Raw genomic sequence first — 57671 nt, 5'->3', positions numbered from 1 at the left:
AACGAAGCCGGTTTTCAATCAACTTCCAATCGCGCACGTCTGGCTGTCCCGCGCCAAGGACCCGCGCTGAATCCTACAACAGCGGCGGACGATGTGCCAAGAAGGCCACATGCTCTATTTTTTATTCGAGAAAGTTTTCATATCAGTAAGCGCTTAAGGGCGGCATGGGCCGCCGGCAGTCACAAAGAATTCTTCTCGGCAGCCATAGTGCGCTACCTGCATCTCGTCAGAGCGTCATCAAACGTTCAAGCCACTAAGCAACTATCTGACGACTGACAGACCCTGTCAGCAACGCGTCCGTTCCCCCAAATCTTTACTCCGCTGCAAGAACTGCATCGTCGCTCAACGAGCAGTCGGGACCATGGCGCGGATGCCCCTCGGCAACCAAGGAGATATGAATGTCCACAAAGTGTATTGCGCTCTCGAACAACGACGTCATTCTTGTGGCATGGACATTCGACCACAAGCTGTCCGGGTGTGTTGGTTTCGACGTCCGGCGCATTAATGCATCAGATGCGAAGCTCGACATCAGCACCCCTCAAGGTGTTTCCCTGCCCGCCATGGCAGGTTTTCCGAGTGACCCCAATTCAGGGCACACCGGGCAGACCACCGCACAAGGTCCAATCCAGAAATTCTTCTGGAAGGATCTGTTTGTAAAGGATGCTCACAAGCAGGGCACCTACGTTTATCAAATCATCCCGCTTCAAGGCGCCTTCAGCAAAGATGCGCCGCCGAAGTTGGCTGCTCTCGCGGGTGCACCTGTCCTCTATTCGAACCCTGTCAGCCTGGCGGCGGAACATGGCCCTAAGGACGACCCCGAAGCCATCACGTGCTATTTCAACCGGGGAATCCTCGCGACGCAGGCCGTCGCGCGTCAACTCCCGAAGAGCAAGTCCGATTTGCCGGATTCCGGGGCGCTGCTCAAACGTATTGCCGACGCGAGTGACCCGCTGCGCAAGTCACTGGCAGGCGATCTTGTGACGGTGCTTCCGTCGCTGCTCGCCGAGGCGAAGGCACAGGGTGGAAGCTGTTACGGCGCGTTGTATGAGCTTGCCGACAAACAACTTGAAGCGTCTCTCGTTGGCAACAAGCAATTGCACCTGATTCTGTCAAATACCTATGACAGCACCTCACACGATGACGACAAGGAGAACGCGCCGGCACGCGAAGCGCTGCATCACTCGGGTGTCGACGTGACAGACCGGATGCTTCCTGATGGCAGTCATATTGGCCATAACAAGTTCATGCTTTATGTCGATGCCAAGAGCACGCCGGCAAGCGTGCTGACCGGATCAACCAATTGGACGCCCACGGGCCTTTGCGCACAGACCAACAACAGCATCGTGTTCCGTTCGCCGTCCCTCGCGAGTGCGTATTCGACCTACTGGGATGCGCTCAAGAAAGATACGCTGGATGCCGGCACGGATCCTCATGCGTTGCAAAGCAAAGCATTCCGCACGGCAAACGCTTCGCCGGTTACCGTGCAGGTTCCGGGCGCAAGGAAAACGACGCTCTGGTTCTCGCCGAACACGCTCCAGAAGAACAAGGCGAAGGGCGTTACACCGCCCGACATGGCAGATGTCTATGCTCGAATAGAGGCTGCGAAATCGGCGGTGCTCTTCCTCGCATTCGACCCGGGTCAGCCCAGCATTATTGATGCCGCTGCCTCCGCGCAGGAGAAGAATCAGAAGCTGTTCATCCGGGGTGCACTCACCAATGCGGACCGGGCAGGCAACTTCGTCATCGACCTTCACAACAACAATTCGAAGCCAACGGACCCGGCTCAAGTGATTCCCGCCCAAGGTGTGAACGACGCGTTTGGCGTCTGGGAAAAGGAGCTCGCCAGAGCCGGCCATGCTGTCATCCACGACAAGATCGTGGTGATCGACCCATTCGATCCCGAGCGTTGCACCGTGGTGGTCGGTAGCCACAATCTGGGAAACAAGGCGTCGTCCACCAACGATGAAAATCTCGTCATCATTGAAGGCAATGTGAGCCTGGCCTGCGCCTATGCTGTCCACGTGCTGGATGTGTACGACCATTATCGCTGGCGCTATCTGCTCGCTCAGCACGGGACCAAGGATAGCTGGCAGGGGTTGCATGAAGACGACTCGTGGCAGGCCAGCTATTTCTCGTCGACTGGCCATGCGAGCAACGCCGAACTGGCGTTCTGGCTGGGGGCTCCCGCGGGTGGTACGGGGCAGCAGTCGAAGGCAGCGCCTGCCCGTGTACACGCGTTGGAACACTAGGGTACTGAGTGGGCTGGGGCAGCGAAGGCAGGAACGCATTGACCGGGTCCCGGCCCGATTCCCCCATGTCGGCCGGCCGCGACTAATTTGAGCTTGGGACCGAATGCAGGATTGAAGCAATTCCCTTCGACGACAGCGCGCGTTCAATCCCGAGGACTGCTCCTCCGATCGCGCCGGCATATTGATTGAGCGCCGTGTTTTCGATGAGCAGGCTTCTTGTCGCGAGCGGCAATGCCCGCCTGTAAACAACCGCGCGAACGCCCGCAAGCAAGTCGTCACTGATTCTCGCCATCCGGCCGCCGAGGACAACCGCGGCTGGGTTGTACATGTGGACCACCATGGCGATCACCTCGCCAATTTCAGCCGCCGCGGCGCGAATGAGCCGGACGGCCTGACGGTCTCCCGAGCGAACCAGCCGCACAAGGTCATCCACATTTTGTGCGCCGGCTTCAGGCAATGCCTGGAGATTTGCAAGGACAGCAGTAGTCGAGGCGACTGCTTCGACGCAGCCAATATTTCCGCACCGGCAAATGACGTCGTCACGCCCGGGGACCCTGATGTGCCCGATATCACCCGCCGAGCCATCGGCGCCTCTGTGCAACATGCCGTTCGACGTAATGATCCCGCATCCTATCCCGGTCGACACCTTGGCAAACAACAACGGGGACTGATGAGCGGGGCGCGTGCGGGCCTCGCCCAACGCCATGAGGTTGACATCGTTGTCGACCAGCACCGGGCTCTTGAGCCGCGATTGCAGATACTCGGAGACCTGGAAGCCGTCCCATCCCGGCATGATGGGCGGCCTCACGCAAACGCCGCGGCTGAAGTCCACGGGGCTCGGCAGACCGACCACAACGCTGCGTATGGATTGGTCGAGAAGCCGGTGCTCCCGCAGCAACTGCTGGAACTGGTCGACGATCGAATCGAGGACGATCTCGGGTCCAAGCGCGACATCAATGCCGAAGACTCTTTCCGCCAGCCGCCTCTGAGCAAGATCCGAGATGACGAGTCGCCCATGGGTCGCCCCCATGTCCGCCACCAGAATGAGCCCGGCGCGGGAATTGAGCAGGAGCATGGTGCCCGGCCGTCCCCTGGCGGATGCACTTTGCGTTTGCTCCTTGACGAGGTTGCATTCGATCAGCGGCTGGATCAATTGCGACACGGTGGAGCGGGCGAATCCCGTGTCACGCGCAAGGTCGGCGCGGCTGATTCCTTGAGACGAAGCGATCAGCCTTGCCAGTTTGCTTTGAATTTCAAACTCTTCGAGCCGGAAAGCCCGGTCGAAGGTGGCGAGGCGGGAGGGGGCGGGCTGATGGATTGGCGTGTTCATGACGGGGCCTTGGACAATCGAGCTTACTTAATCCACGCGCAAGCCACAAGAGTGCTCGCAAGGGCGATAGGTAAAGTATTTATGTCGGAAATCGAATTAAATAATACAAAATATCGGGCCAGGTTTTGCCCCGGTAATGTCCAGTCAACCAAATGGAGTTTAAAAAAATGGCTGAGACACTCGGTGTGGCAATCGTCGGCGCAGGAATGATGGGGGCGGTTCATTCCAAGGCGAGCCGGCTCGCCGGCGCGACGTTGAAAGGCATAGCGGCATCGAGTCCGCAGAGCGCCAGGGAGGCCGCCGCTCATCTGGCTCACCTGGGTATGGAGCGCGCGTATTCGAACGCCGACGAAGCCATTGCCGACCCTGCGGTCGACGTCATTCATATCTGCACGCCCAATTCCACGCACTACTCGATCGCCATGTCGGCGCTTGCCGCGGGCAAGCACGTGGTGTGCGAAAAGCCCCTGGCAACCAGTCTCTCCGACGCCAGGGCACTCGCGGCCGCAGCGCAAAAAGCGGGGCGCGTGGCAGCGGTCCCGTTCGTTTACCGGTATCACCCGATGGTCAGGGAGGCGCGCTCGCTCGTGCAGGATGGCACCGTCGGGGCGCTTCAACTCATTCACGGAAGCTATCTGCAAGACTGGCTGCTCGGACGGGACGACACCAACTGGCGCGTGGATGCCGCCCTGGGTGGCCCGTCGCGAGCATTCGCTGACATCGGGTCGCATTGGTGTGACCTGATCGAATGGATCAGCGGCGAACGATTCGAGGCCGTTGTCGCGACACTCCAGACCATCCTGCCCGACCGTCCCACCGGCACGGTCGAGACGTTTTCGTCTCCTGCCCCGGGTGCGTCGCTGGAAAGGCAGGCGGTGACGACCGAGGATGTGGCCGGCGCGTTGTTCCGGACCACCACCGGCGTACTGACAACGCTTACCGTGAGCCAGGTGTCGGCGGGCCGCAAGAACCGGTTGTGGTTCGAACTCGACGGCGCTCGCGCCAGCCTCGTATTTGATCAGGAAGATCCGGAACGCCTGTGGCTCGGAGAACGGGATTCGACCCGGCTGCTGGTGCGTGACCCGTCACGCGGCAGTGCCGAACAACGACGTCTCGCCACGCTGCCGGCCGGCCATGCCCAGGGTTATGCGCAATGCTTCGAAGCCTTTGTCGCCGACACCTATGCGGTGATTCGCGGCGAAGCGCGTGAAGGCTTGCCGACCTTCGAAGACGGGTATCGCTCGGCCCAGATCATTGATGCGGTGCTTCGTTCATCGAAAGCGCGCGCATGGGAGCCAATCTAGTCGCGGTCCACGTTGCACATCTATTAGAAAACCCGCCTTTCGCGGAACAACAGGAGACGAAAAATGAAGGTTCAAAAGTTGCTCAAGTCGACAACCGGCATCGCAGCGCTGGCCCTGACGCTGACTGCATGGACACCCGCGCAGGCCGCCGATATTGCGATCGTGCTGAAGACGCTGGCCAATCCGTACTGGGTCGCGATGCGCGACGGCATCCAGAAAGAGGCCAAGGCGAAGGGGGTGACCGTCGACATCCTCGCGGGCAACAGTGAAGACGACATCCAGGGTCAGCAGCGTCTGGTGGAAGACGTGCTCAACAAGAATTATAAGGCTATTGGCGTCGCACCCATCTCGCCGGTGAGCCTGATCCAGGCTGTTGCGGCGGCCACGAAGAAGGGCATTTATGTGGTCAATATCGACGAGAAGATTGACCAGGGCCAGTTGAAGGCAGCGGGCGGATCGGTAATCGCTTTCATCTCGAGCGACAACGTGGCGCTGGGCAACAAGGCAGGCGATTACATCGCCCAGAAGCTCGGCAGCGCGGGCGGCAGCGTGGCGATTATCGAGGGCAAAGCCGGTAACGTCTCGGGCGACGCCCGCCGCGACGGCGCGAAGCAGGCCTTTGCAAAGGTGCCGTCCATCAAGCTCGTTGCGAGTCAGCCGGGTGACTGGGATCGTTCGAAAGCACTGGACGTGACCACCAACATCCTGCAGCGTAACCCTGACCTGAAGGCCATTTACGCGGCGAACGACACCATGGCGCTCGGCGCCGCACAGGCGGTCAAGAATGCCGACAAACTCGGCAAGGTGATCGTGGTGGGCACGGACGGGGTTCCAGAAGCGCTTGATTCGGTCAAGCGCGGCGAGCTGACAGCGACCATCGCGCAGGACTCCGCAGCAATGGGCGCCAAGTCCGTGGACCTTCTGCTCGACGCGCTGAAGAACAAGCCCGCGATCAACCCGGCCTTGGCGCCGGTCTTCATACCGGTCGAATCGCATCTGATCACGAAGTAAGCCCGCGTGCCGACGTATTCAGCGAGGACCGGATGAACGATGTACTGGTAGCCGTGCGTGGCATCACGAAGATCTTCCCGGGCACGACCGCGCTCAGCGATGTGAGTTTTGATGTACGTGCAGGCGAGGTGCACGTGCTGCTCGGCGAGAACGGTGCCGGTAAATCGACGTTGATGAAAATCCTCAGCGGCATTTACGAGCCGACGTCAGGCGCTATTGTGGCGGGCGGGAATGAATACTCGAAGTTGTCGCCCGCGCTGTCGGCCCAGCTTGGCATCTGCCTGATTTATCAGGAGCTGAGTGTGATCGACTATTTGAGCATCGAGGAAAACCTGTTTGTCGGGCGCATTCCCACCGTCAGGCGCTTCGGTATTCCCGTGGTCGATCGCAAGCGCATGCATAACAAGGCGCGTGAAGTGCTTGCCCGGGTCGGTCTCGCACGCGACCCCCGCACGCTGGTTGGCGACCTGGGCATCTCGGAGAAACAGCAAGTCGAGATTGCCAAGGCGCTGGCGAGCGAGGCGCGTCTCATCATCATGGACGAGCCCACTTCGTCGCTGACCGATACCGAGGTCGCCAAACTCTTTACGGTCATTGGCGACCTCAAGCGCGACGGCGTGGGCGTGGCCTATATCTCCCACAAGCTCAAGGAGATTCCGGTAATAGGCGATCGCGTCACGGTCCTGAAGGATGGTAAATACGTCGGCACTTACGACGCTAAAACGACCTCGACGGACCGCCTCGTCGCGCTGATGGTCGGCCGGGAAATCGTTCACGGCCGACCGGGCGGCGTGGATGCAACACGCGCCGCGGTAGTGTTCTCAGTCGATCATCTTTCCTCGCGCGATGGATGGGTGCGCGACGTCTCGTTCAACGTGCATCGCGGAGAAATTTTTGGCTTCGCCGGCTTGATGGGATCAGGACGCAGTGAGCTGATGGAAACCATCTTCGGCGTTCGTCGAAAGTCGGCCGGCCTGATGACGCTCAACGGGCGCGAGATCACGATTGACTCGCCTTATCAGGCGGTCAAGCAAGGGCTTGCATTCGTGACCGAGGACCGGCGCGCGACGGGTTTTTTCCATAACCTGAATATTGAAGAGAACATCTTCGTCGTTCCCGCTTTGCGCAGCACGCGGCGTGCACTCTCGCTCGGATTGATCGACCGTGCACAGCAACGCGAATTCGGCTTGAGCTACAAGGAGCGGCTTCGGATTCGATGCGCCTCTTCAACGCAGAACATCACCGAACTATCGGGCGGCAATCAACAGAAGGCGATCATCGCCAAGTGGCTCGCGGCAAAGAGTGATCTCTTCATCTTCGATGAACCCACGCGCGGCATCGACATTGGTGCGAAGGCGGAGATCTATTCGATCATGCGCGCGCTCGCCAATGAAGGGAAGGCCATTCTCATGGTGTCCTCGGAGCTGCCGGAACTCATCGCGGTGTGCGATCGCATCGCGGTATACAAGGACGGCACGGTAGCGGCAACGCTTGCCAATGCCGACGCCACGGAAGAATCGATCATGCAAGTCGCCACCTCATGAGCGACAACGAAGGAGGCAAGATGAACCAGTCCAACACGTCCGGCGCGCCGCTCGCGGCGCCCCCTCGCCGGGATTTCGCCACAATATGGCAGACGTACGGCACATTCGGCATTCTCGTGGTGCTGCTTATCTTGTGCAGCATTGCGTCGCCGCAGTATTTCCTGACACGCGACAACCTGGTCCAGGTCCTCTTGCAGAGTTCGGTCATGGTCCTGCTTGCGTGCGGTGTGTTCTTCACCATCCTGATTGCAGGCATTGACCTGTCCATCGGCTCGGTGCTCGCGCTCTCAGGCATGGTGATGGCGAAGCTGATGATGGCCGGCTTGCCTGTGTGGCTCGCGGTGCTCATTGGCGGCGTAGGCGTTGGGGCGTTGCTTGGTGCGGTCAATGGCGCGCTTGTCAACCTCACGCAGTTGCATCCGTTCATCATCACGCTGGGCACGGCCGCGATTTACCGGGGCGTCACGCTCATCGTGTCGGACTCACGGTCTGTATTCGGCTTTGACCGCTCCTTTACCGACGTTGTTGCGGGCCGCGTTTTCGGCGTGCCGGTGCCGATCATCATTGCGGTTGCGGTGGCGGGATTCCTGATGTTCCTGACCAAGTTCACGAAGCTCGGCCGCAACATCTACGCACTCGGCGGCAACGCGCAGGCCGCGTTCTATTCGGGCATCAGCGTGAAGTTGCACACCATGGTCGTTTTTATCATTGCGGGAACCTGCGCGGGCATTGCCGGGATTGTCACGACCGCCCGCACCGCCGCTGCGGAACCGAATGCCGGAGTGGGTTTCGAGACCTTCGCGATTGCGTCCGCGATTATCGGCGGAACCAGCTTTTTTGGCGGGCGGGGACAGGTCGCGGGTGTCGTCATAGGCGGGTTGATCATCGGCGTGATCAACAACATCCTGAACATCATGAATGTGGAGACCTACTACCAGCAGATCGTGATGGGCGCACTCATCATTGCGGCGGTCACGGCCGACAAGCTCTTCACCCGCAAGTCCCGGTAAATCAATCTGCAGGCGCCGCGTGTCTTCCCTGACTGCGGCGCGGCTTCCGATATTCGTCCCCCGGAGTACCCATGACTCAAGCTGTAGAAAAAATCCGTCTGTTCGTTGCGCCTGCCCCACGTACCGTTGCGGACATTTTCAGTCCCGCCGATCTCGAGCGTCTCCATGCGCTTGGCGAGGTGTTCATTCATGAAGACGGTCCCGTGACCGATGAGATCTTCGAGCAACACGCTGTTCACGCCCACATCATTGTTGGTCAGTTCGACATGCCGGCCGAGCGTCTGATGCGTGCGGCCAATCTGCGAGCGATCGTCAATGTGGAAGGGAATTTTCTTCCGAACGTGGACTATGCCCAGTGCTTCAGGCAAGGCGTTCGTGTGCTGAATGTGAGCCCGGTGTTTGCGGAACCCGTGGCCGAAGCGGCGCTCGGCATGGCGATCGATCTCGCTCGCGGGATCAGTCATGCGGACAGGCGTTTTCGCAACGGCACCGAGCAATATGGGCTCGATGCAAACAAGGATGCGTTCTCGCTGTATGACGCGCCCGTGGGGTTCGTCGGGATGGGTGACCTCGGGCGTGCGATCCTGCCGCTCGTGGCGCCGTTTCGTGGCGTCGTGAGGGCGTTCGATCCCTGGCTGCCTCCGGCGTATATCGAGTCGCTTGGATGCGAGCCTGCATCGCTCGATACGGTATTGCGCGAGTCACAGGTCGTGTTCGTGGTGGCAGGCGTCACGTCTCAAAACCAGGGGTTTCTTACGCGCGACGAGTTTGCATCGATGCGCAAGGGGGGCGCTTTCATCCTGGTGAGCCGCGCGGGCGTAGTGGACTTCGATGCAATGCTCGACGCGGCCGCGACAGGTCACATCCGGGTAGCGACCGACGTCTTCCCGGAAGAGCCACTTGGTCCCGGGCACCGGGCGCGATCGATAGAGAACGTGCTGCTCTCGCCTCATCAGGCTGGCGCACTTGACGCCGTGTTGAGGGACATAGGCCGTCGTGCATTGGCCGATATCGAATTGATTGCGCGCGGGTTGCCGCCGGTGATGTGCAAGATCGCGCAGCCGGAAACAGTCGGCCTGATGCGTAGCAAGCCGGTGGACAAGAGCTGACCGATGCTGAGTCACATATCGCATTTCGCTGGAATCGCCGACAGGCATCGCGAGCTTAAATGGACTGAGTATCGAGGATGGACGGCGCTGTCCATGCGTCAGGGCGAGCTTGAGCTGACCGTGGTTCCTGTCATTGGCGGCCGGTTGATGAGCATCCGGCACGAGGGCGTCGAGCTGGCGTATATCAACGATGCCCTGGCCGGACGCGTGCCGGACTGGAGTGGCTCTCAATGGCAAACGCTTTGCGGAGAATGGGATTTTCCGCTATGGGGCGGCAGCAAGACCTGGGTAGCGCCTGAGGCCGACTGGCCCGGTGGCGCGCCTCAGCGCGATCTGGATAGCGGGCCCTACGAAGTCGTGAGTACGTGGTTCGAATCCAGGTCCATGGGCATCGAGTTGCTGAGCGCGGTTTGCAGGCAGAGCGGCTTGCAGATCCGGCGTCGCATTGTCCTCTCAGCACGAGATGGAGCGTGGACAACGTCACACGAACTTCGTAACCGGGGCGAACGGGCGCGGCAATGCGCGATCTGGGATGTCCTGATGTTGCGCCGGCCGGGGAAGGTCGAGGTTGCTATCGGGAGCGAAGGGGACTGGCGTGATTCGGTAACGCCATTTCCAGAAAAAGGCCCCTTGGGCGACATACGTGAATCCGCATTTGTGACGGGGTCGACCGGTCTTGTCACTACGCAATGCGTTGAGGCGGTCGAGTTCAAGCTGGGCGTAAAGAATTCGCCCGGTGTCATTCATGTCGAATTCGATGTGCCGGAAGGCAAGCACAGGTTGCGCAGGCGCTTTCCTGTTTTCGCGGAGGCGAGGTATGCTCACGGGACGCCGCTTGAAGTGTTCAACGCGCCCAGGCTGCCATACTTCGAGATCGAGTCGCATGGACCCCTGGTCGTCTTGCAGCCGGGTGAATCGGCAACGCTCAGTGTGGAAGAGGCCGTGGCCGGCGGCGCTGCTCAACTCCCTGATTGATTGCCGGATTACTCACACGGTCGCCTGCTGCTCATGCTGCTTACTCAAGTCGAATTTCGCGCATCGTGTTTTCTGTTCGATATGGACGGAACCTTGCTCAACTCACATGCGCCCGTGATCCGGGCGTATACGGATTGGGCGCTTCGGCGGGGGCTTGACCCCGAGATGGTCCTGCGCGAATGTCAGGGCCGGCGCGTGATAGACACGGTTCGCGCGTTGGCGCCGCCCGGAACGGATATTGAAGCCGATACAGCGGCGTTAAAGCAGATCGAGCTCGACGACGTGGAGGGCATTGTGGAAATTCCGGGCGCTCGGGATTTACTGGCATCCATCCCCGAAGATCGTTGGGCCGTGGTCACGTCGGCGGAACGCCCTCTTGCGCTAAGACGGCTCGAGGCCGCGGGACTGCCGGTCCCCAAGGTCTTGTTCTCCTCCGATGAAATCGTCCGTGGGAAACCTGCGCCGGATGGCTTCATTACAGCTTCGAGCGCATTAGGCGCGGCTCCCGGGCAAGCTATTGTGTTCGAGGATTCGGCCGCCGGGATTGCATCGGGACTGGCGGCAGGATCGCTGGTGATTGCCATCACTTCAACTTTATCCGCGGCGCAGATCGACGCCCTGGGTCCGCGAGGCTATCTTCACGATCTTCGCGGCCTGCATGTCTCGCACGACAACGGGGAGATGCGTCTTCGGGTGGCCTGAGTGGTGCAGCAGGTTGACTGAAGATATCGGCTGGACACTGACGGCGTTGGGGTCGCCTACGCGTTCAAGCGACCCGCCGGAGTGCCATGTCGAAAGCTAAAACCTGCCTTCGACAATTTCGCAATTGGACGGCATGTCCACGCATCGAGCGGCATCATCCATGCTGATTTCGTTCAGGATGACTCGCACCGCCTGAAGCGTCCAGCCGTGCGTGACAACCAGCACCGTCTGAGGGCTGCTCAGCTTCAGGTCAGCAATCAGCGCCTGAATACGCGCGAGCATTCCCGTGAAGGGTTCGCCGTCCGGCATGGAGGTAGTCGCCGGTGCGCGGGCAATGAACCGCTGAAATTCATCGCCTGACTTTCCCTCGAATTCGGCGCCGACGCGGTTTTCATTCGCTAGCCGATTAACGACTTGCGGTACCTTCAGTACCTCGTTCGCCAACCACGCTGTCTGACGCGTGCGCAGGAATTCCGAGGTCACGATAAGCTCGATTTTCTCGTCCTTGAGGCGCTCGCCCAACGCTCTCGCCTGCGCTTCGCCCTTCTCGGTCAGATAGAACCCGGTACGGGGATTACTGTTGCAAACCCCGCGGACGTTGCACGGATATTCGCCGTGGCGCGCGAAGATGATGCGTTTCGATGCGGTGCTGGGTTCGGACAGCCAGTTTGTTTCGGACATGTAGTGAGAAGGGACAAGGGACGTGGGGCGGATTGTACCAATCCGAATGCCTCTTAAGCTTGGCCACCCTCGCGAAGCGGGACCGAATGAACCCACGATCCTTCACGGAACACAACTGCTGACCAAGCGCGGGACTAGCCGGAGCCACGCGCCTGCACTCGACGATTTCATCCACGTCCATGCCGTGCGGACAGCTCTTGCAAGTCCAGGTCATGCTCGAGGACGTGCAGCATCTCATCGTGAATGGCGCCGGAGCGATGCAGACGGAGCAACTCCTTGCGCCCGGCGGCAATGGCCGCCAGCACGACATCGAAATGAGTGACACGTTGCTCTTGCGGGAAGTCTGCACGGTCCGCATAGGCTTCGGTAAGCGTTGCGCGGTAGGTGTACTGCTCGAGCAGCCGGGGATGAATCACCTTTCCCTCGCTGTCGCGTACAAGCGGTTCAATAGCGGCGAGTTGCGCCGCCTCCAGTTTCGCCCACGCTTGCGGCTCGGTCAGATGCTGGGTGGTGGAATCCGAACTGCGATCAGGGTTGATCCATTCGATGAGAATGCCAATGGTGGTGCCTTGCAGCAGCACGGTCACAAGGATGACCGCAAACGATGCGACAAGGATCAGGTCCCGGCCGGGCAGGGTCTCCGGAAGAGACAGCGCCACCGCGAGCGTGACCACGCCGCGCATGCCTGCCCAACTCGTTATGGTTGCGGTTCGCCAGTCAAGCGCCGTGTCCTCATGACCGTTCACGCGGCGCCATGACATGTTGAAAAATTCGGTTGCGAAGACCCATACGAAGCGCGACAGCACTACGGCAGCGAGCACGGCGGCGACGGCTGGCGCGAGCGTCATCAGGGCGTCGCCAGCGCCCCCGGACCGGGCGATGACACCTCGCAGAGACAGCCCGATCAGGATGAATACGAGCGCTTCGAGCAGGAAGACAATGACCTGCCAGAAAGCCGTGCCGCGCATGCGAACGGTAGCGCTCAAGACTTCGTGTTGATACCAGCCTAATGTCAGGCCGGCGGTGACTGTCGCAATGACACCGGAGACGCCGAGCATTTCGCCGGCAATGTAGCTTATCCACGGCGTCAACACGCTGATGGTGATGATGAGATAGTCGTCATCAAGGCATCGGACGATCTGCACGATCAGATAACCCACCACGCCACCGACCACCACGCCGCCCAGGCCGAGGAAAACGAAGCTCGCCGCAGCATGTCCCATGCTGAACGTTCCGGTAAGCGCTGCTGCAACGGCGAAGCGAACCAGGACGAGGCCGGCGGCGTCGTTGAGCAGGCTTTCTCCCTCGAGGAGAACCATCAGCTTGCGCGGCAGAGCCAGGCGCTCGAGCACGGCCTTGGCGGCAACAGCGTCAGGCGGCGACACAATGGCGCCGAGCGCGAAGCAGACAGCACATGGCAGGCCCGGGACAACCAGGTGAGTGACTACCCCGACCGCAAGGGTTGTGAACGCAACGGCACCAATGGCAAGCAGCAGGATGCCGCCGATATTGCGCTTGAGTTCTTCCCACACGGAGAAGTAGGCGCCGTCCATGAGAAGCGGCGGCAGGAACACGACAATCACCAGGTCCGGGTCAAGGTGAACCGGCGGCAGACCCGGCACGAATGCCATGGCAATGCCGCCAATGAGCAGCGCGGCAGCGGGGGGCAACTTGAGACGCTTGGCTAGCAACTGCAAGCCGATCATCACGATTAGCGAGAGCAGGACGAGCTTGAATGCGGAGACGGAGGACATGGATTTCCCTGCGGAGCGTCGGTCAGGCGAAGCTTACCCGATGGTGGGCGGTATTTCGTCGGAATTCAGATGCGCGCCGGTTGCCGCACAAGGCGCCAGAGCGAGCGCTTAGCGGCAGGAACTATCTTCCTTTAGACTTTCCCATTCGTGACATCGACCGCCTTAAGGTGATTCAATGAACATTGAACGATATAGATGCTTCGGCGCAACCGCGCTGAATGGAAACAATGCGCTGGTTGTCTCCGGTCCGGAACTCGCAGGCTGGTCGCTTGCGGACCGCCAGCAATTCACTGTCGAGCAACATGCTCACGCGTGTGTTTTTGTAGACGCTGACGGTGCGGAGAGCGGGCAGTTCACGCTGGATTTTTATTACCCGCATACACGGAGCCCCTTGTGTCTGCATGCGTCACTCGCCGCTGCCGACCATGTCTGGAAGACAGGGCAGCACGGCGGTGCATTGTTGCTGACGTCGAGCATGAAGCAGCAAGCGCTGGCGTTCGACAGAGCAGACGACAATATTTTTGTGTCGGTCGATGTACAGCAGGCAGGTTTCCCCGATATGTCTATCTCCGACATTGCAAAATTATTGCGCTGCGATGCGGACGTACTCATGCCGTCGCCCAAGGTGGCGTCCGTAGGCAGCCCCAAGCTCCTTGTGGAAGTGGAGAGCGAAGAGGTCCTGTACTCCCTGCGCCCTGATCTGGAGGGGATCACGGAATGGGGGCGAACGAATGGCGTCAATGGTTGCTTCGCCTATGCGCGGACGCGCGCAAGCCCGAGCCTGTATGCGGGTCGTAATTTCAATCATCTCGACCCGGCGCTGGAAGACGCGGCTACCGGCGTCGCCGCGGGCGCGCTGAGTGTCAGGCTGGTTGCGGATATAACGCTCTATCAGGGGCGGAATCTGGATAACCCTTGCGTTATTCACGCTGCCCGCACCGCTGACAAAATACGGGTAGGCGGCCGCGTTGCAATGAGCAAGTGAGCCAGTTTGGGTCTGGCCTGACCCCGGCAGCTTAGGCGGAACCGTATCTGGCCAAATGGATTCATTCCAGCCGGGTTATTGAATAACGTCCTAAACTGGAAGGAGCGTTTAACCAAGCGAGAGACAGCCATGACGATCACACCCAAGCTCGCCTTCGCTGCCGTGACGGGGACCGTTGTCTATCTCGGACTGGCTGTCCTGGGCTGGGGTGGCTTTGCCGCTTTCTTCTCGCACCCTGCGCTAAGCGTCGTGGCTATTGTCACAGTGATGTTGTCGGTCTGGGGACTCTTCAGTAGCGTCAACGTGAGCCCGGGCGTGAGAGAGGATCGCGGTAACCGCTGGGTTATCGCCGCCTTCGCAATAATAGGACTGCTGGCGGGATATCTGCCGGCCTACACGGACCGCACGGAATTCTGGACACTCGACGGCGACACTCTCCGATGGTTCGGCGTGGTCTTGTTCATCGTCGGCGGTGTGCTGCGGATATGGCCAGTTTTTGTACTCGGCCACCGTTTCAGCGGGCTGGTTGCCATCCAGCCCGGTCATACGCTGGTGACGACCGGTACCTATGGCGTCATCCGGCATCCCAGCTATCTGGGCCTGCTCGTCAATTCGCTGGGGTGGGCATTCGCCTTTCGTTCGGGAGTTGGCGTATTGCTCACGGTGCTCACTATCCTGCCGCTCGTCGCGCGTATCCGTTCGGAAGAAGCGCTGCTGCATGAGCAGTTCGGAGCCGAATACGATGCTTATCGTGCCCGTACATCGCGACTGATTCCCGGGCTTTACTAAGAAGCGCTAACACAATGAAGGTTGAAGTTGCAGCCAGCAAATGCAGAATTAGTATGTCTATGATCAACAGAGAAAGATTCCTCGCGCCGCTCGCCGAATCTGGTGTCACGCAAGTCGAGTGCGGGCCTGATTGCTGAGCAGACCAAGCGGCCGTGCTCCGCGCGTACGGTGCGTTCGTGGGTCGCTTCGCCGGAGACGCCCAGTGTGCACGCCTGTCCAGACCGGGCGATCGAGGCACTGGAGCGGCGCCTTAAAAAACTCAAAAAGTAGTTGCTTGAATAGGCACATGTGCCGATTATGACGAATCGTGAATCGGGAGATTTCCGTGAGACCTTCTATAGCCCTTGACGCGCATCACGCAGAGATTCGGCGGATTGTCGAAGCCAACATGGCGACGAATCCACGAGTCTTCGGTTCGGTCGTCCGTGGTGAGGACAAAGACGGTAGCGATATCGACATTCTGGTCGATGCGCTGCCAGGCGCGACGCTGTTCGATCTGGGCGGTATTCAGTACGAGTTGCAGGAACTGCTCGGAGTACGCGTCGATCTGCTGACGCCCCGCGATATTTCAGTGAAGTTCCGGGCGGATGTGTTGGCCGAGGCGGTCCCTGTATGAACGCGAAGCAGCGTCAGTTGCGCCTGCAGGACTATCTCGAACACATGCCCGAAGCGTCGCGTCTTGCGCAGCAGTAGCTCGCTGGAATCGACAAAACTGAATTCTTTGCCAGTCGAATGATCCGGCAAGCCGTGCTGATGAACATCGTCATCATTGGATGCCGTCGGGCGAACCGTGGGATGACGCCTGCGTGCAACTGCACCTCGACGCTGCGGAGATTCTTGAAGAGTCTCTGTCGGACCGTCGTGATCACGAGCAGGAAAAGCGCAAGGCGATTTGCGCGTACGCGAAACAAGGAACACTCTCACTTCACGTGTGCACAATGGGATCAAAATGAACCAGTTACCGACACTCATGCCTACTAGCGCCGCCGATGAAACCTACGGCGGGGTCACATATCACATTGGAGGCGAGCTTGTGCCGGTGCTATCGGTCGACGTGTCACGTCAGTCGGTCTTCTTCGAGCACCACATCCTGCTCTGGAAGAACTCCAACGTAAAGATTGGCTTGCGCCCGATGAAAGGCGCATTGAAGCGCATGATGGCGGGCATGCAGATCTTCGTCACCGAGGCGAGCGGCAATGGCACGATCGCTTTCAGTCGCGACGGAGCCGGGCACATCGTTCCAATTCACCTCGGAAGAGGCGAGGAACTGGATGTACGCGAACATCAGTTCCTGGCGGCGACTGCGAACGTTGAATATACCTTCGAACGCGTGCGCGGCGTCAGCAACATGCTTTTCGGCAAAAGTGGTTTTTTCATCGATAAGTTCCGGAGCGAGTCGAGTGAAGGTGTGCTCTGGCTACACGGCTACGGGAACGTGTTCGAGAAGGAACTCGCGGCCGGCGAGACTATCGATATCGAACCGGGTGGCTGGCTGTACAAGACACCAGGCGTCAAGATGGAGACGGTGGTTGACAAGCTCACGAGCGGTTTCTTCGGAGCCGGCATGAATTTCATCGTGAACAGATTCACAGGACCAGGACGCGTTGGCATTCAATCGATGTACGTCAATTACGAGACTGCCGACAATTGACGGTCGGGCGCAGAACCTGAATGCGGACCGGATTTTGACAGTCACGCAATATGAAGTAACCGCGGACACCGGCACGATTGATCCACAAGCCAGCATATTGTACGAACTGAATTGTCGAGATCGGATGATGCGCGAGTTGAGCATCCCGATTCATGCGGGCAATAAGAACGGCTTCAGCGACAAACCGGGCGAGTGGAAGTATGTCCCACCAGAAGGTAACAGTGCACGCCTGCTGAAAATGCTTTGCGCCGCTCTCCAACTATTCACGTCGGCAAACAAACGCGTGCTCGCTCGATCTAGATAAAGGGAGGGAAACTTGGATTATCGAGACTTATTGGCTAAGGCTGCCGAACTGGATCGCCAGATTGCCTCGGCCCGCGAAGTCGAAGCAGCGGCAGCTCTAGCGGAAATCAAGGCGAGCGTCGCCGAGTTCGGATTTACGGTCGAAGACGTGTTCTCAACCAAAAAGGCAAGGAAGGAACGCAAGCGTAGCGGACCAACGTATCGAGACCCGGAGTCGGGCGCCACTTGGAGTGGAATGGGGCGGGAACCTGGTTGGATCAAAGGTAAGGATCGCGCAGCATTTGTTGTTGGCGACGAACATTCGGCCTCGGAAAACAGGGAATCGCCGATTGCACAGCTTGAGTCATTAGGATTGCCAGCAACTTTCCCCGCAGCGTTGATGCCCGAAGCCGGATCGCGCTTCGTTAATGATTGCGTCAAGGGTATGGACAAAGTGGCGCTCATGAAGCTCGCACGCGATAGGGGCTTCATGCCGTCGTGGTCTCGCCTCGCGCACCTTGGCGCTGGCGTGTACGAGCTTGGGCTGACAATTGATCGTTGTGGCGTTCCCCTGTTGGTGCGAATGAAGGTGGTAGAGCCGGCGTGACCATCGCGAGGAAAATGTATCGCTGCATTTATCAACCGCCGTCAACAAGGTAAAGAGCGCAAGAGGAAAGCTGAGTGTTGATGGAACTGCCGGGCGTCGTCCGCGATTCGTGGTACGCGCAGCAACCGCTTACTCTTCATTACGCAAGTACTGGGCTGAGTTCACACTCGACGGCCGACTTGTAGGTGACGTTACAGAAGCGTTGGCGCTGCATCACTTTGATTTGGCTCAGTCGGACTAGCCACTATGCAAAGCTTACCTGCCGCCCTGAAAAGCCTCGTAGCGAGCGAGCCGGCGTTTGGCGTTATTGCGTTCCGGTGCATCGATCCAATGCTCTGCGCCGGCGGCATACGGCTTGCATGCGCCTCCTTACCGGCTGAAAGACTCGAGCCCGGACCGGTTGACAGGGCAATTGCAACGGGACGTTTCTTCTCGCTACGCTTACACCCCGTGCGAGCACTTGCTCATTGCGAGAATGTAACTGTGTAACGCGGTGAAAAATGGCTGTAGCCCGAATGTAGATTTGGCTCTCTAGGATGCATGAACGCAAACCGTTGCGATTCATTCATGCAAGGAGATCCCCATGCTCAGCCCTCACGAGTTGTCGACACTGCTCCTGATCCAGCATTCACCGTCGCAGGTGGAACCGCAATGTTCCGATGTGGCGAGTCTCGAGCACGAGCACCTCGTCCGGATTGAAGCGACTACGAATGGCCGGGCCATGCCGCGACTGACCGCGCGAGGCTCCGAGTTATTGCAGCAGTTGCATCGATTCTGCACCCGTCAGTTCGCCGACTATCACTAATCCGTCCGCCGGGCAGCACCGTCCTGTGTCATGACAAGCGCATGCGCAGCGGTGAGTATAGACAGCGCCAGTTCGCGATCGTCCACCGCACGCGCCAGTGTGATCGCTCCCACGATAGCGGCCGCCACCCCTAGTCCCGACGCTTCGTTTTCACTCCCCGCTGCTTGCGTCAACTTCGCTGCAAGCCGCCGCAAATAGGTGGTGTAGAGCGCCTTCACATCCGCCGTTGCATGCACCGTATCGCCGGCAACTGCACACAGTGCGCATCCGGTGCCTGGATTGTCCGCGTGCGTGGGGTTCAGGTAAGCGTCGGCAATCGCCTCCAACGGCGTCTTTGCATGTTCTGCCGCATCGGCCATGCGCGATCTCAAACGGGTCTGGCCTTTCGTCAGTGCCTGTTCCAGCGCGGTCCTGATCAACGCCTCACGCGATGAAAAATGCCCATAGAACGCGCCGTGCGTCAGTCCCGCACTGCGCATGCAGTCGGCAACGCCCAGCGCTTCAAGGCCGCGTTCGCGAATCGGCCGCGCGGCCGCATCCAGCACACGTTGCCTGCTCTCCGCCTTCTGTGCCTGTGAAAACCCCATCGCATCCCCCGCTTGACAATCTGCATGATGAAAATAATACTGAAATTGTGGATTATGTTCAACATACAGATGACGGCGTATCGATACAGCCGATGCATCTTTCAGCCGCGGCCGGCGGCGACCAGCACAGGAGAAGGACTCATGCGATTCACAGAAAAAACTGCTTTGATTACAGGCGGAAACAGCGGTATTGGTTTTGCGACGGCGAAGTTGTTGATTGCCGAAGGCGCGCGCGTGGCGATCACTGGGCGTGACCGCGCAAAGCTCGACGAGGCGGTTTCGGAGCTTGGTGCAAACGCGCTTGGCATTCAGGCGGATCTTGACGATCCCACGGCAATCGATTCGGTGATCAAGCAAGTCAGTGATGTTTACGGTTCGCTTGATATCGTGTTTGCCAATGCGGGTATTTCAGGGCCAACGCCATTGGGCAGTACTACCGCCGCGGCGTTCGAGGCAATTTTGCGCACCAACGTGACCGCGGTTTTCCTGACGGTTCAAGCCGCGTTGCCGTTGATGCCGGCAGGGGGATCGATCGTGCTGAATGGTTCGGTCATGCGTGAGCTTGGGCGGGCGGGTACGGCGGCTTATTCGGCGTCCAAGGCCGCCATCACCGGGATGGCGAAAGTGTTTGCCGGCGAGCTCGTGCAACGCGGCATTCGCGTGAACACGGTGATCCCCGGTGGCACCCGTACGCCGATCTGGACCCGCGGCGCACGGGCGGGCGCGACAATCGACGGCACGGAACAAGCGTTGTCGGGGGCTATTCCAATGGAACGTTTCGCTGCTGCGGAGGAAGTTGCGGAGGCGGTTGCGTTCCTCGCGTCGAATGGTGCGTCCGGAATCACGGCTGCCGAGATTGTGGTCGACGGCGGCACGACCGGCGCGCCATGGGCTTCGCCAGTGCTTCGTGCAAGCTGACCGCCTCCTACCCCCGCCGCAACGCGCGCAGGGGCTTGGCCGCGCTGTATGACACGCCCTGCGGGTACGCTCACCGTCCCCGCAGTGTCTCCGATGGAGATTCGCCGAACATCGCCTTGTAGACCATCGAGAAACGCCCAAGATGCGCGAAGCCGCAATCGAGGGCAATTTCAGCGACCCTCACATCCAGAGGCGCCGCACGCAACGCATCGCGTGCACGTTCCAGCCTTAGTTGCCGCACATACTGCATGGGACTCACGCCGCGAAACTGCTGAAAGCCGTCCCGTAACGTGCGGGTCGAGACACCGGCAGCGTTGGCAATATCGAGTAATTCCATCGGCTCCCTGCAATGCGCTTCAATGAATGCTTCAGCGCGCTTCACGAAGCCAGGTGACACGGGCGAGCGCTTCGAAGCGAAACCCGATTCCCTATCCCTGCCCACGTAACCCGTGGCGAACAGATCGATCAGCAAACCTTCAAGATGCGTCGCCACACGCGGATTGCTGCGCGCACTCGCTAGCAATTCGGGCGAACTCGCGACCAGTTGCAATTGCTGCATCCAGCCGCGCAAATCCGAGCTGCCCACCGGCACCAGCGAGGCAAAGTCCTGCGCGGCCAGCCCCGCGTGCGCGTTCAGCGCTACCGGATCGATACGCAGCACAAACTGTTCGCAGCTAGGCGAGAGCAGTGCATCGAACGCCTGCCCCGGCGCACATAAAACGCCCTGGTCGCGGTTCACCTGCATGGAACGCCCCATCGTGCGAACTTCAGCGTTGCCGTTCACGCAAAACATCAGCAGGTAATAACCGTCCACCGCCTTGACGTCCACGCGCATGGCGTCGCCGAAAGCGATCGTGCCGAGACCCAGTCCGCCGAGCCTGACGAAATCCATATGCGAGCGGCCGCGGCCCGTGCCCGAGGGGACGAGCGCGTGCGGCTGCATCACGCGCGAGATCAGTTCGCGGGTTTCATCGAGGTCAGTCGATTCGAATAATCGATAGCCCCGCAGCGCGTTAGCACGAAAGGCGGCTTGCGACATGGATGGTTCCGGTCGGTGAAAACAATCACGGCGATGCTAAGGAAAATACCTGGACACATGGTAATTCACTTCGCCGTTCTGCCCGAGTCGCGTGCCGCGCGCCACCCGCATCCCGGCGAAAACGTGCCGGAAGTGGATAGCGGAGCCTGCGCGCAGCCGTTATCGGATAGACCCGCTATTTTGGCGCTCCAAAAATCGCAGTACACCAATCCCCCACAAAAGGAGAAATCGCCGTGGAAACGAATGCGATGAACGCCCAGGATGTACCGGAGGCACCGGACGCACCGGACGGCGGGGCCGAATTCCCCCTTCGCCCGATGAACCCGCTCGACTCCGATGCGGTAATTTTTCCTCATGACGACGGCTCGCGCGTGCCCTACAAGGTCTTCAGCTCGCAGGCGGTGTACGAGCGTGAGCAGGAGCGGATTTATCGCGGACCCACCTGGAATTTCGTGGCGCTGGAAGCCGAGATCCCGAACCCGGGCGACTTCAAAAGCACCTTCGTCGGCGACACGCCCGTGGTGGTAACACGCAACGACGACGGCTCGCTGGCGGCGTGGGTCAACCGCTGCGCGCATCGCGGCGCGTCCGTTTGCAGGAAGTCCCGCGGCAACGCAAGCTCGCACACGTGCGTGTACCACCAGTGGAGTTTCGACAAGAGCGGCAACTTGCTGGGCGTCCCGTTCCGGCGCGGCCAGAAAGGCATGACGGGCATGCCCGCCGATTTCAATCCGAAGAATCACAGCTTGAGAAAGCTTCGCGTGGAGAGTTATCGCGGGCTGGTGTTCGCGAGCTTCAGCGAAACGGTCGGTCCCTTGCCTGAGTATCTTGGGGCGGAAATGCGGCCCTGGATCGATCGGATCTTTCATAAGCCGATTGAGTATCTCGGCTGCACGCGGCAGTTTTCGAAGTCGAACTGGAAGCTTTATTTCGAAAATGTGAAGGACCCGTATCACGCGAGCATGCTGCATCTGTTCCATACGACGTTCAATATTTTCCGCGTCGGCATGAAGGCGCGTTCCATACCCGACGCCACCCACGGACTGCACAGCATCATCACCGTGACGAAGACGGGCGAGGACACATCGGCGGCCTACAAGCAGCAGAACATCCGCTCCTTCGACGAAGGCTTCGCGCTTGAAGACGACTCCATCCTCGGCCTGATTTCCGAATACGAAGAAGACACGACCAATCATATCCAGCCGATCTTCCCGCAACTCGTGATCCAGCAGATCCACAACACGCTGGTCGCGCGCCAGTTGCTGCCTAAAGGACCCAATAGCTTCGAGCTGATTTTCCACTTCTTCGGCTATGCCGACGACACACCGGAGATGCGCGAGCTGCGCATCAAGCAGGCGAACCTGGTGGGACCTGCGGGCTATATCTCGATGGAAGATACCGAGGCCACCGAACTGGTCCAGCGCGGCACGATCCGCGACGCCGGCGCGACCTCGGTGATCGAGATGTCACGCGGCAATCCGGACCAGCAGGACACGGTCATCACCGAAAGCCTGATCCGAAAGTTCTGGGTCGGTTACCAGAAGCTGATGGGTTATTGAACGTCGAGGAACGAGATCATGGAAGCAATGAAGCTGTGGTTCGAACTGCACATGCTGCAGGACCAGTACATCAACAACCTCGACAACGATCGTCTCGAAGCCTGGCCGACGCTCTTCACAGAAGACTGTCTGTACGAGATCGTTCCCAAGGAAAACGCCGACATGGGCCTTCCGATCGGCATCATCTATTGCAACAACCAGAAGATGCTGCGCGATCGCGTGGTGTCGTTGCGCAACGCCAATATCTTCGAGGAACACAGCTACCGGCACATGACGTCCGGGCTCTGCGTGATGGCGGAGAAGGACGGCGTGATCGAGACCGAGAGCAATTACGTGGTGATCCAGACGCGCACGAACGGCGAATCGAACGTGTACCAGGCGGGCAAGTATTACGACAAGGTGGTGCGTACCGACGCCGGTTTGCGATACCGGTCTAAGCGCGTGATCTATGACACTTCGCGTGTGCAGACCCTGCTCGCCACACCGATCTGAAGGAGACAGGAATGAACCAGTTGGCTCACACGTGGTTTCCCGTTGGCGCACTCGATGACTTCGAGGAAGGAGAACCGGTCGCTGTTGTTGCGGGTAACAAACCCATCGCGGTCTTCCGTTTAGGTGATGAAGTATTCGCGTTGCACGATCTTTGTACGCATGGTCACGCGCGTCTCTCCGAGGGCTTTGTTGAGGACGGTTGTGTCGAATGTCCCCTGCATCAGGGGCTTGTCGATATTCGGACGGGTGCGCCGCAATGTGCGCCTATCGTGGAAGCGGTTCGCACGTATCCGGTTCGCATCAACGAGGGCAGCGTCGAGATCCATGTCGAATGAAGCGTATGTGATCGCCGGCGCGGGACACGCCGCGCGGCGTGCGGCCGAAACGCTTCGGCTGAAGGCACCGGAGAGCCGCATCCTGATGATCGGCGAGGAGGCTGAACTGCCTTACGACCGGCCGGTGCTGTCGAAGGATGCGTTGCTTGGGGTCGAAGGCGAGCAACGCGCTTTTATCCGCGATGCAAACTGGTACGCGCAGGAGCGTATCGAGATGCGGTTGGGCGTGCGGGTGACGGCGATCGATCGTGAACAGCAGTGCGTGTTGCTGAGCGATGGCGCGCGGGTCGGCTATCAGCGCTTGCTGATAGCAACCGGATCGCGGGTGCGGCGTTTTGGCGGACCGGTCGACGAGGGCGTGAAACTGCACTACGTTCGCACTATTGCGGACGCGCGTGCTCTGCGCGAAGTGCTCGCGCCGGACGCTCGGGTCGCTGTGTTGGGCGGCGGGTTCATCGGGCTGGAAGTGGCTGCGTCGGCGATATCGCGTGGCTGTGCTGTGACGGTCATCGAGCCCGCAAGCCGCTTGTTGCAGCGTTCAATGCCGGCTGAAGTTGGCGCGTTCATGCTCGGGCTGCATCGGCGTCATGGCGTGGATATGCAGCTCGACACCACGCCGCTTGCCATCCACAAGACGCCCACCGGCGCGACGGTCAAGACCGATCGCGGTGAAGTGCATGCAGACGTGGTGGTGATCGGCATAGGCGTTGTGCCTAACGTGGAGCTGGCCGCATCGGCGGGATTGCTCGTCGATAACGGCATTGTGGTGGATCAGCACTGCCGCACCGCCGACCCGCTGATCTTCGCGGCGGGCGAAGTGACGAGTCACTTCAACGCGCTGCTGGGGCGGCATGTGCGGGTGGAGTCGTGGCAAGTGGCGGAGAACCAGCCTGCCGTGGCGGCTGCGAACATGCTTGGCGGCGAGGAACCTTATGCCGAGATGCCGTGGCTTTGGTCTGATCAATATGACTGCAATCTGCAGACGCTGGGCGTTTTTGCGGCGCATCAATCGGTCTTCAGCCGAGGTGATCCGGAAGGCGGTTCGTTCTGCATGTTGGCGCTCGGCGCGGACGACAGACTCGAGGCTGCGGTGACGGTGAATTGCGGTCGGGAAGTGGCCGTGTGCCGGCGGTTGATGGCTGCGGGAAAAGTATTGGACCACGCCCGTCTCGCCGATCCGGATACACCGCTTAAAGCCCTGCTCAAATAGAGGCTTGTCCGGACCGGCAGTGATGGGCTGGCCCGAACGAACGCTTATTCCGAAGGCTGGGAAGCGCGCGCGTATGATCTACGTCTGGAAGTTTCCGGGGCGGTGCGGTGAGTGGCGAATACTCGTCCACCGCCCACCGCCGCGAACAAAAACTGGACGTAGAGGAGAGATTCAACGCATGAAGTTCGACACAGTCGTGCTGGGCGCGGGCATCGTAGGGGTATCGATCGCCATTCATTTGCAAAAGCGCGGCCGCTCGGTTGCGCTGGTGGACCGCAAGCCTCCCGGGCTCGAAACCTCGTTCGGCAATGCGGGGCTGTTGCAGCGCGAGGGTGTCTATCCCTATGCGCTTCCCCGCGACATCGGCACGCTGATGCATTACGCGCGCAACTCATCCATAGACGTTCATTACCATCGCGATGCATTGCCCGCGCTCGCGCCTTTCCTCTGGGCGTACTGGCGCAATTCCGAACCCGCACGCCATGCTGCCATCGCGCGCCAGTACGCCACGCTGATTGAACATTGCGTGACCGAGCACGAGGTCCTCGCGAAGGACGCCGGCGTCGAGTCGTTGTTGCGGCCGACGGGCTGGATCAAGGTGTTCCACACTGACGCCGCACGGGACGACGAGTTGCGCGACGCCGAGCGGTGGCATCGCGAGTTTGGTGTGCAATACAAGCTCCTCGATCCGGCGAAGCTGCAACTCGCCGAGCCGCATCTCGACCGTTCGCTGGTAGGTGGTTTGCATTACACGGATGCCGTGTCGGTCACCGATCCGGGTGCGCTGGTCGCGGGTTATGCGGCGTACTTCGAGCGCCTCGGCGGCCGCTTCCTGACTGGCGATGCAACGTCGCTGGAAGCCGAGGGCGACGGTTGGCGCGTGATGACGCAAGACGGTCCGGTCAGTGCGTCGTCGGCGGTGATTGCGTTGGGGCCCTGGGCCAAAGACGTGACGTCGGCATTGGGCTACCGGCTGCCGCTTGCGGTCAAGCGCGGTTATCACATGCATTACGCGCCGCAACCCGGGACGGTGCTGAATCATCCCGTGCTGGATGTGGACAACGGCTTCCTGCTCGCGCCAATGGCACGCGGCATTCGGCTTACAACAGGCGTTGAGCTGGCGGATCGCGATGCGCCGAAGACACCGGTGCAACTGATGCGTGCCGAGCCCGTGGCGCGTACGCTGTTCCCGCTGGGCGAGCGGGTGGATGACGAACCGTGGATGGGCCGGCGTCCGTGTACGCCCGACATGATGCCGATCATTGGCCCCGCGCCGCGTCACAAGGCCCTGTGGTTCGCGTTCGGACATGCGCATCACGGCTTGACGCTCGGTGCGGTCACCGGCCGGCTGATCGCGTCACTGATGACCGGAGAGGAGCCGTTCGTCGATGTCACGCCGTTCAGGGCCGACCGCTTCGAGTCGATTTGAAGCCGCCGGCGATCGCCCACCTCGCCCACCTCGCCCACCTCACTCACCTTGCAATCGAGACCCCGATCTGAAAATTTGTCGATAGCCCCGTAGAATCGGGGCTGACGCTCAAGCATGTCCCGCTCGTTCCGGCCCTGAGCGGAACGTTGAATCCCGACCTCCGACCCTAATCGTGCCTACGCCAATGAACGCTACCGCTACCACTGCCGAAAACCACGTGAACCAACCCGAGATCTGGCTGATCCGTCATGGTGAAACCAAATGGAGCCTGTCCGGCCAGCACACGGGCCGCACCGATATCCCGTTGACGGACCACGGGCGCGAACAGGCGCGAACGCTGCGGCCGGTGCTCGCGGCGCAGCCCTTCGACCTGGTGCTGTGCAGCCCGATGTCCCGTGCTCGCGACACCTGCGCTGAAGCAGGTCTTGGTGCTCAGGCAGAAGAAGAGCCGCGCTTGAGCGAATGGAACTACGGTATTTATGAAGGCCGTACGACGCACGATATCCGCGCTGAAGATCCTGACTGGGCCGTGTGGACTTCACCCATGCCGGAAGGCGAAAATGTAGAAGCCATCCAGGCGCGGGCAGAGTCCTTGATCGAGCGGCTGCTTGCCACGAAAGGGCGCATCGCGCTGTTTTCGCACGCGCATTTCCTGCGAGTTCTCGGCGCCTGCTGGATGGCCGATTCAGCGGCGCTCGGAGCCCATTTACTACTCGATACCGCGTCGGTCAGCGTGCTTGGTTTCGATCGCGAAACCAGGGCGCTGAAGCAGTGGAACGTGCGTTATCCGCTGTCGTAGGGCAACAACGCCTCGAGCTTAGAACAGGTCCTCGTGCCGGAAATTCACGAGGATCTCCGCGACACTCGCTGTATTCGGCATCGCTATGGTGTTCGCGATCAGCAAGGCCAGATCCTCGGGCTGGGTCAATTCCTGGGGGTCTAGGTCGGCTACGCCCGCGGCCATGTCGGTATTCACGAAGCCGGGGCAGATCGCCGTCGCGCGAATGCCGTCATCCCAGCCGGCCCGCCGCACCGCATGATTCAACGCTATTACCGCATGCTTCGACATCTGGTAACCCGCGTTCAGGTTTTTCACGCGTTTGCCCGATAGCGACGCAATCTGCACGACCCGGGCGTCGCCGGGTTTGCGCAGATGCGGCAACGCGGCCTGGATCAGGCGGAAGGGCGCCTTCACGTTGATGTCGAGAGTCTCTTCGAGTTGCTCGCTCGTGCCGTCCTCAAGCGTGATGTGCGTGCAGATTCCCGCATTGTTGATCAGGACATCGATACGGCCAAAACGCGCGACGGTCGCGTCGACCCAGCGTTGTCCGCCAAGCGGATCGCGTGCTTCATAGGCAAACGTGAATGCGTCGAAGGGCATGCGCGACGCCGAAGGGTCACGCATGCCGAGTGACAACCGATAACCTCGCCGGCGCAATTCGGTGGCCACCGCCAGGCCAATACCGCGATTCGCACCGGAGATCATTGCTACCTTGTCCATGGTCCAGGTCCTTGCTTAAAAGCCCGCGTCAATAACGATCTTCGTGCCGTCACTGAAACGGCTTAGCCGGAACATGTGCGGATCGACGAGCGGCGTGTCGTTCACAACCAGATCCGCCATCAGTTTTCCTGCAGCCGGACCGATGCCGAAACCATGCCCTGAAAATCCGGTGCCGATGAAAAGCCCCGGCACACTTTCAACGCGCGATATCACGGGAATGGCATCCGGTGTCACGTCCATGAGACCCGCCCAGCGCTGCGCGATACGCGCGCCGCTCAGATGTGGAAAGACCTTTACGAACTCACGCAGGCCGGCGTCGGTGTAAGCGGAAATGGGCTCGGGGTCGAGCGTGCGAACGTCCTCGAAGGCGGTCCGCTGATCGAGTGCCCAATGACGCGGACGACGCAGTTCATCGAAGAAACGCGCGCCCAATCCAATCCGCAATGCGCCCATCTGACTCTTGAGCGCAGGGATATATTGAGGAAACAGGCGGAAGCTGTCAGGCGTGATATCCGTGTAGGTGCGAAAGCCGAACGCAATAGTATAACCGCCGTCCGCGCGCTTGCGGAACGCAAACTCCTTGTTACTGGCGCTCACCGCAGGACCGCCTTCAATAGGCGATGTCCGCAACACGGAAGCCTTCACCATCAACTGCGGCACGTTGACATCCAGGTTCCCGCAGAAGAGCCGCGACCACGCGCCGCCTGCCACCACCACGCTCTTGCAGCGGATGGTTCCCAGCTCGGTCACCACCGCGCTGACGCGTCCGGCGCTTGTTTCCACACCGCGCACCGCACAGGGCGTGAGGATTTTCACACCGCGTTTGCGTAGCGCATTTGCGATTGCCGGAGCGGCTTTCTGAGGTTCGGCGCGGCCGTCGCCGGGCGTGTACAGGCCGCCCTTGAACGACCTCGTTGCGCCAGGCAGCAGACCGGCCACGGTCTTGGGATCGACTTCACGGGTATCGAATGCATCGTTCCCGGCTAATGCGCGCGCTTTCTCAAGCCAGACGCGATGCTCGTCCATCTTTGCATTGTCGTTAGCCATGTAAAGGATGCCGCACTGCCTGAAGCCGGTGTCGATGCCAAGCGTACTGTCGAGCGTGCGCCACAGCTTCAGGCTTTCAATACTCAGTTCGAACTCTCGCATGTCGCGATGCGTGACACGCACCCAGCCCCAGTTGCGGCTGGATTGTTCGCCTGCTATATAACCCTTCTCGCACACTGCAACGCGCAGGCCTTTATCGCTTAGATACAACGCAGTGCTCACGCCAATAATGCCGCCGCCGACCACCACGACATCCACTTCGTCCGGCAGGAGGGTGTCGTCGGTGACGGTCTCGACTGGTGGTCCCATAGGCTTGTTATTCCCCGGCTTTGGTTTAGTTGTGTTGTTCGGCCATGCCCGCGCGTGCGGCCGCTGCCTGACGCTTGAGTTGCTTGCGCGTGGTGGCGCCGCTTGCGCCGCCGTAGCGTGGATTCGAATGCCGGTTGGTCCAGCGGTCGATATGATTGATCGCGTGCGTGAGGGGTACGGTAATCAGCAAGTAGACGAGCCCGGCCGCGACCAGCGGAGACAGGTTGGCCGTGTTCACCGACGTGTTCTGTCCAATCGTGAACAAGTCCCGTTGCGAGGTCAGCAAGCCGAGAAAATACACGAGGCTTGAATCCTTCACGATCGAAATGAACTGGTTCGCCAGCGCAGGCAGAATGCGCCGGATGCCTTGCGGCACGATGACATGACGCATGGCGGTCCAGTACGTCATGCCTAGCGCCTGACAGGCGGAGAGCTGCCCCTTGCCCACGCTCTGGATGCCCGAACGAAAGATCTCCGCTATATACGCAGATGAAATCAGTCCGAGCGCCACGATGGCAAGCGGATACGGATTCGGGCCGAACACCGCGAGCCCGACCGGCGCCAGCCCTTGCCCCACGAGCAGGATCACGAGTGCCGCCGGCAACCCGCGAAAGACCTCGACGAACACGCGTGCCGGCGCTTCGAGCCAGCGCATGTGCGACACCGCCATCAGCGCCAGCACCATGCCCGCAATGATCCCTAGCAAGGTCGAGAACAGCGACAGCACGAGCGTATTCACGAGCCCGGTTTCGAGCAGCGAAGGCAGCGATCCCGTGAGCAACTGCCAGTCGAGGAAGTTCTGCAGGAATGCGTTCATGGCGCTCTCCGGATCATGTCGGCGAAAGGTCAGCTACCGGTTTTCATCTCGTACGGCGGCAGGCTGGCGGGCTTCGGATAACCAGGATGGAACTGTGTGTAGAGCTTCATCCAGGTGCCGTCCGCCACGAGCTCGTTAAGCGTCTTGTTGACCGCGGTCTCGAGTTTGAAGTTGCCCTTGCGCATCGGAAAACCGGCCGGCAGGTTGATAGCGGAAATATCCAGCCGGTCGGCAAGATTCAACTGCGGGTACTTACTTTGCAGACCGTCGACCAGCGATTTATCGATGAAGAAACCATCGATATATTTCGAGCGCAAGGAGAGAAAGCCTGCGTTCACGTTCGGGAACCGCACGATCTGCGCACCCGGCAGGTAGCTGTCTGAATACGTGTCTTCAATCGTACCCTGGACCACGCCGATCCGCTTGTCCTTGACTGACGCTTTGTCGCTCGTGATCGCGCTGTCGGGCAAGGTCGCTACGCTAAGCAGCCCGGTAAGATAACCCTCGGAGAAATCGACCATTTTCAGCCGGTCTGTCGTGATCGATATCGATCCGGCGGCGAGATCGATCTGCTGGTTCGACACGCTCGGCAGCAAACCGCTGAAGTCCTGCGCACGAAAGTCGACACTCAATCCCAGCTTGGCGCCAATCGCGCGCAGCAACTCCACGTCGAAGCCGGTCATCTTGCCGTTATCGATGTAGGAATAGGGCTTGTTGTTGGCGTCCACCCCGGCCATCAGTTTGCCCGGCGCAAGCGTGCCGAGGTCGTCGGCATGCGCGCCGGTCGCGGCCATCAACGAGAGGGAAGCGACGATAGAAACGAGGCTGAAAAAGTGTCGAAACCGCATGATGTTGCTCCAGGGGAAACCAGCGATGAGTTGAAATACGACAGGTCGATGCAGCGTCACTAACAGGCTTGAACACGAACGTCAGGGTCAGGGTTAGAACAGCGCGCCGCGCACGCGGCCGTTCCAGCAGTCGTCGAGCTGATAGAGCACGGCGCCCACCGGCACGCTCAAGCTGCGCGCGATGCCGCCCGGACTCAGCGGAAACGGGCCTTCGCCGAACGCACCGGGCGCGGTGTCGAGGCCTGATAGTGTTCTTGCAATCCGCTGCCCGAGGTAAGTCATCAAGGCGACGCCATTGCCGTTGCAGCCGAGTGCGTAAAACACGCCGTCATGCTCGCCGATATGCGCGAGCTTGTCGCCGGTCATGGCAACGTATCCCTTCCATGCATGCGTGATGCGCACGTCGCGCAAGGCGGGCCAGAGCTGGACCATCTTCGCGTGCAGGATGCGGGCCGCCTCGCGTTCGCCGACTTCGCGAAACGACGGACGCGAGCCGAACAGCATGCGCGTGCCGTCGGGCGAAGGGCGCGTATAAAACAGGTTGCGCTTGGAGTCGCTGATCATGCGGCGGCCCGGATTCAAGACATCCATGAGTCCCGGCGGCAGCGGTTCCGTGGCGATCTGATAACTCGCCACCGGCAGCACGCGACGCGATAAAAAGGGCGACAGGTTTCCCGTATAACCGTTGGTCGCGACCAGCACCCGCTTGGCATCGACCTTGCCGCGCGCGGTGTGGACAGCGAAGCGCGCGCCGGTCCGTTCAATCCGTTCCACGGCCGCGTGCGAATGCAGGCTTGCACCGCAACGCCGCGCAAGGCCGCGTAGCGCGCGGTGATATTTCGCCGTATGCAGGCCGCCGTATTCATCTACCAGAATGCCGCCGTAGTAGTAGTCCGACCCGACTACCGCGCGTTGCTCGGCACGTGTCACCACGTGCACGGTCACGCCTGTTTTCTCGCGCAGCAGCTCGCCTTGCTGACGCAGCCGCTCGAAATGACCGGGAGTGAACGCGCCGAAAAAGCGGCCTGGTATCTGCAGGTCGGCGTCGAGCGATTCGCTGGTTATCAGGTGCTTGAGATACTCGAAACTCGCCATGGATTCGGCCATCAAGCGGCTCAGCCGCTCCGCCGATACCCCGCGAATGGCGTCAGTCAACGCCATTTTTTGCCCGCTCGACAGCATGCCGCCGCTGCGCGTGCTGCCGCCCGCGCCGATCTCGGCGGCATCCAGCACAGCCACCGACGCACCTTGCCGCGCCGCTTCAGCCGCCGCCGATAACCCGCAATAGCCGCTCCCCACGACCACCAGATCCACGCTCGACGGCAGCGCGACGCGCGACGTTTCCGGCGGCGCGGCGTCCCACCAATAAGGTGCGATGCGGAAGTCATCGTGGAAAAGCAGTGCGTCGGCTCGCATGGTTGGCTGGCAGTGACGGGTTGCAATCAGTCTAGGAGCGGTTCTTTCATCCGGTCAAATACGGCCAAAAAGGTCTGCTATTCATTTTTGATATGACAAGCTTCCATGCGGACCGGGAAAATACGGGAGGAGGAACACACATGAACCAGAAGCAAATCGAAGCGTTCAGGCTGGTGATGCTGCGCGGATCGATGACTGCGGCGGCTGAAGAACTCGGCACGTCGCAGCCCAGCGTCAGCCGCCTGATTGCGGAGCTGGAGGCGTCGACGGGACTGGCGCTTTTCACACGCAACGGTGGCCGGATCCAGGCCACGGTTGCAGGCACGGCGTTCTATCGTGAGGTCGACCGTAGTTTCGTGGGACTCGAAAAGCTCGGTCATTCCGCGCGGGAAATCCGTCAGTTCGGCACAGGCCGGCTGCGTCTGGTGGCGCCGCCGGTGCTCGCATTATCGTTCGTACCCCTTGTGATCGAGCGCTTCCTCGCGGCCTATCCGCGTATTGCGGTGTCGCTGGAAATGCGCAGCGAGGGCACGATCCAGCGCTGGGCATCGTCGGCCTATTGCGACGTTGGTTTTGCCACCACCACGCCCGATGCATTCGGTGTGACCAGCACGGAGTTGTATCGGCTGGCGGGGGTCTGCGCGCTGCCTGCCCAACATCCGCTGACCGCGCGCAAGCGCATCCATGCGCGTGACCTGAGGGACCAGAGCCTCATCCTGCCGTCCTATGCCGACGACACACGCTCGTCGCTCGACCGCGCGTTGCGGCAGGCCGGCGTGAACCAGGTGCCGGTGATCGAGACGCCTTACGGTGCGACTATTTGCGCCATGGTCGCGCGTGGCCTGGGTGTGGGCGTGGTGAATCCGCTGGCCACGTCCGATACCAATCCCGCGCGCATTGTATTCCGGCCGTTCTCGCCGGACGTGATGTTTCGCGGCTTCACGGTCTGTCCTCAATTACAGCATCCGAATCCGCTGGCGACGGCTTTCCTCGCTCTGACCAAGGAAACGATGGCCACTGAGGTGGCCCGTTTGCGAGCTCCTGCCGCAATGTTCTGACCTTTCCCTGCCACGTGTCTCGCCGATTTTTCTTGACGCCATATATTCACATATATAAAGTTTTATTCACGGAAAGGAATAATTAGATAGAAAAACCGCTACCGATGGAGACGAAAATCTTGGCTCAAACCCCTCTGGGTTCGCTCGACGGCATTCGCGTGATCGATTTATCGCGCGTGCTGGGCGGTCCTTACTGCACGCAGATCCTCGCCGACCATGGCGCCGAAGTCATCAAGGTCGAACCTCCCGCGGGTGATGAAACGCGCACCTGGGGCCCGCCGTTCGACGGCGATACCGCGTCGTATTTCCTCGGCGTGAATCGAAACAAGCTGGGCGTGTCGCTGGACCTGTCGGAGGAAGCGGGGCGCGCGAGGCTGCTGGCGCTGCTCGAAACCGCTGACGTGCTGATCGAAAACTTCAAGCCGGGCACGCTCGAGCGCTGGGGTATAGGTTACGAGCAACTATTGCAGGCGCGCTTTCCGAAGCTCGTTCATTGCCGCGTATCCGGTTTCGGCGCGGATGGTCCGCTTGGCGGCTTGCCGGGCTACGACGCTGCGATCCAGGCGATGACCGGCATCATGAGCGTGAACGGCGAGGCGGAAGGCGAGGCCTCGCGCGTGGGCATTCCGATTGTGGACATGGTCACCGGTTTGAACGCCGCGCTTGGCATCCTGATGGCGTTGCGCGAACGCGAAGGCAGTCAGCTTGGGCAGTTCGTGGAGTCCACGCTGTTCGACTGCGCGCTGTCCCTCCTGCATCCGCATACGGCGAACTACTTCTACTCCGGCAAGCCGCCGCAGCGCACGGGCAATGCACATCCGAACATCACGCCGTACGACATGTTCCATACCGGCGGCGTGGATATTTTCCTGGCGGTGGGCAACAACGCGCAATTTACAACGTTGTGCGAAGTGATCTGGACGCCTCAGCTTGCGGACGATCCGCGCTTCGAAAGCAACAAGGCGCGCACGGCGAATCGCCGGGAACTGCGGCGCGAACTGGAAAGCGTGTTCGAGCGTTGGGACGGGGCGGTACTTGCCGATACGCTCATTCGCCGCGGTGTGCCGTGCGCGCCGGTGCTGTCCATCAATGCCGCGCTCGATTTGCCGCATACGGCGCACCGGGGGATGGTGGTGTCGATGGAAGGTTACAAGGGCATTGCCTCACCGATCAAGCTCAGCCGCACGCCTGCCACCTACCGGACGCCACCGCCCAAGCTCAACGAGCACGAGGCGCAGGTTTTCGATCAAACCCTGAAAGGAGACGCCTGATGCTCGCACTGACCGGCACTATTGCGATCGTCGCGCTGTTCGGCCTGATCATCACCAAGCGGCTTTCGCCGCTGGTGGCGCTGATCGCGGTGCCGACGGTCGCGGCGCTCGCCGCGGGCTTCGGCTTGTCGACAGTGAAATTTATCGTGCACGGGGTGCAGGCTATCGGCCCGGTAGCGGGCATGTTTGTATTTGCGATTCTTTTTTTCGGAATCCTAACCGATGCAGGTATGCTCGATCCGATCATCAACGGCATCTTGCGGATGGTCGGCGCCAAACCCACGCGAATTGTGATGGGGTCGGCGTTGCTTGCGCTGCTGATTCACCTGGATGGCTCGGGCGCGGTCACGTTTCTCGTCACCATTCCTGCCATGCTGCCGCTCTACACGCGCCTCGGACTCGACAAACGGATCCTCGCTTGTGTTGCATCGATGGCGGCCGGCGTGAACTTCCTGCCCTGGGTGGGGCCCATGCTGCGGGCCTCCGCCGCGTTGCATATCCCGACCACGGTGATCTTCTATCCGATGATTCCGCTGCAAGCGGTCGGCCTCGCGTTTGTGTTCGGCTCGGCTTACTGGCTCGGCAAGCGCGAAGAGAAACGCCTTGGCCTCGGCAAGGGCGCGCCGGAGGCGGTGTTGCAGCCGCGTGAACTCTCCGCGGAGGAAGCGGCGTTGCGACGGCCCGAGCGTTTCTGGATCAACGTGGCGCTGACGGTGGTCGTGCTCGCCACGCTGGTGAGCGGGATCGTGGACCCGGTCGTCATGTTCATGCTTGGCACCGTGGTCGCGCTGATCGTGAACTATCCGGAGGTCGACGCACAGCGCGCCCGCATTGACGCCCACGCGAAAGCGGCGTTGATGATGGCGAGCGTGCTGCTCGCGGCGGGCGCATTCACCGGCATCATGTCCGGCACCGGCATGCTCTCCGCCATGGCGCAGGTCGTCGTGCAGCACGTTCCCGCCGAACATGCACGCCACATGCCGTTCGTGCTGGGTTTGCTGTCCATGCCGTTGTCCCTGCTGTTCGATCCCGACTCGTTCTACTTCGGCATTCTCCCCGTGATGGCGGAGAGCGCGAAGCTGCTTGGCGTGCCGCCCATACAGATGGCGCAGGCTGCATTACTCGGTCAGATGACCACGGGGTTTCCGGTCAGTCCATTGACTCCCGCAACGTTCCTGATTGTTGGTTTGACAGGCGTTGAACTGGCCGAGCACCAGAAGTTCACGATCCCGTTCCTCTTCGCGGCCACGTTGCTGATGGTTGCGGCAGCGGTGGTGATCGGTGTGTTTCCGCTATAGTACAGGACTTCTTCTCATGAATTTCGAACTCACCGAAGACCAGCAATCCATCAAGGCCGCGATAGAAAAACTCTGCGAACGCTACGATGACGACTACTGGCTCGAACGCGATCGCGAAGGCGGTTTCCCGCACGACTTTCACCGCACGCTGGCGGATGCGGGCTGGCTCGGCATTGCAATGTCGCAGGACTACGGCGGCTCGGGCCTTGGCATGACCGAGGCTGCGCTGATGATGCAGACCATCAGTGCGTCGGGTGCGGGTTTGTCGGGCGCATCGGCGGTGCATATGAACATCTTCGGGCTGAATCCCGTGCAGGTGTTCGGCAGCGCGGAACAGAAGCAGCGCTTCCTCCCGCCGTTGATAGACGGGACCGACAAGGCGTGCTTCGCCGTCACCGAACCCGATTCGGGACTCGACACCACACGGCTTAAAACGCAGGCCGTGCGCGATGGGGACCACTACGTGCTGACGGGTCGCAAGATCTGGATATCGACGGCGCAGGTGGCGAACAAGATGTTGATCATCGCGAGGACCACGCCGCTCGATCAGGTGGCTAAACCAACGCAAGGTCTGAGCCTTTTTTATACGGATCTCGACCGCACAAAAGTTGAAGTGCGCGAAATCGAGAAGATGGGCCGCAAGGCGGTGGATTCGAACATGCTTTTCATCGACGGCTTGCGCGTTCCCGCCGGTGACCGGATCGGCGAGGAAGGCGAGGGCTTCAAATATTTGCTGCACGGCCTGAATCCGGAGCGGGTCCTGATTGCAGCGGAAGCGATTGGTCTGGGTCAGGCTGCGCTACGGCGAGCCACGCAATATGCGAAGGAGCGCGTGGTGTTCGGGCGTCCGATTGGACAGAACCAGTCGATCCAGCATCCGCTCGCGCAGTCGTGGATGCAGCTTGAGGCAGCCAGCCTGATGGTCTTCAAGGCGGCCTCGCTGTATGACGCCGGCAAGCCGTGCGGCGCCGAAGCAAACGCCGCCAAGTACCTGGCCGCGGAAGCGGCCTTCCAGTCATGCCAGACCGCAATGGCAACGCTTGGCGGAATGGGGTACGCAAAGGAGTATCACGTCGAACGTTATTTGCGCGAGTGTATGATTCCGAGGCTCGCACCGGTCAGTCCGCAAATGATCATGTGCTTCATTGCAGAGAAAGTGCTTGGACTGCCTAAGTCTTACTAATGCGTACTAGCACGAGCCGCATGGGAGCAAGCGCTTTGCATGCGCTGCCCTAAAGGCGCTGGGAATCTGCCTTAAACCAGTGGAACGAATTGCCATGGATGTCAAACTCGTTGCACGCACGCTCGACTTGTTCGAACGTTTCGCCACGGAACAGCGGCCTTTGCCGCTGACCGAACTCGCCCGGTTGATGGACGTGCCGGTATCGAGTTGCCTCGCGCTTGCCCGTACGCTGGTGAGCCGCGGGTACCTCTATGAAGTAAAGAAACGCGGCGGTTATTATCCGACCCGGCGGCTGCTGCAGCTTGCGCAAGCGATAGACGCGGTCGATCCCGTGGTGGAGATGCTGCACGCGCGGCTGGTCGCATTACGCGACGCCACCGGCGAGACCATCGTGCTCGGCAAGATTCACGATACAGCCGTGGTTTATCTCGACGTGGTGGAGTCGTTCAAGGCGATTCGCTACATCGTGAAGCCGGGTGAGCTTCGTCCAGTGCATGCCAATTCGATCGGCAAGGCGATCTTTGGCGAACTCACGCCGGAACAGCAACAGGCGCTGGCAGCGAAGCTCGGGTTCGAGCGGATGACCGATCGCACGACAGCGGATCTAGCTGCGCTCGTGATCCAGGCGGAGGCTGCCAAGAAACGCGGCTGGCATGTCAATCTTGGGGAGAGTGCGCCGGAGCTTTCCGCGGTGGCGATTGCGGTGTCGGTTGGTGGGGACCTGTACGGTATATCGGTGGTCGGGCCGACCGAACGGATCGAGAAGCAGCAGGACGCTCATGGAGCCGAGCTCGTGCGTGTGAAGCAGGAGATCGATGCGCAGGAGAAGTGAGGGGCTTTGGTTTATCCAGACGTTGGTGATGCCGGCGTTGATATCTCTTTGCGCGCTGGATGCTCCCGTCAAGGCAAGGGCAGTCTGGCATGAGCCTTCTTGTTTCGGTCGCTGAAGCGTACACCGGCAATGCCGGCTTGACCGAGAGACAAGTCGCAAGTCCGGTGTGGCAGATCCAAACGGCAGGTCCGGCGGCCAAGGCCCGTCAGTCGCCGTACTTCGCCATTGCCGCCTTACGTCGGCGCGCCAACCTGCCGCTTCGGATCGGCCTTCATGAATGCCGGATGCTGATCACACGCGGCCATGATCCGGTCGATAGTCGGTGCATCGGGAATCTCGATCTTGAACACACGCGTCACCGCGACAATGCTCGCGAGACAAATATCCGCCATGGTGGGTTCATCGCCATGACAGAAAGTCCCTGTTTCCGGCGCGCCCGCCAGACGCTCTTCCACTGCGGCAAGGCCCGTGCCGAGCCAGCGGATTTGCCATGCGCGCCACGCTGCATTGTCGAATCCACCGGTTTCCTGCAGATACTTTTTCACGCGCGGCACGACTAGCGGATGGGTATCGGCAGCACACATGGACGCAATGGAGCGCACCCGTGCACGGTCGTATAAATCACTTGGCAACAAGGGCGGCGAGGGTTGAAGTTCGTCGAGGAATTCGAGGATGGCCAGCGATTGTGTCAGAGGCTCACGCCCTTTTTCCACTAACGCCGGAATGGATCCTAGCGGACTGATTTTCAGGAATTCGGCGCTGCGTTGTTCGCCTGCGTCGAGATCGATGTTCTGTTCGTGCGTGCTCAGGCCCTTCAAATTAAGGGCGACACGTACACGAAACGCGGCGGACGAGCGCCAGAACGCGAAGAGTTCGAATTGCGCTTGCTCTGACATGAGGATCTTCCTTCGTAATGGACGATTGGACGGCAGTGGCGACGCGGGCTAAGTCGCCGACTCTGAACTATGCATCAAAGTGCTCCAGCCGGGGTCCATAGCTTGAATGCAAAGCATGTCAGGAAGATCGCAACCTCAACAAACACCGATGCCCGGCGAACCTGAGTTCGCCGGGCATCGGCTTCCTGCTAAACGCCACACTTCGGCTTTAATCAGTTATGCGAGTCGAGCGATTGTGTGCCGTTAGCCTGAACGCGGTCACCGGATTGCGTGGTGGTGTTTCGCACGCCGCCGTAAGCGCTTGCGTCAGCATTGGTCGCTGCATTTTCCGCTGCGATGGTTTGCGCGCTTTGGCCGCGTTGCGAAGCGGGTGCGCCAGCCTGCGGGTTATACGACGGTGCGGGGACCATAACCGCTGCTGGCGAATGCGGGTGCTGCAAGGGCGGCGGAAACGGCAACTAACAACGATGCAATAAGGGTCTTGTTCATGATGTGCTCCGATGCGTATCAGTGACTCAGCGACTTCATTTCATGGGCTACGCAGCGGTCCTGCTGGTTGGTGTGCTGCGTCGATGGAATGGACTATATGCGCGCACTATCGAAATATTGTATCGATAGAGGGGAATAGTGATTCCGCGCAAAACGAACAATCAGACGCAAGGAATTCGCTAAGAAATTAGGGCGTGATAACGCTAGTGAGCTAGGCTGAATCGGGCTCGAACGCAAAGAGAAAACGCTAGGCGGTTTAATAGCATAAAGGGCCTAACCCCTTAAAGGCTTAACCGCCTTGCAACGGCAATTCCTTTAATTCCACATCCGGCGCCATGGTATTTCCCACTGCCGCTGCAGGGACATTCACCGATGATTGCTCAAGCTGGTTACTACCCTTGTTCGCCAGTGCGGCGCAGTCGCCCATTGGCAAGCGCTTGACCACCGTGTATGCAACCAGCATGGCCATCGTGCCGAAGATCGCGTTGCCGGCGGCCTGTCCGATCATCACGCCCACAGGCCCATGCCGCATTCCGGCCGCAACAAACGGCACCGTGCCGATAGTCGCGCGCCCCCAGTTGAACAGCGTTGATAACAATGGCCGATCGAGATTGTTGAAGGTCGCGTTCGCCACGAACTGGCAGCCGACGAACGCGTAACTCGCCACCAGCCACGAACAGAACGCCGCGATGATGACGGCGGTGTCGCCGCGCGCCGAGAACGCGCGGATCAGGCCGCCCTGCGCGAGCGCCAGCACGATCCACGCAACCGCGACTGTCAGCAGCACGAACACCAGGCTGTTGCGGACCGTTTCGCGGATCCGGTCCGCTCGCCCCGCGCCAAGATTCTGGGCGATGATCGGACCGACCGCGCCGGTCAGCGCGTAGATCACCGCGAAGGCCACGGGCGTGATGCGGTCGATGGTGGCTTGCCCTGCCACGGCTGCCGCACCGAAACGGGCCATTGCATGTGTCACGTATGCGCTTGCAACGGGCGTGGCGAGGTTGGTCAGCACGGCGGGCAGCGCGACCTTCATGACCGGCTGACTGTTGGACCATAAGCGCGCAAAGCGGACGCGGGCAATGAGATCGTTGACCCGGGTCGCGCCATACAGGCCGACGAGTGCGAGCGCGAGACGCGCTATATCGTTCGATATGGCCGCACCCGTCAGCCCAAGATGAAAACCGAAGATCAGGATCGGATCAAGAACCGCGGTCACGACTGCTGCGGTCAGCGTGACGGTCATCGCCCGGCGGGCATCGCCGACAGAACGCATCAGCGCGGCCGTGCACATGCCGATGGCAAGGAACACATACGTGGGCGCGGTGATCAGCAGGAAACCGCGGGTCAGCGTGCGTGTCTCGCCGACCGCGCCGAGCGCGTTGAGGATGGGGTCGAGGAAGAGCAGCGTGGCGGCGCTCAGGATGAGCGTGATCAGGATCATCAGCACGAGACTCGCCGACGCCACTTGCCGCGCCTTGGTCCGCTGGCCCGCACCGAGAAGCCGCGCGACGGTCGCGCTGACGCCTATGGTCATGCCAATGGAAATGGCGGTGTGGAAGAAGTTGATGGTCCCGGCAAATCCGACCGCTGCGGCAAGCGACGTGTCGCCGAGCAGCGATACATAGAAGAGATTGGCCAGATCGACGGCGAACACGGCCATCAATCCAATCGCCCCGGTTCCTGCCATGACTACGACATGCCGCAAGGTCGAGCCGTGTACGAAGCGGGCGGAGTCAACGTGGCGTTTTGATGTCATGGAGGAGCATGGGGTGGGGGTGGGCGAATCATCGCATGAATGATCTCAGTTTCCTTTGGCTGCAAGAGTGACCGCCCAACATCGCTCATTAGCAAAAGTAGCAACAGAAACAGAAACGAATGCGGTGTTATACGCGTGTTGTGGAAACAGTATCCTGCGCGCGTGGCGGCTTCTCCATGTCAGGGCATTTTCAACACGATCGATCGCCTACAATGTCTTTGCGGCCGTGCGCCGGACTCGCGACATAAGCATTGACTGTAGCGGGAACGTGTCTTGCGCTGCGGCTCCACGAAGCGGCAAACGCGCCGCTTCATAACGTCGTTGACCACGTCGACCAAGGGATAAACATCATGAGCATTTTTGGCACGATCCTGAGCAAGATCTTCCCTTCAAGCCATCCCGCGAATACAGCGCCTGCCGCCGATCCGGCCGCGCCTCCTGCGGCAGATCCAAGCGCGGCGCCTGACGCTGCTGCGGCACCGGCTGCGGCCGCGGAACCCGTGGATGTCGAAGCAGTCCTGACCGCCATGCAGGCGAATACGTCGGAGCAATTGAACTGGAGGACGTCCATTGTCGATTTGATGAAATTGCTCGGCCTCGACAGCAGCCTCGGTGCTCGCAAGGAACTGGCCGGCGAGCTGCACTATACGGGCGACACCAACGACTCCGCATCGATGAACATCTGGCTGCACAAAGCCGTGATGGAGCAGCTTGCGGCCAATGGCGGGAAGGTGCCGGACAGCTTGAAGGGCTAAGCTTCGCGTCGCCCCCGAGGCGACGGCCGGCACGCGTATGCGCTTGCATAGGTAGGGCGTGCCGGCATGATCTCCCGGCTTTTAAATCCGCGCCGCGTCATGCTCCTGTCGCATTGTTTTTGGACAACACTGCTTGACGTGGCTATCTATCCAGCTTCAACGCCTTCCCGTATCCCGTCAGTTCCAGGTAACCGTGACCGAGTGTCTTGCCGTCACGACGCACCCATACCGCTCCTTCCCAATACACCGCGCCCGTCGACTGACTGGAGTCGAGTTCCTGATCGTCCATCAACGGGTCGAGTTGCCACGTGAGCGCGCGGGTCCTGACCGTCTCCGATACCGGATACGACGTGCCGGTACGTGGCGAGCGCCACGTCCGGCGCGGCACGAAATCGACCTGGTCCCCATCGAACGCAGTCACGCGCCCGCTTGCGTCGCGAAGCGCGGCATGTGACCAGACAGCTCCGCCGTTTTGTCCGCGCACCTTGAACGCCATCAACGCCGATCCGTCCGACAAATTGGCGCCTAGCCAGTCCCATCCCGCTGCATCGCTGCTAAGCACCGTGCTCGACCATTCGTGATCCAGCCACGCGGAGCCGGTCACTGCCGCACTAAGGCCGGCCTTGCCGTTCGTGCTGGAAGCGCGCGTGACCTTGCCGCTCACACGCAGCTGAGGTTCGCTGTAGTAGTAACTTGCTTGCGCGGCCAGCGGACCTTTGCGCGAGTAACCGTTGTCGCCTTGCAGCAGGGGGGGCTGAGTTGGCGTGAGCGACAGGTTCAGCGTGAAATCGGCGGCATTCACTGTGACGGTGTAGTGACCATCGGCTGCACGCACGAGTTGCCAGGCGTCGAGCTTGACGTCGGTGTGATCCGTTTTCGCATAAACGAGACCAAAACCCTGACGCGAAATCTTCTGGTCATGCACAAGCCGTCCCAGTGAAGGATCGCTGAGCGCTGCATGAGCGATGATCAACTGCGACGGCGCGAACGCACCCGGGTCCGCGGGATTATGTCCGGTCGCCGAGCGAAAGAACGTGATCTGGAAGCCGAGCGGCTTGCCATCGGGTTGATTGAGCCAACCCGTTGCGTACCACCACTCGGTGCGAAAGGCCGGATGTGCGCCGGTGTCCTGAGGAAAAACCAGCGGATGATCCGGTGTGACCGCGGCGAACTCAGCGGCCAGGGAGGGCGTGCTGATCATGCAGCAAGCGCACGCCATCATGGCCCATCGCCAGGCTCTGGTCAGTGCTGGAAGACCGCCCATTACCAGTCCTCCCTCACTGCGCGCACGGCATCGAGCGACACCGCCTTGCGTCCGGCGACCACTGCCGTTGCACACGACGAGATCAGCATGACAAGGGCCACCGTGCTCACCATATGCCGTGGGATATGCATGGACATGCTCCAGTGGAACGACTGCGGATTAACGACAAACACCAGGATCAGGCTGATCGCCCAGCCCAGGATGAAACCCACCGCAATGCCGAGCGCAGTCAGCAAACCGGCTTCCGCCGCGAGGATCGCGAGCACCTGACGACGCGTCACGCCAACGTGCCGCAACATGCCGAACTCGCGCGCGCGAGCGAGTGTCTGCGCGGAGAACGTTGCCGCCACGCCGAACAACCCGATCACAATGGCCACCGCTTCCAGCAGATAGGTTACTGCGAAGCTGCGGTCGAAAATGGTCAGCGTCCGGGCGCGGATCTCGCCGGGTTCGGCGAACTGCATCGCGGTGCCGAAAGGCAGTTTGCGCAGGCTCGCAATGACATCTTCCACGCTGGCACCGCGGTCCACAGTGAGGGCGGCGTCAGTGGCGCCCGTGTCTCCTGTCAGGCTCCGGTAGTCGGCAAGCCTTAGCGTGATCGCGCCCGTCTGGCGCACGTAATCGCGCCACACACCGGCTACGACGAACGTCCCGCCCTGTGTGCCGATAGACAACTTAAGCCCTTGCCCCAGCTTGTATTTATACAAGTCGACCATCGCTTCCGAGACCCATATGGGTGTCTCGCCGGCCTGCAGGGCGGACGGCGGAAGCACGGGGCCGGCCATCTGCATGGCGGCGCCGGGATCGGCTGCGTCGATGTCGCGTGCGAGCACGGCTACCGCCGGGCGCGCGGGGTCGAGCGTGAGATGCGAGGTGCGGGTGAATGCCGCGTGCCTGATCCCGGGCGTTGCAGCTATTGCTGCTTGTTCCCCGGGACTCAGGCTCGCTGTGTCGCCATTGGCCGCGACACGAACGTACAGGTCGGCTGACAAGAGGTGAGTCAGCCATTCATCGACGGAAACACGGAAGCTCGCGACCATGATGGCCATCGCGACAATCAGCGCAAAACTCGACAAAACCCCGCCCATGGCGATGGATGCCTGGCCGGGGGCATTCGCCAGGCGTGCGAGCGCCAGGGTCGCCACAGCGCCCGTGCGGCGTTTCGTGCGCCATCGGCTGAGCAGGGTGAACGCAATGGCCGTGCAACGCGGCATCAATGCGATACCGCCAACCAGCAGCAGCGCGACAGCGAGATAACCGAGGATGGGGACATCGAACAAGGGCGGCAGGAGCGCCATTATTCCCGCGACGGCGAGGCAGATCACTGCCGGCCAGGGCGACGCCAGCCGCGCCAGCGCGCCTTCTTCACTACCGGCCTTGAGAGCCGCCGCCGGCCTTGCACGTGCGGCCTCCAGCGCCGGGACGAGACTGCCGAGCACGGACACGACGATACCCAGCGCAAGGAAGATGGCGGTCGCAATAGGCTCGAAACCAACATGAGGCTGCACGCCGGGAAAGTAGCCGCCGCCCAGGTCGCTGCCGAAGAAACGCAGCGCGATACTCGACAGCGCGTAACCCAGTGCGAGGCCGAGCATGGAACCGAGTACACCAAGCAGTGCACCTTCCACGAGGATCTGGCGGAGAAGCTGGCCGCGCGTATAGCCCAATACGCGAAGCATGGCGAACTGCGCGCGGCGCCGGACGACCGCCAGAGCCTGGGTCGAAAACACGAGGAACGCGCCGGTGAAAAGCGCGACCAGGGCGAGCACGTTCATGTTGATGCGATACGCGCGCGAGAGGCGGTCGGTGCGGTTTTCATCGTCGCGCGTTTCAGCGACGACCAGTTGACTGCCAAGCCGCTCCTGCAACTCGCGCTTGAAGCGTTCCCGGTCAACACCGCGTTGCAGTTGCAAGTCGATGCGCGATAATTTCCCCTCAAACCCGAAACGCCATTGGGCGGCGGCGATATCCATCACCGCAACGCGCTGCCCCGGGCGCGTCCTGACCAAACCGCCGGCCACCCGAAAACGCACGACCGACGTCCCGCTAAGCAGCGCGATGTGCTCGCCGGGCGCCACGTGAAGCCACTGCTGCGCAGCGGGCGAGAGGAAGATCGCGTCGTCGGAAAGCGTGTCGAGAGGACGCTGCGCGGATGGCACGCCGGTCAGTTCCGGCGTGATGCGGCTCGCCCTGAAAACATCGATGCCAAGTACTTTCAACGAGGTGCTCTGGCCGGGCAAGGTCACGTCCAGGTCCAGCACGGGGCTGGCTAAAGCTACGCCCGGCGTTGTTGCCAGACGTGGATACCACTGTTCATTGAAGGTGGGCTGCGCGCCGCGGACCTGCAAGTCGGCCTCGCCGGAAAGACTCTTGGCGGCTGCGGAAAACTCGTTGAATGCCGCACTGTTGATGAGTTGCACGGCATAGCCGAGCGCCACACCCAGCGCAATGGTTGCCATGGCGACAATCGCGCGAGCCGGATGACTGCGCCACTCAGCGCCAAGCAGCCAGCGTGCGAGGAGCCGGCCGTCTGCTATGCGCTGTGAGGGTTCGGTCACGTGCCCGCTCACTGATGTTCACCAGCGGACTGAGCGGGTTGCGCGGCATGCAGCCCATGCTCGCTCAGAATGAGTATCCGGTCCGCACTGGCGGCCGCCACCATGGAGTGCGTCACCATGATCGCAGCGGCGCCGTTCGCCTTGATTTCCGCGCGGAACAACGAGAGCACTTCATGCGCGGTCTCCGGGTCCAGGTTGCCGGTGGGTTCGTCGGCCAGGATCAGCGTCGGCCGATGCACAAGCGCGCGAGCGATTGCCACACGCTGCAGCTCCCCTCCCGATAGTTGCCGTGGGAAATCGTCACCACGTCCGCCCAGGCCCACGGCTTCCAGCAAGTCGAGCGCGCGACCTGGTGGCGTGTTGTTGAGCAATAGCGGAAGCGCGACATTTTGAACCAGCGTCAGATGCGGCAGCACATGAAATGCCTGGAAGACGAAGCCGAGTTTTTGCCGCCGAAGGCGAGTGGCGGCGTTATCGTCGAGACTGGAGATTGATGTGCCGTCGATCAGCACGTCGCCGTTGTCGGCTTGATCGAGGCCCGCAATCAGGTTCAAAAGCGTCGACTTGCCCACGCCCGAGTCGCCCATGATCGCGACGAACTCCCCGGGATCGAGCGTGAAGTCGAGGCTTGCCAGCAGCACGCGGCCGGCGCCGTATGCCTTGCTCAAGCCGCGGCATTCGAGTGCGGGGGGCATGCCGTTATTGCGAAGGGTCATGAGGATCGGGTTGTCAGTGAGTGGAACTGGCTGTAGTCCTCCACTGTGACAGAGAAGTGCCGAACGCGTGCAGGACACGAGCCCAACGGAGCACGCTTCACGCGTCCGGTTTCATCGGCCCTGACTGCCTTCTAGCGTGCGAGCTTCTCGACATAAAATGCCGCGGTCTCGTAAGGAAGCGTGATCACGTCCTTGCACGCGAGCAGCGGTTCGTCCGCGATCAACGCGTGGAGCTCGTTGTCGATCTTCTCGCGCTCATCGGCGCCCAGTGCCGCAACAAAGCTTATCGAGCGGACCCGGTTCACGATCACGTCTTCGGGCGAACCAGTGTGGCCGACGCTGAAATGATGCTCGTTGAGCGGCCCGAAACCGTCGAATGGAAACGCAGCCCGCCACGCACCGGTGTAATAACGCGGTGTATCGCCTTCCACCCTATTCACGATCGCGTCGAGCCGCGCAACCCACGGCACATTGGCGTCCCGCAGATTCCAGATCAGGCCGAGCCTGCCGCCCGGTTTCAAGACCCGAAGAATTTCCGCCAGCGCGGCATGGGTCGAGAACCAGTGAAATGATTGCGCGCAAACCACGGCATCCACCGATGCATCAGGAAGCGGGATTGAATCGGCGGTACCCGCGTGCGTCTCCACTTGCGGGAGCGCCGCGGACAGCTTGCCGAGCATCGCGGCCACGGGTTCGACTGCGATCACCCTGGCGCCAGTGCTGATCAGACGCGGGGTGAATTTTCCCGTGCCCGCGCCGAGATCCACCACGGTCGTTCCGGCGCGAAGCCCGATCTGGTCACGCAACCAGTCCGCAATCTCCGGCGGATAGTCAGGCCGGCCGCGCACGTACGTGTCTGCAGTTGCTGTTGTCGCATAGCCGTCTGTTGCTGTGCGATGCACGCCTTGTATTGCCTTGTTCATCAAGTGCTCCTGCTCGCTGGATTCGTTTCGTGCGATCACTCCCTATGGCGTCTCGTCTGATTGATCTCGCGCGGCGCCGTCCGGAAACTGGCGACAGGATAAGCAATCGCGGCACGCTTTACCATGCGTGCCATTGCCAATTTTAATATCCTGGACGTACGGGAGCCATCGGTCTGCGCCGGCTGTGTCGGTAAATCCAACCAGAGCGTACGCTCACGCCGGCACGCCAGCCTTGCGGTTCCGGGGTAAGGGCAACACCGCCGCGGGCAGGGTTCATTGTCATTCGTAATCCGAGAACCGCGACTCGGGCGTAGGCGCTGCAGGCAATGGCGTATAGCCTGGAATGTTCGCACGGAATTGCTCGGACAAGCCATTGTCGATCTTCGTCAGTCCCTTGAGCTGAAGCTGCAACAGCACGCGAGTGGCGCTGCTGGCCGTGGTCGTCGAGGTGGCAATGTTCGTATACTTTTGCACCGCGAAGCTGAGCGCCCAGCAATCCGCGTCGTACTGGATGCCGAGCAATCCCGCCACCAGGCGATGAGCGACCATGTCGTAATTGGCCTGGCCGACAGCATAAAGCTTGCGGCTCAGCGGCCATTGACCGGATGCCACGATCTGGTTTTCCGCCTCGTTGTCCAGGTCCTCGTCGGCACGGGTATACCGGTAAGCAAGGCTGACTACTTCCCGGTCTCCCGGTTTCCAGGTGAAGCCGGAAGTACCCCGGTCAAGCTGGTCGCGCTGCTCGTCGTACTGGACCGCTTGCTCGGTCGTAAAGCCCGGGCCTATCTTGAGCGATGCGCCGACAATGACGTCGCTGCCGCGAATGTCGGTCACGGCCGCACCCGAATCCAGCGTCACTTGCGGATTGGTGAAATAGTATTGTTGCGCCACGACAAAGCGGGCCCGTTCATCACCGGTCGCCTGGTTGATGAACCGGGTTGTAATGGCGGCCGTGACACGATTCAGGTCGGCAACCCGGTCACCGCCGACGAAGGTGTTGTCGGTGAAAATCTGGGCCAGTCCAAAGTCCTCCTCGCCCGTGTCGAAGATGGGTGCGAAGGTCTGGTTCCGGTAGGGCGTGTAGACGTAGTAGAGCCGCGGTTCCAGCGTCTGGATATAGTCGGTTCCGAACAGGCGGATGCTGCGCTCGAATATGAGTCCCGAGTCCAGCGTGAGTGTGGGCACATTGAACGAAAAGCTCTTCGGCTGTCCCGTTGGCGCCGAGCTTCCGATCGAGGACAGGTCGTAGGCCACGTAGTGCCACTGGACCTTCGGCGTGATGAACCATCCTGGTCCGGACAACGGATAGCTGACGTAGGGATTGAACGTAAAACGGCTGCCTTCCGTGGAGTCCGACGTGGAAATAGTGAAGCGCGTGGCGTCAGCCTCGGCGCCGAAATCAAATCCGCCCAGGTTGTACTGGTTGTATTTAACGTCCACTTCCGGCGCACGATTGTAGGGCGGCGACGTACTGAACGATTGCCAGCGCTGCACCCGCGCCACCACCGACCAAGGACCGTTGTTGTACGTTACTCCGGCTTCCTGCTGGAAGATGTCCTGCCCATTGACCAGCGACGCGGTAGTCGAAGCCAGGTCCGTTGGGACGTTGACGTCCGACACCTGCGAATAGTTGACATAGGCAGCCAACCCGCCGCCGAAGTTCTGGTTGTGGACGATGTTGATCGAATAACGGTTGGTCTTGGTCAGGGCGTCGTTGGGCAGATAGGCAATGGTCACCGAGCCCGAATAGGTAGGCGACAAATAGCGGTAATTCGTTGTCAGCATGGCGCCGCGTTTGGACATATAGCGCGGTGTCACCGTCAGGTCGTAGTTCGGCGCAATATTAAAATAATACGGCACGCTGAGGTCGAATCCATTCGTCGAACTCAGCGAGAAGGTCGGCGGGAGAAAGCCGCTCTGGCGAGCGTCGGACAATGGAAACGACAACCACGGACTCGCGAAGATGGGCACGCCTTGAAAGAACAGCACGCCATTGTGAGCAATGCCTTCGTTCGACCCCTGGTCCATATCGAAACTTGCCGCCTTGAGGTACCAGGCAGGATCGGTTTCGCACTGGCACGCGGTGTAGGTGCCGTGATGCACGACTGAACGTTCGTTATCGATCAGGTCGATGCTGTCGGCGCTCCCCGATCCGCCCGTCAGTTTGAAGTGATAGGTCGGTGTGGCGATGGTGCCCTCGTTGGCCTCTACATGCAGATGCGCTTCGGGACCGACAAAGACGTCGTAGCTATCGACTATGCGCACATGGCCGTAGGCATCGGCCACGTTACGGTCGATGTCATAGTGAACCGCGTCGCCTTTGACAAGCGTGGCGTCGCGTCGCAGTTCTCCATGACCCTTGAGGGACAGGTCGCGGTCCTCGTCGCCGTCCGCCGAGTCGCCAATGCCGAACACGGCCGGAGAGACGTTTGCCGGCAACGGATGATCCGTTATTTGAGGTGCGACCCGCAGGCCCCAGGGCGGGTCGACCGGCTCCGCCTGTGCCGCCGCGCCGCTTAATTGCGCGCGTGCCAGCGAGGGCGTGAAGGACATGACGATCGCCGCTGCGACGGCGATATGACGCATGCGTGGCGTGAACCTGATGGGTGTTTCTATGGACGGCACGGGTTAGAACGACGTGCCGATCTGGAATTGGAACTTCTGGTATTGATCTCCCGCGTGCCGCACGATCGGGAAACCGAGGTCCAGCTTGAGTGGCCCGATCGGGGATATCCACTCAAGTCCCACACCATAGCTGTAACGCAAGCCGTTAGCGCCTACGCTGTTGCCCTCGTCGCCCCAGACATTGCCGCCGTCGACAAAGGTAAACACGCGCAGCGTCCGGTCGTACCCGGTACCCGGCAGCGGGACGGTCATTTCTATGTTCCCCACGACCATCTTCGATCCGCCGATAGGGTCGTTGGTGGTGGCGTCGCGCGGTCCGAGCGAACCGGACTCGTAACCCAGCACGGAACCAATACCGCCGCCATAGTAGTTCTTGAAGATCGGATAGGCGTCGCCGCGTATGCCGTGACCATAACCTGCCTGGAAATTCAGGCCGAGAATAAACCCTCTGGCGGGCGTGTAATAGTACTGGGCCTGGATATCTGTTTTGTAGTACTGGGTATTCCCGGCCGGCGTTCCCAACTCACCATTGGCCTGGAGGAAATAGCCCTTGCTCGGTATCAGCGCGCTGTCGCGTGCGTCGTGCGACCAGCCGACCGTCAGCGGAACGTTGTTCACCACGCGCCCGAACTCAGCCACATAGTCCAGGTAGCTTTGTGGCGTTGACGAGTCTGTGTTGAACCGGTCCTGCTCGAAACCAATGCCAAAATAGACCATGTCCGTTTCGGAGAAGGGTATGCCGAACTTCATGTCCGCGCCTACCGATGTAATCCGAAAACTCGTATCGCTGAAGTTGTAGAGAGGATACGTGGTTCTGTAATACACGTCGGTAATGCGCTTGATGCCGTCGATCGTAAAATACGGATCGGTCTGCGTCACCGACAAGGTCCGGTACGTCGTCGCGGTATTCACGTTCACCGCGAGCGTTGTTCCGGAGCCGAACACGTTGTCCTGCGACACCCCGGCCGACAGCACGACCTTGTCGCTCGAATCATAGCCGGCGCCCAACGTGATCGCACCCGTGGGTTTCTCTTCCACCTTGACGTCTATGTCGACTTCATCATTGGTGCCGGGAACGGGAGCCGTGGTTATCTCCGTATTCGTAAAATATCCCAGACGATCAATCCGTTCCTTCGAGAGCTTGACGCGGCTGCTGTCGAACCATGAGCTTTCCATCTGCCGCATTTCGCGGCGTATCACCTCGTCGCGTGTCCGGGTGTTGCCTTCAATGGTCACGCGGCGCACATACACACGGCGTCCCGGCTCGACCTGCAAGGTCAACGCAACGGTATGGTGGACCTGGTCAATCTCCGGCTGGGCATTGACCTGCGCGAACGCGTAGCCATACTCCCCCAGCTTGTCGACCAGGGCCTGGGTTGTGGCTTGCAATTTTTCGGCTGAGAAACGCTCGCCCGCGCGGATCGATACGAGCTTCTGCAACTCGGCGTTGCGATCGAGCAGGTTGCCTCCAAGCCGTATGCTTGAAATGGTGTACGGCTCACCCTCGTGAATGGTGATTGTCAGGTACATGTCTTTCTTGTCAGGTGAAATCGATACTTGCGTGGAGTCAATATTGAACTCCAGATACCCACGATTCAAGTAATAGGAGCGCACTTTTTCCAGATCCCCCGTGAGCTTGTCCTTTGCGTAGAGATCGTTCTTCGTGTACCAGGAGAACCAGTTAGGGGTCGATAACTGCATTTCGTCGAGCAGCGTCGACGAGCTTGCAATGTGATTGCCCAGGAAGTTGATCTGGCGGATCTTGGCGTTGGGACCTTCCGCTACCGAGAACAGGATGGACACCCGGTTACGGTCGACGGGCGTGACGGTCGTTGTTACCTCGGCGGCGTAATAACCGCGCGTCAGGTATTGGCGCTTCAGTTCCTGTTCCGCTTTGCTGACCAGCGCCTTGTCGTACGTGCTGCCCTGCGAAAGACCGACTGCATGCAAGGCCTTGGTGAGATTTTCCTTGTCGAACTCGTGAATGCCCGCAAAGTCGATCGACGAAACCGCGGCGCGTTCCTGCACTTTCACAATGACTACATTGCCTTGCGTCTCGACCTGTACATCGTCGAAGAAGCCGGTCGCATAGAGGGCACGAATGGTTTCGGACGCTTTGTCATCCGAGAAAATGTCGCCTCGTTTGAGCGGGACATAAGCAAACACCGAGCTGGGCTCGATGCGTTGCAAGCCCGCTATCTGTATATCCTTGATGACAAAACTGGCGGTCGCCGCATAGACGCTCGGCGCAAGGAACACGTTCAATGCAATGGCAACGGCTGAGTGAGCGGTGCGTAAGGTTCGGAAAGTTCGGAAGTTAAATTTCATTTGATGTACTTGACGAGCATATCGGCCCGAATGTGTTGCCTTGCTTTTCCGCGTCGTATCGGACGTGATCGGTGCCGTGCCTGGCCTGAACCCGCTGCTTCCGGCTGCTCAGGGACTGCGTTGCGCCCGCTGCTTACTGCAATGGGCCGCTCGCGTGCGTTGGAATCTGAACCAGCCGCGCTGCGGCTATCAACGCGTCGACCATGGGAGGGATTTGTTCGCGGGGAAGGCAAAAGGAAATGTCGGCGCCGCCCTGGAGGCGAAACGTCAGGACCAGGCTTTTACCGTTGTCGATCGCGCCGAGTTCCCAGCCCTCGCAGCCCATCGCGAAGTTGATATGCGGCGTTCGCTGGAGCATTCGCTCCGACTGCAGGATCGCGGCGGGAAGCACGGCGAGCAGTTCGCGGAATACCGAGTAATGGAACGTCAGGGTCGACCGGTTGCTATGCACAACCATATGCTGGCCGTCGGGTTCCAGTTCGATGCGCTCAATGGAAGACACTCGCACGGGCTCATGCGGATCGTTCCTTTCCACCGCCTCGCCCGGAACCGGGCTTCGGTGGGGATCGAACTTTTCTTTCACCAGAGGCATATTTTGTAATCCTTATTATCGTGTAAGGTATCGAAGGGTTGACGGTGGCCTTGGCAAGGGGTTACCTTGCGGTTCGGTTACAGACGAATCAGGAACAGGAAGGAATTCCTGTTGTGGTTCGTTGAGGTTGTTCCTTGAAGCGGTTCCCTGACTGAGCGCCTGACCTTAACGGACGCTGCTTCCCCGCAAAGTGGCTGTATTCGCGCCGGCATTGCGAAAGAAAGCCGCGCGTTCCCGGCCCGCCGACATGGCCACGAGCATTTCCGAAAACAAAGGCGTTGAACTGGCTCGCAGAACCGCTGCAAGTACTTGTGCGGATAGGATGTGTTTCATCATGGTTGCTGCCCTCGCGTGCAAGTCGCTAGACGAGTCACTAAAGTAACTTGCCGTATGACGCGGTGCGTTACGGCTTCGTTACCGCGTTTCTCACCGGAAATAGGGGGAGCATCAGCGGATCGGCGGGGCGGTGCAGAAGGGGGACGCATGTCGGGTCGCTGCGCAGGCTTATGCCTAAAGCCTTCGGTCGGGTTTGTCATGATGCGGGAGCCGCGCTTTCTCTCGAGAGAAAAGCGTTCGGGACGGCATACCTGATGGATATAGCGGTGATGCCGGGAGACACAGAGAAATGCTTGGTGAGGATTTCGCGCGGCTGGCTTATGCACACAAGCAGTGGCTCAACGTCTTCGGGACGATCCCATGTTTATGTTTCATGTTGATTTAACTATAGAACGATTATGCTGTTGAACACTACGAACGTCAGCGCGTATTACCGGAGCGATGACGTTTTCTCCTCTCGCATGAAGCGCGGCCCGGCGGCGTTTTATGCGTCACCAAATTGTTCCAGAATGTTCCGCTTCATGACCGTAGGGTACGCGTCGGGCTATTGATCACGTCCCGCGTCTTGCGTGGCTGTTGCACGGGAGCGCCCGCTCACGCCTTTCCACAGAACGCTTTATACGCATGCGGCATTCGCCCAGGCGCGCTGTCTTGCGCAAATTATTGCGTTACGGGTTTGGCCGGATGCAACGCTTGGTAACGATGCTTGTTGTCCGCTGCCAACAGCCCTCGCAAAACGCTGCTGTTTAATGGTGCCCGTCTGACCGACGCACGTCGACGTCGATCAGTGCGTGCAGCGATGCACGTTTATCTGACGAGATCGCGGTGTTTGCAGCTCTTGGCAATTGGCCGGGAAGACCGCGCTGCTCAATCGTATTTTCGGAGAATTTGAAATGAAGAAATCCCTTCTTGCTCTCGGTGTCCTAAGCACTTTCGCCGGAGCGGCACACGCTCAGAACAGCGTGACCCTCTATGGCCTGATCGACGCGGGCATCACCTACACAAATAACCAGGACGGAGCCAAGAACGTCCAGGCAACCAGCGGCCAGGTCAACGGCAGCCGTTGGGGCCTGCGTGGCTCCGAAGACCTGGGCGGTGGTCTCAAGGCCATCTTCACGTTGGAAAACGGCTTTAATATCGACAGCGGCAAGCTGGGCCAGAATGGCCTGGAGTTCGGCCGTCAGGCGTTCGTCGGTTTGTCGAGTGACCAGGCAGGCGCCATCACTCTCGGCCGCCAGTACGACTCAATGGTCGACTATGTCGGACCGCTCGCGCTGACGGGCACGCAGTTCGGCGGCACGCAGGCTGCTCACCCGTTCGACAACGACAATCTCGACAACTCGTTCCGCGTCAACAACTCGGTCAAGTACCAGAGCGTCAACTACGGCGGCTTCAAGTTCGGTGGCCTGTACGGCTTCTCGAACGACGCAGGCGGGTTCTCTGACAACCGTGCATACAGCGTTGGCGCGTCGTACAACTATGGTCCTTTGAGCGCTGCGGCCAGCTACATGCAGCTCAACAGCGCCGGTTCCACCTTGAACTCGTCGGGCGCGGTGACTGCCGACGCTACGTTCGCAGCGGGCCGTCAACGCACCTATGGCGCGGGCGTCAACTATGCGTTCGGCGCAGCAAATGTCGGCTTCGTGTTCTCGCAAACGCAGTTGAACAACCTGACGGGTATTGGCGCATCGGCTTCCGGTACGACAAGCGGTATTACCCTGGCAGGTGGCAGCGCACGTTTCACCAACTATGAAGTGAACGGCCGCTATAACTTCACACCGGCGTGGACGCTGTCGGGCGCCTACACGTTCACCGACGCAAGCCTGGATGGGGTAAGCCCGAGATACAACCAGGTGACTCTGCAGACGGCGTATGCGCTGTCCAAGCGTACCGACGTGTATCTGCAAGGCGTGTATCAGCACGTGAGCGGTACGGGCGATTCGGGCCTGACCGCCGACATCAACGGGTTGACCGCGTCGTCGACCAATAGCCAGGTTGCTGCGACCATTGGCCTGCGTACCCGCTTCTAAGCAAACACCGAAGCGGATGCATGCGGTCTTTGGCACGATGTACCTGATGACCGCCGCTTAGCGCGGTGCGCTAAGCGGGAAGCTTTGACAAGCCGGGGAAGTTCTCCCGGCTTTTTCATTTTCAGGCCGAGGTTAACTGAAGACGGGACGGAAGAAGCTGCGCTCGTAGCTGACAATGCACCGCGTTTGTTCCGCATACTTGAATGCCGCCTGGCATTCGGGGTCAAGCTGCGATTGTTGACGGTAGCCTTCATAGGCCGACAAGCTTGGAAACGAGAACAGCGCCAGGGCAACATTGTTGGCGCCCTCCGACGGCAAGAAATAACCATGATGCTGGCCACCGAATTTTTCGACCAGCGGAATCCACATCTTTCCGTATGCCTCGAATTCGTTGAGTTTCGACGGGTCGATAATGTAGCGAAGGTAGCAGGTAATCATGGTATGTCCGTTCAGGGAGAAAGGTTCGACCGGATAATATCGTGCCGGCCGGGAGCAAGCGCTTATCAAGGCTGGCGGTCAAGAAAACGAAGTCTGGAATTATCCCGCTCGCTTCGGCGACTACGTCGCAAGCCTCAACGGCGCGGCATACGCGCATCATGATTTCCCTGACGAAGATGCAATTGCGAATGCTTTTGATCGTCAAGCTTTCAAATATGAAATAATAAATCAGGCTTGACGCTGGATGACCGTGTTCGCGATGCATCGACCCAAGACATGCCGCCAGGTGTTACGCGATAATGTCGGGCGGGTTAACGCCTATCAGACCGTGTATCTGAGGCAAAGCAAATGCGGCGGGCGCCTGCGCAAGGCCTTATGTAATCGCTGGATCTGTCGGCGCTGAAACAGCGCCAATGTCAACTATTGCGCGTCGCTCAAGGCGACGACGCCGGCGCCTTGGCGCTGCAAACCTGGGACTATCGATGAGCAACAGTTCGTTGCCAACATCCTCTGCCGCTCGCTGGCTGCCGTACATAGTCGCGGGAACGTTCTTCATGGAGTATCTGGATACCACGGTCATCGCAACCGCGTTGCCGCAGATGGCTCGCTCATTTGGTGTGGGCCCGAATGCGCTAAGCATCGGGATGACCGCCTACATGCTCGCGCTGGCGATCTTCATTCCGGTAAGCGGGTGGGTGGCAGACCGTGTTGGTTCACGGACGGTGTTCTTTAGCGCGATTGTCGTGTTCGTGATTGCTTCAGTGTTGTGCGGCTTGTCGAATTCGGTTGCGGAGTTCACGGCGGCGCGTTTGCTGCAGGGAGCGGGTGGCGCAATGATGGTTCCGGTAGGGCGGCTGATCGTGGTCCGCAGTACGGAGAAAAGCCGTCTCATGCAGGCCATCTCCACCATTACCTGGCCGGCCATTGCCGCGCCGGTGATCGGGCCCCCCGTCGGCGGTTTCATCACCACGTACGCCTCATGGCGCTGGATATTCCTGTTGAACGTGCCGTTCGGAATCTGTGCGTTGATAGCGGTCGCCATGCTTGTGCCGAACCTGCGCGGCGCCGAGCGCAAGCCTCTGGATATAGTGGGCCTTGTGCTTAGCGGCGCAGCCCTGACCGCTATCCTCTACGGCGCCGAACTGGCCAGCCAGCCCGGCAGCAATCCATGGATCGCGGGCGGCGTGGTCCTGGCCGGCCTCGCGATTGGCTTGGCGGCGGTTCGTTATGCGGCGGGTCATCCGCATCCGTTGATCGACTTTTCGACGCTGAAGATTCCGACGTATTCGGTGACGGTCCTGACCGGCTCGCTGACGCGTATCGGCATTGGCGCGGTGCCTTACTTGATGCCGCTGCTGTTCCAGATCGGCTTTGGTCTTTCCGCTTTCAAATCGGGTCTGTTGCTGCTTGCCAGTGCGCTTGGCAACCTCGGCATGAAAGCGCTGACCACGCGGATCCTGCGGCGCTTTGGCTTCAGGTACGTATCGATTGTCGCAGTGGCGACCGCGGGCATATTCACGATCATATGCGGCCTCCTTACGCCTTTGTCGCCGTTGGCCCTGGTGCTGATCGTGGTGTTTGTCTATGGCGTGGCGCGCTCCATGCAGTTTTCCTTGCTCGCCACCCTTGCTTATGCCGACGTGGGCGCTCCGCAAATGAGCGCCGCGAGCACGTTATGGAGTGCGGCTGCACAGATGACAATAGGACTGGGTATTGCATACGGAGCGGTGGCCTTGCGGGCCGCTGCGCTGCTTAACGGCGAGACTGCGAGCATGGAAGGCATGCATTTCACGCTCGACGATTTCCGGCTTGCGTTCCTGTTCGCCGGGTTGCTGACGCTGCTCTCCGTATGGGGCTACTTCAAGGTCGCCCGTGACGCCGGGCAAAGCGTGGGCGGGGGATCGATGCGGCAGAATGTGTCCCAGAGGAGCGGTTAGAACGCGACCGGGCCGCTGGCGGAAGAGCGCGTCGCAGTAGTCCCTTGAGATAGGCACACAGCGGAGAATGATCCTGGGTATGGCGAAC

Annotated in this window: 51 protein-coding genes and 1 pseudogene (1 of these 52 cut by a window edge); 31 read left to right on the top strand and 21 right to left on the bottom strand. The window is 60.3% G+C overall.

Going from position 1 to position 57671, the window contains the following annotated elements:
• Window positions 1-398: 398 nt before the first annotated feature.
• A complete protein-coding gene (locus ABH944_RS16060) occupies window positions 399-2249 on the top strand; it encodes a phospholipase D-like domain-containing protein (protein ID WP_404607370.1) in 1851 nt (616 codons plus the stop codon).
• Between the two features lie 82 nt (window positions 2250-2331).
• On the opposite strand, the gene ABH944_RS16055 is transcribed toward ABH944_RS16060, so the two are convergent.
• Window positions 2332-3579 carry an ROK family transcriptional regulator gene (locus ABH944_RS16055; protein ID WP_404607371.1) on the bottom strand — a complete coding sequence of 416 codons (1248 nt, stop codon included), beginning with the start codon at window positions 3577-3579 and terminating at the stop codon, window positions 2332-2334.
• Between the two features lie 167 nt (window positions 3580-3746).
• Between ABH944_RS16055 and ABH944_RS16050 the strand changes: the two genes are divergently transcribed.
• The 7 genes from ABH944_RS16050 (at window position 3747) to ABH944_RS16020 (ending at window position 11234) form a co-directional block, all read left to right on the top strand.
• Window positions 3747-4883, top strand: coding sequence for a Gfo/Idh/MocA family protein (locus tag ABH944_RS16050; RefSeq protein ID WP_404607373.1), 1137 nt, complete (start codon window positions 3747-3749; stop codon window positions 4881-4883).
• Window positions 4884-4946: 63 nt separating this feature from the next.
• Window positions 4947-5894, top strand: coding sequence for a D-allose transporter substrate-binding protein (alsB, locus tag ABH944_RS16045; RefSeq protein WP_404607375.1), 948 nt, complete (start codon window positions 4947-4949; stop codon window positions 5892-5894).
• Window positions 5895-5926: 32 nt separating this feature from the next.
• The gene (locus tag ABH944_RS16040) at window positions 5927-7438 is read left to right on the top strand and encodes a sugar ABC transporter ATP-binding protein (protein ID WP_404607376.1); all 1512 of its coding nucleotides are present in this window, start codon (window positions 5927-5929) and stop codon (window positions 7436-7438) included.
• Window positions 7439-7458: 20 nt separating this feature from the next.
• Entirely contained in the window at window positions 7459-8448 is a 990-nt protein-coding gene (alsC, locus tag ABH944_RS16035) for a D-allose ABC transporter permease (RefSeq protein ID WP_404607378.1), read from the top strand.
• A gap of 71 nt (window positions 8449-8519) precedes the next feature.
• On the top strand, window positions 8520-9557 hold the full coding sequence (locus ABH944_RS16030) for a hydroxyacid dehydrogenase (protein ID WP_404607379.1): 1038 nt from the start codon (window positions 8520-8522) through the stop codon (window positions 9555-9557).
• A 3-nt stretch (window positions 9558-9560) separates the two neighbouring features.
• A complete protein-coding gene (locus tag ABH944_RS16025) occupies window positions 9561-10532 on the top strand; it encodes a hypothetical protein (protein ID WP_404607380.1) in 972 nt (323 codons plus the stop codon).
• A gap of 33 nt (window positions 10533-10565) precedes the next feature.
• Window positions 10566-11234: an HAD-IA family hydrolase gene (locus ABH944_RS16020; protein ID WP_404607382.1), complete on the top strand. Its 669-nt coding sequence runs from the start codon at window positions 10566-10568 to the stop codon at window positions 11232-11234.
• Window positions 11235-11330: 96 nt separating this feature from the next.
• Here the strand turns inward: ABH944_RS16020 and ABH944_RS16015 are convergent, their stop codons facing one another.
• A complete protein-coding gene (locus tag ABH944_RS16015) occupies window positions 11331-11915 on the bottom strand; it encodes a histidine phosphatase family protein (protein WP_404607384.1) in 585 nt (194 codons plus the stop codon).
• 167 nt (window positions 11916-12082) lie between these two features.
• Window positions 12083-13669, bottom strand: a complete 1587-nt coding sequence (locus ABH944_RS16010) for a Na+/H+ antiporter (protein WP_404607386.1) — start codon at window positions 13667-13669, stop codon at window positions 12083-12085.
• A 175-nt stretch (window positions 13670-13844) separates the two neighbouring features.
• On the opposite strand from ABH944_RS16010, the gene ABH944_RS16005 reads away from it, so the two are divergent.
• The 7 genes from ABH944_RS16005 (at window position 13845) to ABH944_RS15975 (ending at window position 18788) form a co-directional block, all read left to right on the top strand.
• A complete protein-coding gene (locus ABH944_RS16005; protein ID WP_404607387.1) occupies window positions 13845-14654 on the top strand; it encodes a PhzF family phenazine biosynthesis protein in 810 nt (269 codons plus the stop codon).
• Between the two features lie 129 nt (window positions 14655-14783).
• Window positions 14784-15443 carry a methyltransferase family protein gene (locus tag ABH944_RS16000; RefSeq protein WP_404607389.1) on the top strand — a complete coding sequence of 220 codons (660 nt, stop codon included), beginning with the start codon at window positions 14784-14786 and terminating at the stop codon, window positions 15441-15443.
• 325 nt (window positions 15444-15768) lie between these two features.
• Entirely contained in the window at window positions 15769-16059 is a 291-nt protein-coding gene (locus ABH944_RS15995) for a nucleotidyltransferase family protein (RefSeq protein WP_404607391.1), read from the top strand.
• Window positions 16060-16392: 333 nt separating this feature from the next.
• Window positions 16393-17094, top strand: a complete 702-nt coding sequence (locus ABH944_RS15990; protein ID WP_404607392.1) for an AIM24 family protein — start codon at window positions 16393-16395, stop codon at window positions 17092-17094.
• A gap of 316 nt (window positions 17095-17410) precedes the next feature.
• Window positions 17411-17983: an H-NS histone family protein gene (locus tag ABH944_RS15985; RefSeq protein WP_404607393.1), complete on the top strand. Its 573-nt coding sequence runs from the start codon at window positions 17411-17413 to the stop codon at window positions 17981-17983.
• A 109-nt stretch (window positions 17984-18092) separates the two neighbouring features.
• Window positions 18093-18224, top strand: coding sequence for a DUF6998 domain-containing protein (locus ABH944_RS15980; protein WP_404607395.1), 132 nt, complete (start codon window positions 18093-18095; stop codon window positions 18222-18224).
• A gap of 342 nt (window positions 18225-18566) precedes the next feature.
• A complete protein-coding gene (locus ABH944_RS15975; protein ID WP_404607397.1) occupies window positions 18567-18788 on the top strand; it encodes a hypothetical protein in 222 nt (73 codons plus the stop codon).
• On the opposite strand, the gene ABH944_RS15970 is transcribed toward ABH944_RS15975, so the two are convergent.
• A complete protein-coding gene (locus ABH944_RS15970; RefSeq protein ID WP_404607399.1) occupies window positions 18785-19375 on the bottom strand; it encodes a TetR/AcrR family transcriptional regulator in 591 nt (196 codons plus the stop codon). The two genes, ABH944_RS15975 and ABH944_RS15970, sit on opposite strands and share 4 nt — an antisense overlap.
• 141 nt (window positions 19376-19516) lie before the next feature.
• On the opposite strand from ABH944_RS15970, the gene ABH944_RS15965 reads away from it, so the two are divergent.
• Window positions 19517-20293 (top strand): SDR family NAD(P)-dependent oxidoreductase, encoded by a 777-nt coding sequence (locus ABH944_RS15965; RefSeq protein WP_404607401.1) that lies wholly within the window; start codon window positions 19517-19519, stop codon window positions 20291-20293.
• Between the two features lie 70 nt (window positions 20294-20363).
• Here the strand turns inward: ABH944_RS15965 and andR are convergent, their stop codons facing one another.
• Window positions 20364-21332, bottom strand: a complete 969-nt coding sequence (andR, locus tag ABH944_RS15960; protein WP_404607403.1) for an anthranilate 1,2-dioxygenase regulatory protein AndR — start codon at window positions 21330-21332, stop codon at window positions 20364-20366.
• 317 nt (window positions 21333-21649) lie between these two features.
• Here andR and andAc point away from each other — a divergent pair, with 317 nt between their 5' ends.
• The 6 genes from andAc (at window position 21650) to ABH944_RS15930 (ending at window position 27156) form a co-directional block, all read left to right on the top strand.
• Window positions 21650-22891, top strand: a complete 1242-nt coding sequence (gene andAc, locus ABH944_RS15955; RefSeq protein ID WP_404607734.1) for an anthranilate 1,2-dioxygenase large subunit AndAc — start codon at window positions 21650-21652, stop codon at window positions 22889-22891.
• A gap of 18 nt (window positions 22892-22909) precedes the next feature.
• Window positions 22910-23383, top strand: coding sequence for an anthranilate 1,2-dioxygenase small subunit AndAd (gene andAd / locus ABH944_RS15950; RefSeq protein ID WP_404607405.1), 474 nt, complete (start codon window positions 22910-22912; stop codon window positions 23381-23383).
• An 11-nt stretch (window positions 23384-23394) separates the two neighbouring features.
• Window positions 23395-23718, top strand: a complete 324-nt coding sequence (gene andAb, locus ABH944_RS15945; RefSeq protein ID WP_097271495.1) for an anthranilate 1,2-dioxygenase ferredoxin subunit AndAb — start codon at window positions 23395-23397, stop codon at window positions 23716-23718.
• Window positions 23708-24928 (top strand): anthranilate 1,2-dioxygenase system ferredoxin--NAD(+) reductase, encoded by a 1221-nt coding sequence (gene andAa, locus ABH944_RS15940; RefSeq protein ID WP_404607407.1) that lies wholly within the window; start codon window positions 23708-23710, stop codon window positions 24926-24928. Before andAb ends, andAa begins: the two co-directional genes overlap by 11 nt.
• Before the next feature lie 178 nt (window positions 24929-25106).
• Complete coding sequence (locus tag ABH944_RS15935; RefSeq protein WP_404607409.1) at window positions 25107-26357, top strand: NAD(P)/FAD-dependent oxidoreductase; 1251 nt, start codon at window positions 25107-25109, stop codon at window positions 26355-26357.
• Between the two features lie 217 nt (window positions 26358-26574).
• Window positions 26575-27156 carry a histidine phosphatase family protein gene (locus ABH944_RS15930; protein WP_404607411.1) on the top strand — a complete coding sequence of 194 codons (582 nt, stop codon included), beginning with the start codon at window positions 26575-26577 and terminating at the stop codon, window positions 27154-27156.
• A gap of 18 nt (window positions 27157-27174) precedes the next feature.
• On the opposite strand, the gene ABH944_RS15925 is transcribed toward ABH944_RS15930, so the two are convergent.
• From ABH944_RS15925 to ABH944_RS15905, 5 genes are all read right to left on the bottom strand, one after another.
• Window positions 27175-27858, bottom strand: coding sequence for an SDR family NAD(P)-dependent oxidoreductase (locus ABH944_RS15925; RefSeq protein ID WP_404607412.1), 684 nt, complete (start codon window positions 27856-27858; stop codon window positions 27175-27177).
• A 15-nt stretch (window positions 27859-27873) separates the two neighbouring features.
• Complete coding sequence (locus tag ABH944_RS15920; RefSeq protein ID WP_404607414.1) at window positions 27874-29214, bottom strand: NAD(P)/FAD-dependent oxidoreductase; 1341 nt, start codon at window positions 29212-29214, stop codon at window positions 27874-27876.
• 25 nt (window positions 29215-29239) lie between these two features.
• The gene (locus ABH944_RS15915) at window positions 29240-30031 is read right to left on the bottom strand and encodes an amino acid ABC transporter permease (protein WP_062083230.1); all 792 of its coding nucleotides are present in this window, start codon (window positions 30029-30031) and stop codon (window positions 29240-29242) included.
• A 29-nt stretch (window positions 30032-30060) separates the two neighbouring features.
• A complete protein-coding gene (locus tag ABH944_RS15910; protein ID WP_404607416.1) occupies window positions 30061-30879 on the bottom strand; it encodes a substrate-binding periplasmic protein in 819 nt (272 codons plus the stop codon).
• A gap of 93 nt (window positions 30880-30972) precedes the next feature.
• Complete coding sequence (locus ABH944_RS15905) at window positions 30973-32295, bottom strand: NAD(P)/FAD-dependent oxidoreductase (RefSeq protein ID WP_404607418.1); 1323 nt, start codon at window positions 32293-32295, stop codon at window positions 30973-30975.
• Between the two features lie 140 nt (window positions 32296-32435).
• Between ABH944_RS15905 and ABH944_RS15900 the strand changes: the two genes are divergently transcribed.
• From ABH944_RS15900 to ABH944_RS15880, 5 genes are all read left to right on the top strand, one after another.
• Window positions 32436-33353 carry a LysR substrate-binding domain-containing protein gene (locus ABH944_RS15900; protein ID WP_404607419.1) on the top strand — a complete coding sequence of 306 codons (918 nt, stop codon included), beginning with the start codon at window positions 32436-32438 and terminating at the stop codon, window positions 33351-33353.
• 119 nt (window positions 33354-33472) lie between these two features.
• On the top strand, window positions 33473-34624 hold the full coding sequence (locus ABH944_RS15895) for a CaiB/BaiF CoA transferase family protein (RefSeq protein WP_404607421.1): 1152 nt from the start codon (window positions 33473-33475) through the stop codon (window positions 34622-34624).
• Window positions 34624-35922, top strand: coding sequence for a CitMHS family transporter (locus tag ABH944_RS15890; RefSeq protein WP_404607423.1), 1299 nt, complete (start codon window positions 34624-34626; stop codon window positions 35920-35922). Before ABH944_RS15895 ends, ABH944_RS15890 begins: the two co-directional genes overlap by 1 nt.
• A 16-nt stretch (window positions 35923-35938) precedes the next feature.
• Entirely contained in the window at window positions 35939-37105 is a 1167-nt protein-coding gene (locus ABH944_RS15885; RefSeq protein ID WP_404607425.1) for an acyl-CoA dehydrogenase family protein, read from the top strand.
• Window positions 37106-37199: 94 nt separating this feature from the next.
• Window positions 37200-37937, top strand: coding sequence for an IclR family transcriptional regulator (locus tag ABH944_RS15880; RefSeq protein WP_404607427.1), 738 nt, complete (start codon window positions 37200-37202; stop codon window positions 37935-37937).
• Between the two features lie 233 nt (window positions 37938-38170).
• Here the strand turns inward: ABH944_RS15880 and maiA are convergent, their stop codons facing one another.
• From maiA to ABH944_RS15865, 3 genes and pseudogenes are all read right to left on the bottom strand, one after another.
• Entirely contained in the window at window positions 38171-38833 is a 663-nt protein-coding gene (gene maiA, locus ABH944_RS15875; protein WP_404607428.1) for a maleylacetoacetate isomerase, read from the bottom strand.
• A 212-nt stretch (window positions 38834-39045) separates the two neighbouring features.
• A pseudogene (locus ABH944_RS15870) lies at window positions 39046-39322 on the bottom strand (hypothetical protein).
• Window positions 39323-39611: 289 nt separating this feature from the next.
• The gene (locus tag ABH944_RS15865; protein ID WP_404607430.1) at window positions 39612-41081 is read right to left on the bottom strand and encodes an MATE family efflux transporter; all 1470 of its coding nucleotides are present in this window, start codon (window positions 41079-41081) and stop codon (window positions 39612-39614) included.
• Between the two features lie 350 nt (window positions 41082-41431).
• Here ABH944_RS15865 and ABH944_RS15860 point away from each other — a divergent pair, with 350 nt between their 5' ends.
• A complete protein-coding gene (locus ABH944_RS15860) occupies window positions 41432-41836 on the top strand; it encodes a DUF3597 domain-containing protein (protein WP_404607432.1) in 405 nt (134 codons plus the stop codon).
• A gap of 142 nt (window positions 41837-41978) precedes the next feature.
• Here the strand turns inward: ABH944_RS15860 and ABH944_RS15855 are convergent, their stop codons facing one another.
• The 7 genes from ABH944_RS15855 to ABH944_RS15825 all read right to left on the bottom strand — a co-directional run bounded on the left by ABH944_RS15855 (window position 41979) and on the right by ABH944_RS15825 (window position 52842).
• Window positions 41979-43037, bottom strand: a complete 1059-nt coding sequence (locus tag ABH944_RS15855) for a lipocalin-like domain-containing protein (protein ID WP_404607433.1) — start codon at window positions 43035-43037, stop codon at window positions 41979-41981.
• A gap of 62 nt (window positions 43038-43099) precedes the next feature.
• Window positions 43100-45658 carry an FtsX-like permease family protein gene (locus ABH944_RS15850; protein ID WP_404607434.1) on the bottom strand — a complete coding sequence of 853 codons (2559 nt, stop codon included), beginning with the start codon at window positions 45656-45658 and terminating at the stop codon, window positions 43100-43102.
• An 8-nt stretch (window positions 45659-45666) separates the two neighbouring features.
• Complete coding sequence (locus ABH944_RS15845) at window positions 45667-46374, bottom strand: ABC transporter ATP-binding protein (RefSeq protein ID WP_404607436.1); 708 nt, start codon at window positions 46372-46374, stop codon at window positions 45667-45669.
• 131 nt (window positions 46375-46505) lie between these two features.
• Window positions 46506-47285, bottom strand: a complete 780-nt coding sequence (locus tag ABH944_RS15840) for a class I SAM-dependent methyltransferase (RefSeq protein ID WP_404607736.1) — start codon at window positions 47283-47285, stop codon at window positions 46506-46508.
• Between the two features lie 291 nt (window positions 47286-47576).
• Window positions 47577-49850, bottom strand: coding sequence for an LPS-assembly protein LptD (locus ABH944_RS15835; RefSeq protein WP_404607437.1), 2274 nt, complete (start codon window positions 49848-49850; stop codon window positions 47577-47579).
• Window positions 49851-49925: 75 nt separating this feature from the next.
• A complete protein-coding gene (gene bamA, locus ABH944_RS15830) occupies window positions 49926-52193 on the bottom strand; it encodes an outer membrane protein assembly factor BamA (RefSeq protein WP_404607738.1) in 2268 nt (755 codons plus the stop codon).
• Window positions 52194-52383: 190 nt separating this feature from the next.
• Window positions 52384-52842, bottom strand: a complete 459-nt coding sequence (locus tag ABH944_RS15825) for a hypothetical protein (protein WP_404607438.1) — start codon at window positions 52840-52842, stop codon at window positions 52384-52386.
• A gap of 1229 nt (window positions 52843-54071) precedes the next feature.
• On the opposite strand from ABH944_RS15825, the gene ABH944_RS15820 reads away from it, so the two are divergent.
• The gene (locus ABH944_RS15820; protein ID WP_404607439.1) at window positions 54072-55208 is read left to right on the top strand and encodes a porin; all 1137 of its coding nucleotides are present in this window, start codon (window positions 54072-54074) and stop codon (window positions 55206-55208) included.
• 132 nt (window positions 55209-55340) lie between these two features.
• Here ABH944_RS15820 and ABH944_RS15815 read toward each other — a convergent pair whose 3' ends face one another.
• Window positions 55341-55646, bottom strand: a complete 306-nt coding sequence (locus ABH944_RS15815; RefSeq protein ID WP_404607440.1) for an NIPSNAP family protein — start codon at window positions 55644-55646, stop codon at window positions 55341-55343.
• A gap of 482 nt (window positions 55647-56128) precedes the next feature.
• On the opposite strand from ABH944_RS15815, the gene ABH944_RS15810 reads away from it, so the two are divergent.
• Both ABH944_RS15810 and ABH944_RS15805 read left to right on the top strand, forming a co-directional pair.
• Window positions 56129-57583 (top strand): MFS transporter, encoded by a 1455-nt coding sequence (locus ABH944_RS15810; RefSeq protein ID WP_404607442.1) that lies wholly within the window; start codon window positions 56129-56131, stop codon window positions 57581-57583.
• Between the two features lie 79 nt (window positions 57584-57662).
• Window positions 57663-57671 carry the start of an NlpC/P60 family protein gene (locus ABH944_RS15805; RefSeq protein ID WP_404607444.1) on the top strand. 426 nt of this gene lie beyond the right edge of the window, so the window shows 9 of its 435 coding nt (coding positions 1-9); it begins with the start codon at window positions 57663-57665; the stop codon falls past the right edge of the window.

Origin of the sequence: Caballeronia udeis, from assembly GCF_044909315.1 — a bacterium.
Lineage (GTDB): Bacteria > Pseudomonadota > Gammaproteobacteria > Burkholderiales > Burkholderiaceae > Caballeronia > Caballeronia udeis_A.
Note: the sequence above shows the minus strand (reverse complement) of the source record. Positions and strands in the feature narration are given on the sequence as shown.

Coding starts and splice junctions, on each gene's coding strand:
- ABH944_RS16060 (WP_404607370.1), top strand. CDS start 399: ATGTCCACAAAGTGTATTGCGCTCTCGAACAACGACGTCATTCTTGTG.
- ABH944_RS16055 (WP_404607371.1), bottom strand. CDS start 3,579: ATGAACACGCCAATCCATCAGCCCGCCCCCTCCCGCCTCGCCACCTTC.
- ABH944_RS16050 (WP_404607373.1), top strand. CDS start 3,747: ATGGCTGAGACACTCGGTGTGGCAATCGTCGGCGCAGGAATGATGGGG.
- alsB (WP_404607375.1), top strand. CDS start 4,947: ATGAAGGTTCAAAAGTTGCTCAAGTCGACAACCGGCATCGCAGCGCTG.
- ABH944_RS16040 (WP_404607376.1), top strand. CDS start 5,927: ATGAACGATGTACTGGTAGCCGTGCGTGGCATCACGAAGATCTTCCCG.
- alsC (WP_404607378.1), top strand. CDS start 7,459: ATGAACCAGTCCAACACGTCCGGCGCGCCGCTCGCGGCGCCCCCTCGC.
- ABH944_RS16030 (WP_404607379.1), top strand. CDS start 8,520: ATGACTCAAGCTGTAGAAAAAATCCGTCTGTTCGTTGCGCCTGCCCCA.
- ABH944_RS16025 (WP_404607380.1), top strand. CDS start 9,561: ATGCTGAGTCACATATCGCATTTCGCTGGAATCGCCGACAGGCATCGC.
- ABH944_RS16020 (WP_404607382.1), top strand. CDS start 10,566: ATGCTGCTTACTCAAGTCGAATTTCGCGCATCGTGTTTTCTGTTCGAT.
- ABH944_RS16015 (WP_404607384.1), bottom strand. CDS start 11,915: ATGTCCGAAACAAACTGGCTGTCCGAACCCAGCACCGCATCGAAACGC.
- ABH944_RS16010 (WP_404607386.1), bottom strand. CDS start 13,669: ATGTCCTCCGTCTCCGCATTCAAGCTCGTCCTGCTCTCGCTAATCGTG.
- ABH944_RS16005 (WP_404607387.1), top strand. CDS start 13,845: ATGAACATTGAACGATATAGATGCTTCGGCGCAACCGCGCTGAATGGA.
- ABH944_RS16000 (WP_404607389.1), top strand. CDS start 14,784: ATGACGATCACACCCAAGCTCGCCTTCGCTGCCGTGACGGGGACCGTT.
- ABH944_RS15990 (WP_404607392.1), top strand. CDS start 16,393: ATGAACCAGTTACCGACACTCATGCCTACTAGCGCCGCCGATGAAACC.
- ABH944_RS15975 (WP_404607397.1), top strand. CDS start 18,567: ATGCTCAGCCCTCACGAGTTGTCGACACTGCTCCTGATCCAGCATTCA.
- ABH944_RS15970 (WP_404607399.1), bottom strand. CDS start 19,375: ATGGGGTTTTCACAGGCACAGAAGGCGGAGAGCAGGCAACGTGTGCTG.
- ABH944_RS15965 (WP_404607401.1), top strand. CDS start 19,517: ATGCGATTCACAGAAAAAACTGCTTTGATTACAGGCGGAAACAGCGGT.
- andR (WP_404607403.1), bottom strand. CDS start 21,332: ATGTCGCAAGCCGCCTTTCGTGCTAACGCGCTGCGGGGCTATCGATTA.
- andAc (WP_404607734.1), top strand. CDS start 21,650: ATGAACCCGCTCGACTCCGATGCGGTAATTTTTCCTCATGACGACGGC.
- andAd (WP_404607405.1), top strand. CDS start 22,910: ATGGAAGCAATGAAGCTGTGGTTCGAACTGCACATGCTGCAGGACCAG.
- andAb (WP_097271495.1), top strand. CDS start 23,395: ATGAACCAGTTGGCTCACACGTGGTTTCCCGTTGGCGCACTCGATGAC.
- andAa (WP_404607407.1), top strand. CDS start 23,708: ATGTCGAATGAAGCGTATGTGATCGCCGGCGCGGGACACGCCGCGCGG.
- ABH944_RS15935 (WP_404607409.1), top strand. CDS start 25,107: ATGAAGTTCGACACAGTCGTGCTGGGCGCGGGCATCGTAGGGGTATCG.
- ABH944_RS15925 (WP_404607412.1), bottom strand. CDS start 27,858: ATGGACAAGGTAGCAATGATCTCCGGTGCGAATCGCGGTATTGGCCTG.
- ABH944_RS15920 (WP_404607414.1), bottom strand. CDS start 29,214: ATGGGACCACCAGTCGAGACCGTCACCGACGACACCCTCCTGCCGGAC.
- ABH944_RS15915 (WP_062083230.1), bottom strand. CDS start 30,031: ATGAACGCATTCCTGCAGAACTTCCTCGACTGGCAGTTGCTCACGGGA.
- ABH944_RS15910 (WP_404607416.1), bottom strand. CDS start 30,879: ATGCGGTTTCGACACTTTTTCAGCCTCGTTTCTATCGTCGCTTCCCTC.
- ABH944_RS15905 (WP_404607418.1), bottom strand. CDS start 32,295: ATGCGAGCCGACGCACTGCTTTTCCACGATGACTTCCGCATCGCACCT.
- ABH944_RS15900 (WP_404607419.1), top strand. CDS start 32,436: ATGAACCAGAAGCAAATCGAAGCGTTCAGGCTGGTGATGCTGCGCGGA.
- ABH944_RS15890 (WP_404607423.1), top strand. CDS start 34,624: ATGCTCGCACTGACCGGCACTATTGCGATCGTCGCGCTGTTCGGCCTG.
- ABH944_RS15885 (WP_404607425.1), top strand. CDS start 35,939: ATGAATTTCGAACTCACCGAAGACCAGCAATCCATCAAGGCCGCGATA.
- ABH944_RS15880 (WP_404607427.1), top strand. CDS start 37,200: ATGGATGTCAAACTCGTTGCACGCACGCTCGACTTGTTCGAACGTTTC.
- maiA (WP_404607428.1), bottom strand. CDS start 38,833: ATGTCAGAGCAAGCGCAATTCGAACTCTTCGCGTTCTGGCGCTCGTCC.
- ABH944_RS15865 (WP_404607430.1), bottom strand. CDS start 41,081: ATGACATCAAAACGCCACGTTGACTCCGCCCGCTTCGTACACGGCTCG.
- ABH944_RS15860 (WP_404607432.1), top strand. CDS start 41,432: ATGAGCATTTTTGGCACGATCCTGAGCAAGATCTTCCCTTCAAGCCAT.
- ABH944_RS15855 (WP_404607433.1), bottom strand. CDS start 43,037: ATGATCAGCACGCCCTCCCTGGCCGCTGAGTTCGCCGCGGTCACACCG.
- ABH944_RS15845 (WP_404607436.1), bottom strand. CDS start 46,374: ATGACCCTTCGCAATAACGGCATGCCCCCCGCACTCGAATGCCGCGGC.
- ABH944_RS15835 (WP_404607437.1), bottom strand. CDS start 49,850: ATGTCCTTCACGCCCTCGCTGGCACGCGCGCAATTAAGCGGCGCGGCG.
- ABH944_RS15825 (WP_404607438.1), bottom strand. CDS start 52,842: ATGCCTCTGGTGAAAGAAAAGTTCGATCCCCACCGAAGCCCGGTTCCG.
- ABH944_RS15820 (WP_404607439.1), top strand. CDS start 54,072: ATGAAGAAATCCCTTCTTGCTCTCGGTGTCCTAAGCACTTTCGCCGGA.
- ABH944_RS15815 (WP_404607440.1), bottom strand. CDS start 55,646: ATGATTACCTGCTACCTTCGCTACATTATCGACCCGTCGAAACTCAAC.
- ABH944_RS15810 (WP_404607442.1), top strand. CDS start 56,129: ATGAGCAACAGTTCGTTGCCAACATCCTCTGCCGCTCGCTGGCTGCCG.